Origin of the sequence: Rhizobium sp. C104, assembly GCF_022354505.1 — a bacterium.
GTDB classification, from domain to species: Bacteria; Pseudomonadota; Alphaproteobacteria; order Rhizobiales; family Rhizobiaceae; genus Rhizobium; species Rhizobium redzepovicii.
Window position 1 is genome coordinate 57,672 of record NZ_CP092354.1, and the last position, 56,144, is coordinate 113,815.

Annotated in this window: 58 protein-coding genes and 5 pseudogenes (2 of these 63 cut by a window edge); 22 read left to right on the forward strand and 41 right to left on the reverse strand. The window is 59.5% G+C overall.

Translation table 11 applies throughout. From position 1 onward, the window contains the following. Positions 1-54: the 5' portion of an SMC-Scp complex subunit ScpB gene (locus MF410_RS34220; protein ID WP_239621310.1), read on the reverse strand. 627 nt of this gene lie to the left of the window's left edge; only the first 54 of its 681 coding nucleotides appear in the window; it begins with the start codon at positions 52-54; its stop codon lies beyond the left edge, outside the window. A gap of 2 nt (positions 55-56) precedes the next feature. After that, positions 57-1,022, reverse strand: coding sequence for a DUF1403 family protein (locus tag MF410_RS34225; protein WP_239621229.1), 966 nt, complete (start codon positions 1,020-1,022; stop codon positions 57-59). A 112-nt stretch (positions 1,023-1,134) separates the two neighbouring features. Between MF410_RS34225 and MF410_RS34230 the strand changes: the two are divergent. After that, a pseudogene (locus MF410_RS34230) lies at positions 1,135-2,264 on the forward strand (site-specific integrase). A 153-nt stretch (positions 2,265-2,417) separates the two neighbouring features. Here the strand turns inward: MF410_RS34230 and MF410_RS34235 are convergent. The 5 genes from MF410_RS34235 to repA form a co-directional block, all read right to left on the reverse strand. Then, entirely contained in the window at positions 2,418-3,401 is a 984-nt protein-coding gene (locus MF410_RS34235; RefSeq protein WP_239621230.1) for a putative phage abortive infection protein, read from the reverse strand. Between the two features lie 45 nt (positions 3,402-3,446). After that, complete coding sequence (locus MF410_RS34240; RefSeq protein ID WP_239621231.1) at positions 3,447-3,851, reverse strand: hypothetical protein; 405 nt, start codon at positions 3,849-3,851, stop codon at positions 3,447-3,449. 265 nt (positions 3,852-4,116) lie between these two features. Continuing rightward, positions 4,117-5,361 (reverse strand): plasmid replication protein RepC, encoded by a 1,245-nt coding sequence (gene repC / locus MF410_RS34245; RefSeq protein WP_239621232.1) that lies wholly within the window; start codon positions 5,359-5,361, stop codon positions 4,117-4,119. Positions 5,362-5,517: 156 nt separating this feature from the next. Then, positions 5,518-6,513 carry a plasmid partitioning protein RepB gene (repB, locus tag MF410_RS34250; protein WP_239621233.1) on the reverse strand — a complete coding sequence of 332 codons (996 nt, stop codon included), beginning with the start codon at positions 6,511-6,513 and terminating at the stop codon, positions 5,518-5,520. 84 nt (positions 6,514-6,597) lie between these two features. Then, on the reverse strand, positions 6,598-7,788 hold the full coding sequence (repA, locus tag MF410_RS34255) for a plasmid partitioning protein RepA (RefSeq protein ID WP_239621236.1): 1,191 nt from the start codon (positions 7,786-7,788) through the stop codon (positions 6,598-6,600). Between the two features lie 365 nt (positions 7,789-8,153). Here repA and traI point away from each other — a divergent pair, with 365 nt between their 5' ends. From traI to trbI, 12 genes are read left to right on the forward strand one after another with little or no spacing between them, the layout of a single operon-like run. Further along, complete coding sequence (gene traI / locus MF410_RS34260) at positions 8,154-8,792, forward strand: acyl-homoserine-lactone synthase TraI (protein WP_239621238.1); 639 nt, start codon at positions 8,154-8,156, stop codon at positions 8,790-8,792. Then, on the forward strand, positions 8,789-9,760 hold the full coding sequence (trbB, locus tag MF410_RS34265) for a P-type conjugative transfer ATPase TrbB (RefSeq protein ID WP_239621240.1): 972 nt from the start codon (positions 8,789-8,791) through the stop codon (positions 9,758-9,760). Before traI ends, trbB begins: the two co-directional genes overlap by 4 nt. Further along, the gene (gene trbC / locus MF410_RS34270) at positions 9,750-10,157 is read left to right on the forward strand and encodes a conjugal transfer pilin TrbC (protein WP_239621242.1); all 408 of its coding nucleotides are present in this window, start codon (positions 9,750-9,752) and stop codon (positions 10,155-10,157) included. The genes trbB and trbC overlap by 11 nt, the downstream gene beginning before the upstream one ends. Beyond that, a complete protein-coding gene (locus MF410_RS34275; protein WP_239621244.1) occupies positions 10,150-10,449 on the forward strand; it encodes a conjugal transfer protein TrbD in 300 nt (99 codons plus the stop codon). Before trbC ends, MF410_RS34275 begins: the two co-directional genes overlap by 8 nt. Before the next feature lie 10 nt (positions 10,450-10,459). Beyond that, positions 10,460-12,919, forward strand: coding sequence for a conjugal transfer protein TrbE (locus MF410_RS34280; protein ID WP_239621246.1), 2,460 nt, complete (start codon positions 10,460-10,462; stop codon positions 12,917-12,919). A 49-nt stretch (positions 12,920-12,968) separates the two neighbouring features. Next, a complete protein-coding gene (trbJ, locus tag MF410_RS34285) occupies positions 12,969-13,709 on the forward strand; it encodes a P-type conjugative transfer protein TrbJ (protein WP_239621311.1) in 741 nt (246 codons plus the stop codon). After that, a complete protein-coding gene (gene trbK / locus MF410_RS34290; protein ID WP_239621248.1) occupies positions 13,706-13,927 on the forward strand; it encodes an entry exclusion protein TrbK in 222 nt (73 codons plus the stop codon). The genes trbJ and trbK overlap by 4 nt, the downstream gene beginning before the upstream one ends. Beyond that, entirely contained in the window at positions 13,921-15,111 is a 1,191-nt protein-coding gene (gene trbL / locus MF410_RS34295; protein ID WP_239621250.1) for a P-type conjugative transfer protein TrbL, read from the forward strand. Before trbK ends, trbL begins: the two co-directional genes overlap by 7 nt. 18 nt (positions 15,112-15,129) lie before the next feature. Continuing rightward, entirely contained in the window at positions 15,130-15,792 is a 663-nt protein-coding gene (locus MF410_RS34300) for a conjugal transfer protein TrbF (RefSeq protein WP_239621252.1), read from the forward strand. 16 nt (positions 15,793-15,808) lie between these two features. Next, the gene (gene trbG, locus MF410_RS34305; RefSeq protein ID WP_239621254.1) at positions 15,809-16,654 is read left to right on the forward strand and encodes a P-type conjugative transfer protein TrbG; all 846 of its coding nucleotides are present in this window, start codon (positions 15,809-15,811) and stop codon (positions 16,652-16,654) included. Then, complete coding sequence (gene trbH, locus MF410_RS34310; protein WP_239621255.1) at positions 16,654-17,115, forward strand: conjugal transfer protein TrbH; 462 nt, start codon at positions 16,654-16,656, stop codon at positions 17,113-17,115. Before trbG ends, trbH begins: the two co-directional genes overlap by 1 nt. Positions 17,116-17,127: 12 nt before the next feature. Continuing rightward, positions 17,128-18,426, forward strand: a complete 1,299-nt coding sequence (gene trbI, locus MF410_RS34315; RefSeq protein WP_239621256.1) for an IncP-type conjugal transfer protein TrbI — start codon at positions 17,128-17,130, stop codon at positions 18,424-18,426. Positions 18,427-18,595: 169 nt separating this feature from the next. Here trbI and MF410_RS34320 read toward each other — a convergent pair whose 3' ends face one another. The 23 genes and pseudogenes from MF410_RS34320 to MF410_RS34425 all read right to left on the reverse strand — a co-directional run bounded on the left by MF410_RS34320 (position 18,596) and on the right by MF410_RS34425 (position 38,880). Continuing rightward, entirely contained in the window at positions 18,596-19,381 is a 786-nt protein-coding gene (locus MF410_RS34320; protein WP_239621257.1) for an ABC transporter permease, read from the reverse strand. After that, positions 19,378-20,229, reverse strand: a complete 852-nt coding sequence (locus MF410_RS34325; RefSeq protein ID WP_239621259.1) for an ABC transporter permease — start codon at positions 20,227-20,229, stop codon at positions 19,378-19,380. Before MF410_RS34325 ends, MF410_RS34320 begins: the two co-directional genes overlap by 4 nt. Further along, positions 20,222-20,833 (reverse strand): ABC transporter ATP-binding protein, encoded by a 612-nt coding sequence (locus MF410_RS34330; protein WP_345774749.1) that lies wholly within the window; start codon positions 20,831-20,833, stop codon positions 20,222-20,224. Before MF410_RS34330 ends, MF410_RS34325 begins: the two co-directional genes overlap by 8 nt. Further along, positions 20,819-21,334 (reverse strand): annotated as a pseudogene (locus MF410_RS34335) (ATP-binding cassette domain-containing protein); the annotation flags it as partial. The gene MF410_RS34330 and the pseudogene MF410_RS34335, both read right to left, overlap by 15 nt. After that, the gene (locus tag MF410_RS34340; protein WP_239621260.1) at positions 21,331-22,446 is read right to left on the reverse strand and encodes an extracellular solute-binding protein; all 1,116 of its coding nucleotides are present in this window, start codon (positions 22,444-22,446) and stop codon (positions 21,331-21,333) included. The gene MF410_RS34340 and the pseudogene MF410_RS34335, both read right to left, overlap by 4 nt. Before the next feature lie 136 nt (positions 22,447-22,582). After that, positions 22,583-24,028, reverse strand: coding sequence for a Glu/Leu/Phe/Val dehydrogenase (locus MF410_RS34345; protein ID WP_239621261.1), 1,446 nt, complete (start codon positions 24,026-24,028; stop codon positions 22,583-22,585). Between the two features lie 43 nt (positions 24,029-24,071). Next, positions 24,072-24,569: a UPF0262 family protein gene (locus MF410_RS34350; protein WP_239621262.1), complete on the reverse strand. Its 498-nt coding sequence runs from the start codon at positions 24,567-24,569 to the stop codon at positions 24,072-24,074. Between the two features lie 15 nt (positions 24,570-24,584). After that, positions 24,585-25,766, reverse strand: a complete 1,182-nt coding sequence (locus MF410_RS34355) for an acetyl-CoA C-acetyltransferase (RefSeq protein ID WP_239621264.1) — start codon at positions 25,764-25,766, stop codon at positions 24,585-24,587. Between the two features lie 73 nt (positions 25,767-25,839). After that, positions 25,840-26,470 (reverse strand): annotated as a pseudogene (locus MF410_RS34360) (3-oxoacid CoA-transferase subunit B). Positions 26,471-26,489: 19 nt separating this feature from the next. Continuing rightward, entirely contained in the window at positions 26,490-27,188 is a 699-nt protein-coding gene (locus MF410_RS34365) for a CoA transferase subunit A (RefSeq protein ID WP_239621266.1), read from the reverse strand. A gap of 37 nt (positions 27,189-27,225) precedes the next feature. Next, on the reverse strand, positions 27,226-28,122 hold the full coding sequence (locus tag MF410_RS34370) for an NAD(P)-dependent oxidoreductase (RefSeq protein WP_239621267.1): 897 nt from the start codon (positions 28,120-28,122) through the stop codon (positions 27,226-27,228). A 56-nt stretch (positions 28,123-28,178) separates the two neighbouring features. After that, positions 28,179-29,942, reverse strand: coding sequence for a hydantoinase B/oxoprolinase family protein (locus tag MF410_RS34375; protein WP_239621268.1), 1,764 nt, complete (start codon positions 29,940-29,942; stop codon positions 28,179-28,181). Further along, positions 29,942-32,032, reverse strand: a complete 2,091-nt coding sequence (locus MF410_RS34380) for a hydantoinase/oxoprolinase family protein (RefSeq protein WP_239621269.1) — start codon at positions 32,030-32,032, stop codon at positions 29,942-29,944. The genes MF410_RS34375 and MF410_RS34380 overlap by 1 nt, the downstream gene beginning before the upstream one ends. Positions 32,033-32,099: 67 nt before the next feature. Continuing rightward, the gene (locus MF410_RS34385) at positions 32,100-32,552 is read right to left on the reverse strand and encodes an acyl-CoA thioesterase (protein ID WP_239621270.1); all 453 of its coding nucleotides are present in this window, start codon (positions 32,550-32,552) and stop codon (positions 32,100-32,102) included. Between the two features lie 2 nt (positions 32,553-32,554). After that, the gene (locus MF410_RS36915; RefSeq protein ID WP_345774747.1) at positions 32,555-32,743 is read right to left on the reverse strand and encodes a hypothetical protein; all 189 of its coding nucleotides are present in this window, start codon (positions 32,741-32,743) and stop codon (positions 32,555-32,557) included. 244 nt (positions 32,744-32,987) lie between these two features. After that, positions 32,988-33,260 (reverse strand): ATP-binding cassette domain-containing protein, encoded by a 273-nt coding sequence (locus MF410_RS36920; protein WP_345774748.1) that lies wholly within the window; start codon positions 33,258-33,260, stop codon positions 32,988-32,990. Beyond that, the gene (locus MF410_RS34395; protein WP_239621271.1) at positions 33,253-34,011 is read right to left on the reverse strand and encodes an ABC transporter ATP-binding protein; all 759 of its coding nucleotides are present in this window, start codon (positions 34,009-34,011) and stop codon (positions 33,253-33,255) included. Before MF410_RS34395 ends, MF410_RS36920 begins: the two co-directional genes overlap by 8 nt. Next, complete coding sequence (locus MF410_RS34400) at positions 34,004-34,990, reverse strand: branched-chain amino acid ABC transporter permease (protein ID WP_239621272.1); 987 nt, start codon at positions 34,988-34,990, stop codon at positions 34,004-34,006. The genes MF410_RS34395 and MF410_RS34400 overlap by 8 nt, the downstream gene beginning before the upstream one ends. Further along, a complete protein-coding gene (locus MF410_RS34405) occupies positions 34,990-35,853 on the reverse strand; it encodes a branched-chain amino acid ABC transporter permease (RefSeq protein ID WP_239621273.1) in 864 nt (287 codons plus the stop codon). Before MF410_RS34405 ends, MF410_RS34400 begins: the two co-directional genes overlap by 1 nt. Positions 35,854-35,921: 68 nt before the next feature. Further along, positions 35,922-37,175 (reverse strand): ABC transporter substrate-binding protein, encoded by a 1,254-nt coding sequence (locus tag MF410_RS34410; protein WP_239621274.1) that lies wholly within the window; start codon positions 37,173-37,175, stop codon positions 35,922-35,924. Positions 37,176-37,212: 37 nt separating this feature from the next. Next, positions 37,213-37,485, reverse strand: coding sequence for an SDR family oxidoreductase (locus tag MF410_RS34415; protein WP_239621275.1), 273 nt, complete (start codon positions 37,483-37,485; stop codon positions 37,213-37,215). Then, a complete protein-coding gene (locus MF410_RS34420; protein ID WP_239621276.1) occupies positions 37,472-37,987 on the reverse strand; it encodes an SDR family NAD(P)-dependent oxidoreductase in 516 nt (171 codons plus the stop codon). The genes MF410_RS34415 and MF410_RS34420 overlap by 14 nt, the downstream gene beginning before the upstream one ends. Continuing rightward, positions 37,987-38,880 carry a 3-keto-5-aminohexanoate cleavage protein gene (locus MF410_RS34425; RefSeq protein ID WP_239621277.1) on the reverse strand — a complete coding sequence of 298 codons (894 nt, stop codon included), beginning with the start codon at positions 38,878-38,880 and terminating at the stop codon, positions 37,987-37,989. Before MF410_RS34425 ends, MF410_RS34420 begins: the two co-directional genes overlap by 1 nt. A 410-nt stretch (positions 38,881-39,290) precedes the next feature. Between MF410_RS34425 and MF410_RS34430 the strand changes: the two genes are divergently transcribed. Together MF410_RS34430 and traR are read left to right on the forward strand one after the other, a co-directional pair. Further along, entirely contained in the window at positions 39,291-39,995 is a 705-nt protein-coding gene (locus MF410_RS34430; RefSeq protein WP_275593061.1) for a GntR family transcriptional regulator, read from the forward strand. Between the two features lie 599 nt (positions 39,996-40,594). Further along, on the forward strand, positions 40,595-41,299 hold the full coding sequence (gene traR / locus MF410_RS34435; RefSeq protein ID WP_239621278.1) for a transcriptional regulator TraR: 705 nt from the start codon (positions 40,595-40,597) through the stop codon (positions 41,297-41,299). 3 nt (positions 41,300-41,302) lie between these two features. On the opposite strand, the gene MF410_RS34440 is transcribed toward traR, so the two are convergent. From MF410_RS34440 to traA, 5 genes are all read right to left on the reverse strand, one after another. After that, positions 41,303-41,611 (reverse strand): transcriptional repressor TraM, encoded by a 309-nt coding sequence (locus MF410_RS34440; protein WP_239621279.1) that lies wholly within the window; start codon positions 41,609-41,611, stop codon positions 41,303-41,305. Positions 41,612-41,932: 321 nt separating this feature from the next. Next, on the reverse strand, positions 41,933-42,562 hold the full coding sequence (locus MF410_RS34445) for a TraH family protein (RefSeq protein ID WP_239621280.1): 630 nt from the start codon (positions 42,560-42,562) through the stop codon (positions 41,933-41,935). 17 nt (positions 42,563-42,579) lie between these two features. After that, positions 42,580-43,734, reverse strand: coding sequence for a conjugal transfer protein TraB (locus MF410_RS34450; protein WP_239621315.1), 1,155 nt, complete (start codon positions 43,732-43,734; stop codon positions 42,580-42,582). 16 nt (positions 43,735-43,750) lie between these two features. Further along, positions 43,751-44,281: a conjugative transfer signal peptidase TraF gene (gene traF, locus MF410_RS34455; protein ID WP_239621281.1), complete on the reverse strand. Its 531-nt coding sequence runs from the start codon at positions 44,279-44,281 to the stop codon at positions 43,751-43,753. Continuing rightward, positions 44,278-47,580 carry a Ti-type conjugative transfer relaxase TraA gene (gene traA, locus MF410_RS34460; protein WP_239621282.1) on the reverse strand — a complete coding sequence of 1,101 codons (3,303 nt, stop codon included), beginning with the start codon at positions 47,578-47,580 and terminating at the stop codon, positions 44,278-44,280. The genes traF and traA overlap by 4 nt, the downstream gene beginning before the upstream one ends. Positions 47,581-47,826: 246 nt before the next feature. On the opposite strand from traA, the pseudogene traC reads away from it, so the two are divergent. The 6 genes and pseudogenes from traC to MF410_RS34490 all read left to right on the forward strand — a co-directional run bounded on the left by traC (position 47,827) and on the right by MF410_RS34490 (position 51,515). Continuing rightward, positions 47,827-48,122 (forward strand): annotated as a pseudogene (gene traC, locus MF410_RS36925) (conjugal transfer protein TraC). Between the two features lie 4 nt (positions 48,123-48,126). Beyond that, positions 48,127-48,342 (forward strand): type IV conjugative transfer system coupling protein TraD, encoded by a 216-nt coding sequence (locus MF410_RS34470; protein WP_239621316.1) that lies wholly within the window; start codon positions 48,127-48,129, stop codon positions 48,340-48,342. Next, positions 48,329-50,265 (forward strand): annotated as a pseudogene (gene traG, locus MF410_RS34475) (Ti-type conjugative transfer system protein TraG). The gene MF410_RS34470 and the pseudogene traG overlap by 14 nt, the downstream one beginning before the upstream one ends. Positions 50,266-50,292: 27 nt before the next feature. After that, positions 50,293-50,490, forward strand: a complete 198-nt coding sequence (locus tag MF410_RS34480) for a hypothetical protein (RefSeq protein WP_239621283.1) — start codon at positions 50,293-50,295, stop codon at positions 50,488-50,490. A 208-nt stretch (positions 50,491-50,698) separates the two neighbouring features. Next, on the forward strand, positions 50,699-50,989 hold the full coding sequence (locus MF410_RS34485; RefSeq protein ID WP_239621317.1) for a WGR domain-containing protein: 291 nt from the start codon (positions 50,699-50,701) through the stop codon (positions 50,987-50,989). A 25-nt stretch (positions 50,990-51,014) separates the two neighbouring features. Beyond that, on the forward strand, positions 51,015-51,515 hold the full coding sequence (locus MF410_RS34490; RefSeq protein ID WP_239621284.1) for a thermonuclease family protein: 501 nt from the start codon (positions 51,015-51,017) through the stop codon (positions 51,513-51,515). 34 nt (positions 51,516-51,549) lie between these two features. On the opposite strand, the gene MF410_RS34495 is transcribed toward MF410_RS34490, so the two are convergent. The 5 genes from MF410_RS34495 to MF410_RS34515 form a co-directional block, all read right to left on the reverse strand. Further along, on the reverse strand, positions 51,550-51,723 hold the full coding sequence (locus tag MF410_RS34495) for a hypothetical protein (protein WP_239621286.1): 174 nt from the start codon (positions 51,721-51,723) through the stop codon (positions 51,550-51,552). Positions 51,724-52,020: 297 nt separating this feature from the next. Next, positions 52,021-52,191, reverse strand: a complete 171-nt coding sequence (locus tag MF410_RS34500; protein ID WP_239621287.1) for a hypothetical protein — start codon at positions 52,189-52,191, stop codon at positions 52,021-52,023. A 320-nt stretch (positions 52,192-52,511) separates the two neighbouring features. Further along, a complete protein-coding gene (locus MF410_RS34505; protein WP_239621288.1) occupies positions 52,512-52,823 on the reverse strand; it encodes a DUF736 family protein in 312 nt (103 codons plus the stop codon). 133 nt (positions 52,824-52,956) lie between these two features. Further along, entirely contained in the window at positions 52,957-53,280 is a 324-nt protein-coding gene (locus MF410_RS34510; protein WP_077470714.1) for a DUF736 domain-containing protein, read from the reverse strand. Positions 53,281-53,834: 554 nt separating this feature from the next. Then, on the reverse strand, positions 53,835-54,989 hold the full coding sequence (locus MF410_RS34515) for an IS110 family transposase (RefSeq protein ID WP_239621289.1): 1,155 nt from the start codon (positions 54,987-54,989) through the stop codon (positions 53,835-53,837). A gap of 475 nt (positions 54,990-55,464) precedes the next feature. Here MF410_RS34515 and MF410_RS34520 point away from each other — a divergent pair, with 475 nt between their 5' ends. Beyond that, positions 55,465-55,641: a hypothetical protein gene (locus MF410_RS34520; protein ID WP_239621291.1), complete on the forward strand. Its 177-nt coding sequence runs from the start codon at positions 55,465-55,467 to the stop codon at positions 55,639-55,641. Between the two features lie 6 nt (positions 55,642-55,647). Here the strand turns inward: MF410_RS34520 and MF410_RS34525 are convergent, their stop codons facing one another. Next, positions 55,648-56,144: the 3' portion of a zincin-like metallopeptidase domain-containing protein gene (locus tag MF410_RS34525; protein WP_239621293.1), read on the reverse strand. It continues 430 nt past the right edge of the window; 497 of the gene's 927 nt are visible here — the last part of the coding sequence; the start codon falls outside the window, past its right edge — the gene reads right to left on this strand; the stop codon is at positions 55,648-55,650.

The window sequence follows — 56,144 nt, forward strand, 5'->3', positions numbered from 1 at the left end:
CTGTCGCTCTTTCGGCTGCCGCCGAGTGGTTTTGTTTGCGCTCGCTCCCGACATCGTCATAATCCAAAGTTCCGGAAAGAAGAGCGGCCGGAGAGCTCCCGCACAGCCTCAAGACTTTCGAGGCGCTCGAACAGACGGTTTGCCGCCCAGCGCGATAGATCGCTTCCTGGAGCAGACGCCGGAATAGCGTCTTCGCTAAGCAATCGACGGATCACCGGCTCGGCGCCCTTGGTCCGGAGTTTTGGCGCGACTTCCAGCAGCCGCGCGGCGCGACGGTCGATTTCACCACCAGATCGCAGCGCTGCCTCGACGCTGTCGACCAGGGCCAGGCAGATTGCTTTTGGATAAGCCGGCTCGCCTGGCCGGACGCGGCCTCTGCCGCCGATCGTCCGAAAAGCCGGTCCATAGCGTTCGGGCAACAGCAGTGGTACGGGTTTAGGCCAATTCAGCTTCTGCGCCAGGACCACTTCGGCTAGTCCAATCGCCATTACCTCGGCGTCCGGGCGAATGGTCGTCATTACCGATACAAGCTCGGCAACTGCGAGCGGTGCCGCGCGCCTGGACTGGATCGCCGTATCAATCATATCGGGAAGCACGGCAAGGCTGTCGTCCCACCTCATCCCCAGCAGCGCGACGACTTCCTTAAGGAGAGGTGTGGTCACCGTCCCGGATCGGCGCATCAGCATTCGCGTGGCAAGAAACAGCTTTCCGGCCGGTCCGGGATCGTCGCCAGAGGCGGTCAGCAGGACCGCATCGCGAATGCTGTTTTCCTCCTCGTTGCGACCGAGCATCCTGGCGGCGACGGCGGCCGATTTGAGGGCGAGGCGATCGCGCCAGCAGCCAAGCCATGGAGGATCCGCACAGATAAGATCATCGAGCGATTTCAGAGCGATACCAGCAGCGAAAGCAGCATCGGCTTCACTAAGGTCGCGCCCGCGCGCGAGAGCCCAGCTCGGAAGGCGATGCGGCCATGTCGGCGCTGTTGCAGCGGCGGTCGTGAACGAATCCATACGAAGGAGCATAGACTGCCCGCGCGGTTTTTACCAGCATTACCGCTCGAAACCGCACGCCATGTCGTCAAGGAAATACGTCCGATAATCTTGCCTTATCGGACGTTCTTGTCATTATAGAGATATGGCCCAAATCATCGAGCAAAACACCGAAATTCACGTCGAGAAGACCTCGGCGCCATCTCTCAACACGGCGGCCGGATATGATGTTTCCACGCCGGAGGTGTCGAGGGACGCGCTCCCCTCCCCTACTGATCAGGACAAGACGCCAGCGCATCTTGCCAGCCTCGCCGATCGCGCCCGGGGATACGTCGAAGCGGCGAGTTCCGCTAATACCCGCAAAGCCTACGCCTCCGACTGGAAGCATTTTTCCGCGTGGTGCCGGCGGTCGAGCCTAGCTCCCCTCCCCCGCATCCGCAAACCGTCGGGCTATACATCACAGCCTGTGCTTCCGGCACGGTTGACCGAAGCGCCAAGGCCAATTCTGTCTCGACCATTGAACGACGCCTCTCCTCCCTCAGTTGGAATTATGCCCAGCGCGGTCTCTCGCTCGATCGCAGGGACCGGCATATTGCAACGGTGATGGCCGGTATTCGCAACAGCCATACCAAGCCCCCTGTGCAGAAGGAGGCGGTCATGGCCGAAGATATCATCGCCATGGTCGAGACCCTTGATCGCGGCTCTCTGCGTGGCCTGCGGGATCGGGCGATGTTGCTCATCGGCTTTGCTGGAGGTCTTCGACGCTCCGAGATCGTCGGCCTAGATCTGAAAGCCGACCAGACAGAAGACGGTCGCGGTTGGATCGAGATCCTCGACAAGGGCGTGCTCATTACCCTGCGCGGTAAAACCGGATGGCGAGAGGTCGAGGTCGGCCGCGGTTCGGCCGATGCGACCTGCCCCGTCGCCGCAGTCGAGACGTGGATCAAGTTCGCGAAGCTGGGACACGGCGCCCTTTTTCGTCGAGTGACGGGGCAAGGCAAAGCTGTCGGGTCGGAGCGGTTGAACGACAAGGAGGTCGCCCGGCTGGTGAAACGGGCAGCGATGGCCGCCGGCGTTCGCGGCGATCTCAGCGAGATCGAGCGCGCCTTCAAGTTCTCCGGCCACTCTCTGCGAGCGGGGCTCGCCTCCTCCGCCGAGGTCGATGAACGCCACGTGCAGAAGCAGCTCGGCCATGCTTCCGCAGAGATGACCCGGCGCTATCAGCGGCGGCGGGATCGGTTTCGCGTTAATTTGACCAAGGCTGCGGGTCTATGACGGATTCCAAGCCTCAACTGTCGCGCTGATCGCTGAATGCTATTTGGTATGGTCAGGCGAAGGCTCCTGACCGCCCTTGCCAGGATCTCTATCCGAGCTGGGTCCCGTGCTCGCGGCGGTGATCACCTCACGCGTGTTTCCCGATACTCTCATTTATGTTGCAGCGTCAGTGAACGAGAGTGGCTTCTTCGGCGCTTTCTCGTCGAACGCGCTGGCCTCGTAGAATCTCTCATGCGAGCGATTGAACAGGAGGTCCTTCGGCAGATTGTCGAAGAGCGTGAAAAACTCGACATATTCCTTGAACTTCACCGCCAAGGGAAAGAGCCCATTGTAAAAAAGAACGAGAAGCTCGAAGTCTGACAGTTGCGCGCGCAGAATGCGAATGTAACGGGTCTTGTTGACGTCGCTCTCGTTGATGAAGCGGATGATGTTGTAGAGGTATCGGTAATAGTGCGCGAGGTCGTTCTGGTATGACTTCCAGAGATGATCGTGGGCAGCCAGGGATTTTTTTAACTCATCCGAAGACGGATCAGCGTCATAGAACGTCTGCATTTCGTCACGGAAATGCTTGAAACACTCTCGGCCGCGCAGCTGGCTCTTCGAGGTGCCTCGATCGACGTCGATCGAGTTGACAATCGTGTTGTGGATCGAGACCATCTGAAAAAATGTGTTTTCGAACTGCATGCGCTCGCTGCTCAAGCGGTCTGCGTGGCGTTGGGTTTGAAGGATCTTGGCATCCTCCTTGGCGCCGTGAATCTCACGTTGTTGCAGAATGATGGTGAAGAGCAGCGCCATAAAACTCAGGAAGGTCAAAACAGGATTGAGGACCCCGCCGAGAAAATCGCCGAACGTTCCCCAGTCCTTATCTGCCGCCTTCGCGTGGACGGCCACCACAAAAACAGCGCCCATCGAGGCAAAGGCGAGCGACAGCAGGGCCGTGAACACGCCACGAGAGTCTCCGTCGTTCGGCGCGACAACCCGATCGACGACGGTCGAGGTGAAAATCACAATCGACCAGGTGGCGGCGATGATGCCAACCGTCAGCCAGGTCTCGATGCCAAAATCAGCGATGGGCCTATAGAGGTATGCCCCTCCCGCAAGAACTGCCAGTCCCACTAGCCACCAAAAAAACCGCATGCCCTGCCCTCTTCCTCAACCCATGACGTAGTGGACCGCGCACTGTCAGCGCGGTGTTTCAGCCGTACGCTCGGCCAGATAGCTTTGGCCTGCCTCTGTGACATCGAACACGAGCTGTGCGCCCATCATCCGCGGTTTAACCAACAGCTTGTCGAGTAAAACCTTTATTACGCCCTTGTCCGGCCGCATCGACTGATCATCGAAATCGAGACGTGCAGGGAAGGTATTGTTCGGCAGTTCGATCTTTGAGTATCCCGAGAGCGCGAGGTAGAGCTGTAGAGCACCAACATGGCGGTCGCTATCAGCGCCTTCCGCTTGGAAGTTCGTCGTCCACCAATCTAATCGCAACGGATCGTCCTCCGGCTTAACCACCGAGATCGGTACGCTGCCACCCGCATAAAACGTTCCAGCCAGACGAATCGCGTATGCCGACCGTTGCGCAATTCTCATGCCGTTGCCCCTCTCACCTTCCGTCATTGGACGCATTGTCAGGATTATTCAGCAATTGGCAACGTGGCCCCGCGGCAGAACAGCCGATGCGGGCTCTGTCACCTAACAAGCGCTCCAAGTGTCCGCGAAACTAGTATTCAAAGCCGATAACTCGCTGTAGCGAAAAGAAAAATGCCAAAAAAAAACGGCTGACAAGTTATCCGAGCCTTATGTCAGCAAGCCGATCCCGATCTTCTCTTCCCATCGTCGACGCCAAAACCGGTGATTAGGCCGATCTTTGATTTCTCCCATCATTCGCCTTCATGAGAGCCATGAGCATCGGCCCAAGCGAAAACTCTCCTCGCTGAGACCGCCTGGTCAGGTCCCTGAGATAACCGCCAGCAGAAGTTATGAAATTTGACCGTTCGAGAATACAGGCGATAGCCACTGCTGCACTCTCCGGCCCCATCGCGCCGCATGCATCCTCATAGGCTGACGGGCTGACACCGAGCATGGACCGCACCACGACAGCCGCTGTCATGAGCTCGCGCCAGTGTTCAATACGGCCGCCGGGCCCATAGTCGGCAATCTGCGGGCAAGCACGAAGCACCATCCCAAGTGGGAAAGCCTTGATCGGCTCGGATCTCGCCTTCCCCTGCCCCTGAGTGACACTCGTTGTATGAGTTTCTTGCACCGGGTTTTCGTCCTGCTCATTTCGAGAGCTAGGTTCAAATTCATTTATAAGTTCGGTGTTTGAATTCTGTATATGGCGGTCAATCTGAACGGCATTGCCATGCATATTTTCAGTTTTAAACTGCATTTCCAGAATGTTGAGCACCTCTTCGCGCAGGAGCTCCATTTCATCCAGCGTCAGTTCCACTTGCGCCCTGCTCGCATAGCGAGGAAGGCGGACAAGAATATCAACATACGCAGCTTCCACCTCCGCCCAGTCTCCAGCGGCACCCTCTTCCACTGCGGCTGAGATCAACTTTCGCACATCGCGGCGGCAGATTGTGAGCGCTTCTTTGGCGCGCCGGAATCGAGCCCGTTCTGCGGCAACTTCCTGCGCCATCAGCGCGAGCTCCCTGGCGCGAGCCATAAGTGGGGTTAAATCAAATCCATATGCCTGCTCGACTTCGCCCTCGCGGTTGCGGTGTGCATACCGTTTGCCGTTTGGACTGTCACGGCGCAGAATGAGGCCGGCATCGACAAGTGCCGCGAGTTGCCGCCGAAGTGTGGTCTCTGTGATTCCATGAGCCCGTAAAGACAGCTGCGCGTTGGAAGGGAAAACGACCAGCCCGCGGTTGGAGTCGAGTTTCACATCGGGGTAAAACGTCAGGAGTGCATCAAGGACGGCCAGCGCCCTGTCCTGAATTCCGAGACGTTCCCGTGCCTCGCACACGTCACGAAACACTTTCCACTTCTCAACCCGCGCGTCTGGATCCGGACTCTCTATCGCCATTTGACCCCTGACGAGGGCAAGCGACATCGGCCGCCGCCCAAAGGGCGTCGTGACATGTCCCGTCTGCATTTTTCTCTCACCTTTCTTCAGGCAAAAGAAATCCGCTCACCAAATCGGCGCCAAGACTCTTGACTGTGATTCCGGGAAATGCGATTCTCGATCCTGCTAGAGATGACGAGAGAGGCTTCCACGGTTTACCGTTCGGGGGCCTTTTTCTTTTGCGGTTCAGTCTCCGTTAGTTTGCGTTTTCGATCCTTTATACTCTTCGTACAAACGACCCATGTGAGTCGACAGCCATTCGCTGAATGGCCGCGCTTCAACATTTGTAAGCTCGATAGCTACCTTCTTGGTCTTCGGACTCATCACAACGTTCAATGAACGATCGTCCGAAGTCCAGTCGCGGACCCGGACCTCAGTCTTCGGCTTTTTCGCAGCTGATTTTGACTTGTACCGCTTCAGGTAGTCGTGAAGCGCATCGAAGCGCTCGCCTTCGGGAAGCTCCCGGAGTTCGGCGGATTCCGAATACTCCACGGCCACCTTTGAAAGGGCGGGGGCAAGAACGAGCTGGCGAAGACTCAGCCAACGGTCCCGCCCGATTTTCTTGGATGCGCCTAATGCTGTGATAACTGAAGCCGGCACGGCATCGACCACGGACAGCATCTTGGAGAGCATCGCTTCATCTACGGCAAGTGACGACCGGACAACGTCCTTCGTCATTCCTGACGCAATCAGGTTCTGGGCGAAGTACGCACGCTCTATGAACGACAGATTCGAACGGGCTGCGTTCTCCTGCCCTTGGACAATCGCCGAAGTGATGTCGTCGAGCTTCTTAACGATTGCCTTGACAGGAATTCCCAGCTCGCGTGCGACGCTCAGGCGACGATGGCCGAACACGACCATATAACGCTTGGCATCTGCCGAACTCGGTCGAACAAGGATAGGCGTCGTCTGTCCTGATTCCTTGATAGCCTGGAGCAGTTCCTGGAATTCCTCCCCGTCGTCAGACAGGCGGTCGGCTACAAAGGAGACATCGATCAAGCGCGGATCGAGATCCACGATCACCTCGCCTTCCATGAGCTTCTTCGTGTTCTCGGCCATGTCCTCGATGGAGCGAACAACCGTCTTGGCAGCTCCCGTCATGCCATAGCCGGGCTTGGTCGGCGTCTGATTTGCCGAGATCGATGCCATATCGAGCTTCGCAAACGGGTTTTCACGAGACATGGGTAGTCTCCTGGCCTATCGTCAACGCCGATAAGTCACTGACGTCGTTTAACAAAACGATAAAAAAAACGGCTGACAAGTTTTTCATTTTCTCCCCCAGACGCCGTGGATGAGCTCAACGATTTCCGCGTTAGCTGCGTTCAAGCTTTCCCTGGCCCTGTCATAGGTCGCTCGGACGAACTCGCCCCGCTCAACCTCATATAAAGTCTGCTTCTTGATCGAAGCATCGGAGATCGCGGTCGACTTCAGTACGTGGTTTCTCAGCATCTGCTGTGCAAACATTGACTGCATGAACCCGACCATCTGAGCCTGCGGGATATCGGTGGGCTCAAACCTTGTTATAAGGTAACGGAACCACTGAACACGCATTTCGGCGCCGGCCTCGGCAACTGGCCCCATGATCCCGCCGAGCATCATGAGGAACTGGCTCATAGACATGATGTCCAGCATCTGAGGATGGATAGTGATGAGGATTCCCGTCGAGGCCATGAGCGCGGTAATCGTCAGATAGCCCAATTGTGGAGGGCAATCGATCACGACGACATCGTACTTTTCATCGACCTGCTTCAGAGCGCTGGCAATCCGCATATAGAACAGTCGACCGTCCTCTCCCTTCTTGGAGGAGATCGCCAACGGCACGTCATATTCGTATTCCTGCAAAACCAGGTTTGCTGGCACAACGTCCAGGCCTGGAATATTGGTTGGCTGGATTACATCGCCGATTGGCTTGCGATCATCGTCGAAGCGAAGCGCCTCATAGAGAGATGCCGTATCATCAAGTTCCGGCTGAATCCCAAAAAGGGAAGTCAGGGATGCCTGGGGATCGAGATCAACCGCCAGCACCCGATGGCCGGTGAGTGCGAGATATTGCGCCAGATGCGCGGCTGTCGTCGTCTTGCCGCTCCCGCCCTTGAAGTTGACGACCGACACGACCTGCATCGGCTCGCCCTCCTTCCGCTTGGGCACATAGTATCTCTTGTCCGATTTCTTGTTAGCCTCGAGATAATCACGAAGCTCCAGCATCTGGTCGGCTGTGTAGTATCGTCGTCCACCGATCGACTCTATTTCAGGCCCCTTGCCATCGGCATGGATCTGTCTGAGATGGGTTTGAGTTACCCCCATGAAGTCAGCAACCTCTGCAAGCTGAAACTTGCGCAGACCCTTGCGGGCATCAGGCGGGTACTGCTGGCTGCGCAACATGTGCAACGCGCTTGAGATCTTCGCCCCTTGCTGGGCGATCTCAACATCAAATCTGTTGTGCAACGTATTGCTCATTTCGCGAACTATTTCCCGGGGTTCTTCACTTTCGAAAAAATGGCTGGAATACCATTATTTGCGAAACTATCTCCCGATTCCCACCCTGCCGCAAGACATTTAAGGTTAACAAGAAGTTAACGCGAACGCTTGGACTGTTGTCGGAACCTCGATTCGTCCATGCAGATCCATGACTTAGGTAAGATCCACTGGACCGCGATATCGAGTGGGAAACTGCTCCCAGCTGATGTCGTCCACACCTTCATCGTTGCGTTGGCGGGCACTAGAACCCGATTCGACGCAAACGCGTAGGTGCAGATCTGCATATAGCCAGACGCGATTCGTGGTGATTTTTGTATGCCCCAGTTTGAATCGCGGAGTGGGGCATGCGCATTACAGTTGTTTCGCCGGATCTTTACGAGCAGCACTTCGGGTTGCTCACGCAGATGCATCGGCTTCGCGCCAAGGTCTTCGGATCGCGCATGGGATGGGACGTGACCGTCCTGGACGGCGAAGAGCGAGATCAGTTCGACGATTTTGCACCGACCTACATCCTTGCCGTCGATGATGACTATCGGGTTGCCGGCTGTGCACGCCTTCTGCCAGCGTCAGGCCCCACCATGCTCGCGGATGCTTTCCCGGGATTGCTGGCTGACACGTGGCTTACCGCCCATTCAGGCATGGTTGAGAGCTCACGCTTCTGCGTTGACACGGCCTACGACGCGGGGAAGGGAGGGAGCCAGCTGCACCCGACCACGCTCGCAATGTTCGCTGGCATCATCGAGTGGTCGATGGCGAGCGGCTACAACGAGATTGTCACAGCCACTGACCTTCGCTTTGAACGCATTCTGAAACGCGCCGGATGGCCGATGAGGCGCCTTGGCGAGCCCGCATCAATCGGCAACACAATTGCGGTCGCCGGCAGCCTGCCAGCCGACCGCGGGAGTTTCGAGCAGGTCCGCCCCGCGGATTACCGCTCCGACATTACTCAAAACGGCAGCGCGTCAGCCAGGAGTGCTGCGTGACTCAACTCCGTTCCCATTGCCGACTGGTTCGCAAGCTTCAGGACGCGCTTGGCGATCAGCTTTGCGTCGCGCTCGATGATGCGAGTGTTGTCGAGATCATGCTGAACCCGGACGGGCGGCTGTTTATCGAGCGCCTCGGCCACGGCATCGCGCCGGCCGGCGAGATGACGCCCGCTGCGGCAGAGGTCGTCATCGGCAGTGTGGCGCATGCATTGCAATCCGAGGCGGACCACGACCAGCCGATCATATCAGGCGAATTGCCGATCGGCGGTCATCGTTTCGAGGGCCTGCTGCCGCCCGTGGTGTCGGCGCCGACGTTCACTATCCGCCGGCGCGCCTCGCGCCTGATTGCGCTCGACGATTACGTCAAGTCAAAGGTGATGACCGAAGCCCAGGCCTCTGTGCTCAGGAGCGCGATCTCGAACCGCTTGAACATCGTCATCTCCGGCGGCACGGGCTCCGGCAAGACGACGCTTGCCAATGCCGTCATCGCCGAAATCGTCGCAACCGCGCCCGAGGATCGCATGGTGATCCTCGAGGACACAGCCGAGATCCAATGTGCGGCCGAAAACGCGGTCTCGCTGCACACCAGCGACAGCGTCGACATGGCAAGGCTTCTCAAGAGCACCATGCGTCTGCGACCCGACCGGATCATCGTCGGCGAAGTCCGCGACGGCGCGGCCCTTACTTTGCTCAAGGCCTGGAACACAGGCCACCCTGGCGGCGTCACCACGGTCCATTCCAACACGGCGATGTCGGCATTACGCCGCCTCGAGCAGTTGACGGCCGAAGTCAGCCAGCAGCCGATGCGCGAAGTGATCGGCGAGGCCGTCGACCTTGTCGTCTCGATTGAGCGGAACGGGCGCGGCCGGCGGGTGCGCGACGTGATCAATGTCGAGGGCTTCAAGGGCTCGACCTATCAGACCGAACATTATGCCCAGATCGATGAGGATAGTCATGCAGCGTAAGCGCCATCATATGTTTGTCGGCAGTGCCGTCGCCTTGGTGTCAGCGATGGTCCTGGCCTCGCCGGCCCTTGCGTCATCCGGCGGTGGCGGCCTCCCATGGGAGTCACCGCTCCAGCAGATCCAGCAGTCGATCACCGGACCGGTGGCAGGATTCATCGCGCTGGCCGCGGTGGCGATCGCCGGTGGCATGCTGATCTTCGGCGGCGAGCTCAACGATTTCGCGCGACGGCTTTGCTACATCGCGCTGGTCGGCGGCGTTCTGCTCGGCGCAACCCAGATCGTCGGCCTGTTCGGCGCCACCGGCGCCACGGTCGGCAGCCTCGAGCATGAGCTCAGACATCACGCCATCGAGCTGGCGGAATTTTCTCCGCGGATAGGGGAGGGGGCTCATGGCTGAGTCCGGCTCCAACCTTGTGCGTTCACGGATCCACCGCGCACTATCGCGGCCCAATCTCTTGATGGGCGCCGACCGCGAATTGGTGCTGCTAAGCGGGCTTGCTGCGATCATCCTGATCTTCGTCGTGCTCACCTGGTATGCGGCAATCTTCGGGCTGGCGCTCTGGCTCGTGGCAATCGCAGCCCTTCGCATGATGGCGAAATCCGATCCGCATATGCGCCGGGTCTATCTCCGGCACGTCTCCTACAGATCCGCATACCGGGCGACCTCGACGCCCTGGCGGCGTTATTGAGGGCGGCGCCATGGTCGCATTGAAGCCTTTCCGCTATTCCGGCCCGTCGTTTGCCGATCTCGTTCCCTATGCCGGCCTGGTCGACAACGGCATCTTGCTGCTCAAGGACGGCAGCCTGATGGCCGGCTGGTATTTTGCCGGCCCGGATAGCGAAAGCTCAACCGACGCAGAACGCAACGAGGTCAGCCGCCAGATCAACGCGATCCTGTCGCGCCTCGGTTCGGGCTGGATAATCCAGGTCGAAGCGGCGCGGGTACCAACAATTGACTATCCTGCCGAGACAGACTGCCATTTCCCCGACGACGTCACGCGCGCCATCGATGCGGAGCGACGAGCGCATTTCGAGCGGGAGAGTGGACATTTCGAGAGCCGGCATGCTCTGATCCTGACCTGGCGGCCGCCGGAGCCGCGTCGATCGGGCCTGACCCGCTACGTCTACGCTGACGCCGGCTCGCGCTCCGCGACCTACGCCGATAGCGCGCTCGATTCCTTCCGCACTTCGATCCGTGAAGTCGAGCAGTATCTCGCCAATGTAGTCACCATCCGCCGGATGCGGACAGACGAGGCGGAGGAGCGCGGCGGCTTCCGGATCGCGCGCTATGACGAACTCTTCCAGTTCATCCGCTTCTGCGTCACCGGAGAGAACCATCCGGTGCGCTTGCCCGAAATTCCGATGTATCTCGATTGGCTGGTCACGGCCGAGCTTCAGCACGGCCTGACGCCGACGATCGAGAACCGCTTTCTCGGTGTCGTGGCGATCGACGGCCTGCCGGCGGCGAGCTGGCCGGGCATTCTCAATGCCCTCGACCTCATGCCACTCACCTATCGCTGGTCGAGCCGCTTTGTCTTTCTCGATGAACAGGAAGCGCGGGCGCGGCTCGAGCGCACACGCAAGAAATGGCAGCAAAAGGTTCGGCCGTTCTTCGACCAGCTCTTCCAGACGCAGAGCCGCTCGCTCGACCAGGACGCCATGATGATGGTGGCGGAATCCGAGGATGCGATCGCGGAAGCGGCCTCGCAACTTGTGTCCTATGGCTACTATACGCCGGTCATCGTCCTGTTCGACGACGAGCAGTCGCGTCTTCAGGAGAAGTGCGAGGCCATCCGCCGCTTGATCCAGGCCGAAGGTTTTGGCGCCAGAATCGAGACGCTGAACGCGACGGATGCCTTCCTCGGTAGCCTGCCCGGTGTTTCCTATGCCAATATCCGCGAGCCGCTGATCAACACCCGCAATCTCGCAGATCTCGTGCCGCTCAACTCCGTCTGGTCGGGAAGTCCCGTGGCGCCGTGCCCGTTCTACCCTCCGGCCTCGCCGCCGCTGATGCAGGTCGCGAGCGGCTCGACACCATTCCGGCTGAACCTGCATGTCGACGACGTCGGTCATACGCTGATCTTCGGCCCGACCGGCTCGGGTAAGTCGACCTTGCTGGCGCTGATCGCCGCGCAGTTTCGACGCTATAGGGATGCGCAACTGTTCGCCTTCGACAAGGGGCGCTCGATGCTGCCGCTGACGCTTGCGGTTGGTGGCGATCACTATGAAATCGGCGGTGATACGGGCGGAGAAGGGGAGGGGAACTCACCGCGGCTCGCCTTCTGCCCGCTGGCGGAACTCTCGACCGACGGCGATCGCGCCTGGGCGACAGAGTGGCTGGAGACGCTGGTGTCGCTGCAGGGAGTCACGGTGACGCCCGATCATCGCAACGCGATCTCCCGGCAGATCGCGCTGATGGCGCAGTCGCGCGGCCGGTCCCTGTCTGACTTCGTCAGCGGCGTGCAGATGCGCGAGATCAAGGACGCGCTGCATCATTACACTGTCGACGGGCCGATGGGCCAGCTTCTTGATGCCGAGGAAGACGGCCTGACGCTTGGCGCCTTCCAGTGCTTCGAGGTCGAAGAGCTGATGAACATGGGTGAGCGCAATCTCGTGCCGGTGCTCACCTACCTGTTTCGACGGGTCGAGAAGCGTCTCACCGGCGCGCCCAGCCTCATCATCCTCGACGAGGCCTGGCTGATGCTCGGCCACCCCTTGTTCCGCGACAAGATCCGCGAATGGCTGAAGGTTTTGCGCAAGGCCAATTGCGCGGTGGTGCTCGCCACGCAGTCGATCTCGGATGCGGAGCGCTCCGGTATTATCGACGTGCTGAAGGAGAGCTGCCCGACGAAGATCTGCCTGCCGAACGGGGCGGCGCGCGAGCCCGGCACGCGGGAGTTCTATGAGCGGATCGGCTTCAACGAGCGGCAGATCGAGATCGTCGCGACAGCACTGCCGAAGCGCGAATACTACGTCGCTTCGCCGGATGGACGCCGGCTCTTCGACATGGCGCTCGGGCCAGTGGCGCTCTCTTTCGTCGGTGCATCGGGCAAGGGAGACCTCAAGCGCATCCGGGCGCTTTACGCCGAACACCGCGACAACTGGCCGCTTTTATGGCTGCAACAAAGAGGGATTGCTCATGCGGAAACATATCTCTGAAACTCCTGATCGGCGGCGCGTTGTGGCCGCACTTGCGATCGTCGCATCGATGGCGCTGCCTGCATCGGGCTCGGCCGGCGGCGTTACCGGCGAGGCCACCGAGTTCACCCAACTCGCCAACAATGCCGAGCTCATCTCGCTCGTCGGCAAGTCGGCCGAGCAGGTGAACAATCAGATCACCCAGATCAATCAACTGGCCGAGCAGATCCAGAACCAGCTGAAGATCTACGACAACATGCTGCAAAATACCGCGCAGCTGCCCGATCATATTTGGGGCCAGGTCGAAAACGACCTCAATCGGCTGCAGAGCATTGTCGGGCAGGGGCAGGGGATCGCGTTTTCGATGGGCAATATCGACGACCAGCTCAAGCAGCGGTTTCAGAGCTACGCCGAGATGCAAACCAGCCTGCCGACCCAGGCGAATTTCTCGACTACCTATCAGTCCTGGTCGGACACCAACCGCGACACGATCGCCGGCACGCTGAAGGCGGCGAACCTGACGGCCGAGCAGTTTTCGAGCGAGGAGTCGACGATGTCGTCGTTGCGCTCGATGTCGGAGAACGCCGACGGCCAGATGAAGGCGTTGCAGGTTGGCCACGAGATCGCCACCCAGGAAGTGGCGCAGATCCAGAAGCTGCGCGGCCTGGTCTCGCAGCAGATGACGATGATGGGCACCTGGTATCAGTCGGAACAGGCCCAGAAAGACCTCGCCCAGGCCCGGCGCGAGAAGTTCTTCAACGCGCCCCAGCACGATATCCGCGGCGGCCAGACAATGGAGCCACGCTGGTGAGCGCGCGTCTGATAATCGCCATTGGGCTGGCAGGGGTTGTCGGCTTCGGCGCCGGCGTCGGCTGGACCCGGTGGCAGATGTCTGCGGCGCAAGCGACTGGAGGCAATGCCGTGCAGCCATCATCCGATGATGCACGGCGCGAGCGCCGGGAGAAGTTCTTCGGCGGCGATACGGATCGCAACATTCGCGGCGGGCAGGAGCTGAAACCGAGATGGTGATTGTCCGTTCGTCGCGTAGGCTCGAGCTTGCCTTTGTCACCATTGGCATTCTGCTGCTGGCGAGCGCGCCGGCACTCGCGCAGCAGGGTCAGGTGCTGACGACGCTTGAGAACTCTGTCTCCACGGCTGTCAAAGGCTGGGAGACGACGATCACCAATGCGGCGCGCTCGCTGTTCTGGATCCTCGCCGGGATTGAGGTTGGCATCGCAGCCGTCTGGCTGGCGATCAATGCCGCTTCGCTCGATGCCTGGTTCGCAGAACTCGTGCGCCGGATCATGTTCATCGGGTTCTTTGCTTTCATCCTCGATCAGGGCCCGACGGTCGGCAGGGCGGTCGTCGACAGCCTCTATCAGATCGGCGCCGGCGGTGGGTCCGCTTCGCCTGCGAATATCTTCGACGCCGGCATCCAGGTCGCCTCAAAAATGTCCGAGCAGGTCAAGTTCGGCTTGTTTGAAGACAACTCGCTCGCCATCGCCGGGGTGTTCGCCATGGTGGTGGTGGTCATTGCCTTCAGCCTCGTTGCCGCGATCTTTGTCGCCGTCATGGTAGAGATGTATATCGGGCTGGTCGCTGGCATGATCATGCTTGGCCTCGGCGGTTCGTCCTACACCAAGGATTTTGCCATTCGCTATCTCGTCTATGCCTTCAGCGTCGGCATGAAGCTGATGGCGCTGGTGATGATCTCCAAGATTGGCTCCGACATCTTGCTAGGGCTCGCCGAGACGCCCTCCACCGATACCGACCAGTTCATCAACACGCTGGCGATCGCCGGCATCTCTGTCGTCGTCTTCGTCATCGCCATGTATGTGCCGCCGATCATCCAGGGCGTGGTGCAAGGCGCATCGGTCTCCGGCGGTATGGAAGCGATCCGGCATGGCGGACAGGCAGCATCGTTTGCGGCGGGCGGGGCGTTTCTGGCCGGCGGCGCTGCCGGCGCCGGATTTGCGGCGGGCCAGTCAGCGAGATCCGCGGGATCGTCATTCGCTGGCGCTGCGCTGCGCGGCATGAGCGCCGGGGTCTGGTCGGCAGGGAGCGCGGCAGGTTCGGCGGCGAAGGAAAAAGCCATCGGCTCGCCGGGCGCCTATGCCGGCTCCCTTCTCGGCCTGGCCAATGCCAAGCTCGACGGAAACCGCAGCGGCTCCGGCCGGCGCACGCCACCTCCCGAGCGCCACGATCAATCATAATCAAAAAAGGACGGGAAGATGGCAGCCAATCGTGCCCCCGATAACCCCTATCTTGCCGCCCGCCAGGAATGGAACGAGCGCTATGGATCCTATGTGAAGTCGGCCTCTGCCTGGCGGCTCGTCGGCATCACCGGCATGCTCATGGCGGTCGTCGGCTTCTCCTATGCCCTGTACCAGAGCACGCAAGTCAAGCTCGTTCCCTATATCGTCGAGGTCGACAAGTTGGGAACGGCAGCGACAGCCGGTTTCCCGCAACAGATCGAATATGCGGACGCGCGCGTCGTGCGCGCCACGCTCGGCGGCTTCGTCTCGAACTTCCGCTCGGTGACGCCTGATGCCGTGGTGCAGAAGCAATATATCGACCGCACCTATGCGCTGCTTCGAACCTCCGATCCGGCGACCGAGAAGGTCAATGCCTGGTTTCGATCGAGCTCGCCGTTCGAGAAGGCGAAGAACGCGACTGTGGCCATCGAGGTCAACAACATCGTCGCGCTCTCCAATCAATCCTACCAGATCGACTGGACCGAGTTCGAACGTGACCGCAAGGGCAAGGAGACTGCTCTGCGCCGGTTTCGCGGCATTGCCACTGTAACGCTGACCCCGCCCCAGGACGAAGGCGTCATTCGCCTCAACCCGATCGGTCTTTACCTCAAGGATTTCGACTGGACTGCACAGCTTTGAAAGGCATGGCCACCGCATGAATACGACAATACGAAATGGCCGCGCCAGGCTGGCTCTGACCTTGGCATGCAGCTTGATCGCTGGAGCCGCTTTCTCTTCGGATGCTCGAGCTCAGGATGTCTCCGCCAACGAGAGAAAGGGCATCGACATTTCAGGCAAGTGGCGCGGCACCCGCGGCCTCGTGACCAAGGGCGACGATGGGAAGATCATTTTTCTCTATGGCGAGGTACAGCCGTCCGTCGTCTGCTCGCCGCTGCAAGTCTGCGACATCGAACTGCAGCCGGGCGAGGTCGTCCGTGACGTGCTGGTCGGCGACACCGTGCGCTGGAAGGTGGAGCCCGCCACCTCGGGTGCGGCTGGCGGGCAGGCGATCCATCTGATCGTCAAACCGTCGGAACCGGGGCTGGTCACCTCGATGGTGGTCACGACGTCGCGGCGCACCTATCATATCCAGCTCAAATCCCATCCAACCCAGTATATGGCGCGCGTCGGCTTCGAGTACCCTGAGGACGTGTCGACCAAGCTCGCCGACATGAATGCCAGACTGGAGGCCAGCACCATTCCTGGCGCCAATGTGCCGGCCGAGCAGCTGAGCTTTTCCTATTCCGTTTCCGGCCGAGCCGGCTGGCGGCCGACGCGGGTCTTTAGCGACGGGCAGAAGACCTACATCCAGTTCCCGCGCCGGATTTCCGGGCAGGACGCGCCGGTGCTGTTTGTCGTTTCCGGCGGCCAGAACCGGATCGTCAATTACCGGATGAAGAACGACATGATGATCGTCGATTACAATGTCGACAAGGCCGTCCTGGTCTCCGGCGTCGGCTGGAAGCAGGAGAAGGTGACGATCAGGCGGGGAGGGCGGTAATGAGTGCAGCTCAGATTGTGCCTTTCCGCCGGCTCGCAATCGCCGGCCTCATCGCCCTACTCCTTTCCGGATGCCAGAACGTCGGCACAGATGGTCTCGTCGTCAGCGATGCGCCGCCGGAGATTTCCGGACCGGCGGCAAGCGCGATCGCCGGCGATATGGTGAGCCGCCTGGCCGAGCAAATCGGACCGGGCAAGGCGACCGTGGCGCTCAAACCGGACGACTCACCCTTCGGACAGGCGCTGGAAGCAGCACTCAAGGGCTGGGGCTATGCCGTCGTCACCGACCAGAAGACCGACGAGAAGCAAAGGGTCATCCCGGTTGCCTATGTGATCGTGCCGTTCGAGGGCCAGGTGCTGGCACGGCTTTCCACGTCCGATGTCGAACTTGGTCGCGCCTATACCGTCACGGCAAATGGGGCGACGCCGGCAAGCGCGCTGTCGCTGCTCAAGCGCGGGTGAGGGGAGGGGATCATGGTACAATCGCTCAAGCTCGGCGGCGCCACCAACGAGGAGGCGCAATCCGGCATGCGCCGGATCAACCGCCTGCCGATCATCATCGTCGTCGTGCTGGTGATCGCCTTCTTCGGCGTCATTTTCTACGGACTAACCTCCCGCGGATTGTTCTTCAACAAGGACACCGGACTGGAGACGAACACCGGAACGCCTGCCTCAACATTCGCCGATCAGATCAAGCGCGGTATCACCGATGGCATTATCGGCGACACGGAGCAGCAGGTCACCTTCCAGCCAACGCCGGTTGAGAAGAAGGAAGACAAAGCGGCTAATCCCTTCACGCCGCAACCCACTAAGACGGAGGATCAGAAGCAGGCGTTGGAACCGGAAGCTGCGTGGCGAGCGCGGCTGCAGCGGGAGCAACAGGAGCAGTATCTGCGCGAGCGGCAGCGCCAGCGAATGGCCCGCTTGCAGGCCAATGATGCCGCCTACGATGCGCCGCTCGCCATCGATCGCAGCAAGCTGGAGGCAAGTGCGAAGACCAGCGACCAGCGATCGGCCGACACAACGACGGCGGCGTCGACCACATCCATCCCGGATCTCTATTCCGCCGCCCTGAGAAACGGCCTCCTGGGGCAGGACATCGATCAGAACGGGCAGAAGTCGAAGGAGGATTTCTTCAACAGCGATCTCAAGGATCTGGGCTATTTGCCGAACCGGGTCGTGCCGCAGCAATCGCGCTTCGAATTGAAGCGGGGCTCGGTCATTCCGGCGACCTTGATCACCGGGATCAATTCGGACCTTCCGGGCCGCATCACGGCGCAGGTGAGCCAGAACGTTTATGACAGCGCCACCGGCCACAGGCTGCTGATTCCGCAAGGTGCCAAACTGTTCGGGCGCTACGACAGCAAGGTGTCGTTCGGGCAAAGCCGAGTTCTGGTGGTCTGGACGGACCTGATTTTCCCCAACGGCTCGACGCTGCAGATCGGCGGCATGGCCGGCACGGATGCACAGGGCTATGGCGGCTTTAATGACAAGGTCAACAACCACTATTGGCGGACATTTGGCTCTGCGGCGCTGATCGCGTTGATTGGGACAGGGATCGATGCGTCGATGCCGGAAAGCTCGACGCTCGCCACGCAGGAGACCGCATCTGATGCGGCGCGACGGAATTTCGCGGAGAGCTTCGGCCGGGTTGCCGAACAGACGATCAGCCGAAACCTGAATGTCCAGCCGACGCTCGAAATCAGGCCGGGCTACAAGTTCAACGTCCTAGTTGATCAGGACATTGTGTTTCCGGGGTCGTACAGAAAGTAGGTTTTTGGTGAAACGACCCCATGCGGGAGGCACTGCGGCTGATGCCCATATGGTGCACTCCCGAATAAACGGGAGTGCACGCGGGAGAAGAACTGTCTCGCCGCAGGCGAGGCGAGCCTGCCGTTCGCCCGTCGAGTTATCGATCCGCCAGCCAGATGCGACATCGACTCTACTGAAAGCGAATGTCGGAGAATCGGTGTACGACATAGATCAGCAATGTGGTGGCTAGCACCATTAGCGCCGAAATTGCATTTACCGTTGGGCTGACGCCGGCACGCATCTGACCCCAAATCACGATAGGAAGTGTATTGTCGGATCCGATCGTGAAGAACGATACGCTGAACTCGTCGAGCGACCACGCAACAACTAGAAGCGCCGCACCGACCATTGCACTCCGTATCAGTGGCAACGTGACACGATAGAACGCCTGAGCGGGGTTTGCTCCGAGTGTTGCCGCTGCTTCAGGAATCTGCGGATCCAGGCTCGCAATTCGGCTAGTGAGTGTAAACACCATGAAAGGCAAAGTGATCAGTACGTGCCCGATGATAGCGGTCCATACCGAAAGACCGATCCCAAGGCTTGTGAAGAACGATAGCAAAGAGATACCGAGCAGAAGGTGCGGCAAGAGCAATGGCAGCGCCATCAAACCAGCCAACAGCGATGCGCGACGGAATCTGAATCTGGCGATGGCAAAGGCTGCCGAAGTGCCGATCAACATGCAGCAGATGGTGGTGCCGAGCGCGACGAACACACTGTTGACCGCTGCCTTACGCATGATCGGATCCCGCGCAACAGACATGTACCATTCCGTCGTCGGACCCTCGAAAGGGAAAGCCGCAAGTCCTTTTGCATCGAAGGAAAAAAGGACCACGATAGCGATGGGAGCGAAGAGGAATGCCAGCAGGAGCGCCGTGTATAAGCTAAACGCAGTAGTTGAAAGACGTCCTTGATTCATGGTCGATCCTTAATTCCAATACGCCTCAGCAAAGCTGTAACCGCCCACAAGAATATCCCCATGGAAATTACCAAGCTGAACGCAATTGCGGACCCAAGCGGCCAGTCAAATGACAGACCGAATCGGCCGACGACAGCGTTCCCGGCAAGCTGCGCTTTGGGTCCACCGAGAAGTTGAGGGGTGACGAAATCGCCAGCTGCGATGACGAACGCTAGCGCAAACGCTGACACGATACCGCGACTGGCCATTGGGACGGTGACCCGGAAAAATGCGCCGATCGAGGTGGCTCCGAGGCTCTTTGCTGCCTCAATGCATTGTGCGGAAACTCCGGAAAGAGCCGAGACGAGGGGAAGTATAGCGACCGGTACCAAGATGCTTGTCAAAGTGACGATCACGGCAGCTTTGCTATACGCAAAGGTTTCCAATGGCGCCTCGGTGACACCCGTCCAGCTCAACAGCTGGCTGATCGCACCATTGCGACCAAGAAGCGACCGCCATGCGTAAATCCGCACGATATAGGCTGTGAATAGGGAGACCATCACCAGGAGCAGAATAAATGTCCCTGCCCGCTTAAGCGGGCCGAGTGTAATCGCATACGCCAGCGGAAACGCAAGTAGGACCGATGCCAGCCCGATCGCCGATCCCATCCAAAGAGACCGCAGCAGAATCTCACGAAACAAGGGGTCGGTAAAAATCTTGATGTAATTCTCTGGTGAGGTTCCGAACGAAATGTCAGCGTAGCTGGTGCTACCGAAAGAATACGCGAATAGCACACCGCATGGGATAATGAAGAAGACCGCCATGAAGAGGCTGGCCGGGGCAGCCATGAGATAAAACTGCCTAACCATTGGTGTCGTCTTCGATTTGCGCGATTGAGTTGTCCGACCAGCTGAGCAGAACCTGGTCGCCTTGTGAGAACGCGCAGCCTGTGCCGGCCAAAACCGGTTGCTGGACCATAACGCTTTGCGCGCCTACCTGAACTAGGTAGCGCCTGAAAGCGCCTTGAAAGATTGCCTCTCGAACCTGTCCTGTTACCGAATTTGGATCGGACGCGACAGGAGAGGCTTTCGGCGCCGCCTTAATCACTATTGATTCGGGTCGGAGGCAGACGAGGCCAGTCCCTGTGTCTCGAGCACCTTGAGCATCGAAGCGAATGTTTCCAACAGGCGATTGAAGCACGGACTTATTTCCCTCTCGGCGAAGCGACCCCGTAAAGATGTTCGCTTCTCCCAGAAACTTTGCGCTAAACAGAGTTCTTGGTCGGCTATAAACCTCTTCAGGAGAGCCACGTTGAACGATGGTCCCGCTGTTCATAAGGACGATCTCGTCGCTCATGACCATCGCCTCGTCCTGATCGTGTGTGACGAACAGGAAGGTCGCGCCGATGCTGCGTTGAAGTTGGCGAAGTTCGAGCTGCATCGCTTGGCGAAGCTTGAGATCCAATGCTGACATCGGTTCATCGAGGAGCAAAACCGGTGGTCCGGCAGCAAGAGCGCGCGCGAGCGCCACGCGCTGAGCTTGGCCGCCGGAAAGCTGATCGATCGGCCGATCTGCAAAGGCGCTGAGCCTGACGATCTCGAGAAGCTCGCCAACGCGATCGGCAGCCTTCTTTTTCTCCACCCGTTGCAATGATAAAGCAAACCCGACATTCTGGCTTACCGTCATGTGGGGAAACAGCGCATATCGCTGGAAAACGAGGCCAACAGGGCGGCGATGCGGCGGCGTCAGCGACAAGTCCTTCCCCGCGATCACAACGCGCCCTGTTGACTGCCGGTCCAGCCCGGCAATGATGCGCATCAATGTCGTCTTGCCGCAGCCGGACGGACCAAGCAAAGATACAAAGCGGCCGGGCGCCACGTCGAGCGAAATGCTCGACAGGGCGGTGAATGACCCGAACTCCTTAGTGACGCCTTGGACCGAGACTGCGGAATTTTCAGCTACCTGCGAAATCATGACAGCTTGATCCGTTCCCAAGCTTCGGTCCAATCCCGCATGGTTGCGATTTCACCCTCAGCCTCGAGACCCGGCGGAATATAGAATGTGTTCTTTTCCAGGAAAGCTGGCAGATCTTCGTAAGGATAGAGCTTTCCTTGGTCTTCCGGCAGAAGTGCGACCGCGTCAGCGTTTACAACGCCACAGCCGATTGCAGCGCCGATGATAGCGTTGCCCTCTGCGGAAAGCATCTGATTGAGGAACGCATAGGCCTGCTCCAGATGCGGAGCCTTGGCGGCGATGCAGTATGAATCGCACCAGAGAAATGTACCGTCTTCCGGAGGAACATAGGACGCGCCGTCAATGCCCTTTGCCTTCAGCTTTGTGTCGATAAACCGCCATCCAAGCACACTTGCCTGCGCATCGCCGCGCGCCAGAACGTCAGTAATGTCACCAAAGCTTGGCGCGATCGTTGTCAGGTTCGCCTTGATCGGCATGAAAGCATCGGCGGCCTGACTGACCTGAGCTTTCGTCAGCTTGGAGAAGTCGGTGGTTTTGAAGAGTGCCCGAGCAAAGAGCCAGAGGTTTGCGGGGTCGTCTAGCGTGATGAGCTTGCCACGGTATTTCTCATCACCGAGATCTGCCCACCTCTTAGGAAGATCTTTGAAGAGATCTGCCCGGTAGCTCAGCGGATAGTCACTCCAACTTACTGGAACAGCATAGTTCTCACCATTGGACTGCTGCCACGGCATGTTACGAAACTGGTTGAAAAAGCGCTCGCTGCTTGGCAGTTTTGTTGCATCGATCGGCTCGACCAGCTTTGTTCTAATCAAGGGCCCTATGGCACTGATGCCGGGCGTGACAACGTCAATCGACCCCACTCCGCCGCTGCGGAGTTTCGTTACAATCTCAGCATTGCCCGTGATGTATTGAGCATCCAGGGTCAGACCCTGCGCAGCAAGTGGGCCCATTGCCTTCGGGTCATCGTAACCCTGCCAACCAAGAAACTTGAGGGTTACGTTCAGCGCTTCAGCACTTGCTGCCGCTCGTGCGGTCATTGAAGGAAAAGCTGCAGCGAAACCAACGGCGCCAAGAAGCGCTCCTTGGCGAGCAAGGAATTCACGACGATTCATTTTTTTCTCCCAGGTTGTCCGTCAGCGTTCCCGCACTGAACGGCGTTTTAAGCTATTTCTATGATCTTTGATCAAAGATCATAGAATGTCAATACGTCAGCAGCTCGGGCGTGACAAAATTAATTAGTCGGAATGTTCAAATACCTATCGCTTCATAGGCATCGGCGATCTGCCGGATCGACGCGACATAGGCGGCGGTTCGGTAGTCACCGAGTTCCGGTTGCTGTTCGATGAGGTCGGCGATGCGTGTCCAGGTGCTGCGCATGACGTCTTCCAGGCCGGAACGAACAAGATCGATTTCAGCGCCGCCTTCGAGGAACTCGTCGCGGATATCGGCGGGGAATTCCTTGCCGGTCATGCGTTCGAGCGCCGTTGCGATGGTTTGATTGCGCCGCTCGCGCCGGCGCCGTTCCATCAGACCGAAGGGAATATGCGTGAGGTTCTTCACCCACTCGAAGTAACTGACGACGACACCGCCGGCATTGACGTAAAGATCGGGAAGAACGGTGATCCCTCGGGTGCGCAGCACCTTGTCGGCCTCGAAGGTCACCGGACCGTTGGCCGCTTCGACGACCAGGTTCGCCTTGATGCGGTCTGCATTGCTTGCATGGATGGCGTTTTCCATCGCCGCCGGAATGAGCACGTCGCACGGCTGCTCGATGCCGGTCATGTCGCCGGCAAACGAGGTGGCGCCTTCGAAGCCGAGGATGCTGCCGGTCTTGATCTGATGCTGCTTCAGCGCCTCGATCGCCAGACCGTCGGCGTTTGCGACGTAGCCGTCGCGTTCGGCAACGACGATCACCCGGGCGCAGTCTTCTTCAGAGAGGAACTTTGCCGCATGGTAGCCGACATTACCAAATCCCTGGACGATGACCGCAGCACCCTTCAGGTCACGCTCGCCGTTCAAGCCGGCGGTGCGCGGATCGCGGAGATAGCTCTGGATGGCGAACTGCACGCCTCGACCGGTCGCTTCGGTGCGGCCCGCAATACCTCCCTTCGACAGCGGCTTTCCCGTGACGCAGGCCCGCGCGTTGATGACATCGGTCGGGTTGGCGCGGCGGAACTCGTCCATCATCCAGGCCATTTCCCGCTCGCCCGTGCCGATGTCGGGAGCCGGTACATTGACGCCGGGGCCGATCAGGCCACGCTTGTTGAGCTCCTGGGTGAAGCGGCGGGTGATGCGCTCGAGCTCCTGCGGCGTCCATTCGCGCGGATCGATCTTCAGCGCGCCCTTCGAGCCGCCGAACGGCACATCGACGAGCGAGCATTTGAGCGTCATCAGCGCTGCCAGCGCCTCGACCTCTTCGGCATCGGCATTCGACGCATAGCGGATGCCGCCCTTGACCGGCTCGCAATGCTCGCTGTGGACCGATCGCCAGCCGATGAAGCTGTACATGCGCCCCCTCAAGCGAACGCCGAAGCGAACAGTATAGGTCGAGTTGCACTGCATGATCCGCTCCGACAGGCCTTCCGGCAGGTCGAGGAACGTCATCGCATGGCGGAAGTTCTGATCAACGCTGTCCAGGAAGCCTGCGGAGCTGGTTTCTCCGGCTTGCACGTTGCGTTGTGGTATTGCGTTCACTTGGGGTTCCTCCTTGGTGGGAAAGTTTCGGGCCGAAGCTGTGTCAGCTCAGCAGAACTCGATGGTCGGCATTGCGCACGAGCAGGGCGTAGATCAATGTGAACAGCCGGCGGGCGGTGTCGTTGTCGATGTTCACTTTCGCTGACAGCCGGCTTTTCAGCAGTTCGGCGGCCTCGTTATGCACGCCGCGCCGGCCCATATCGATCGCCTCAAGCCGCTCAGGACCAGGGTGACGGATGGCGTCGTAGTAGCTCTCGCAGATGCGGGTGTAATCCTTGAGCAGTCTGCGGAACGGTGTAAGCGACAGGTAGTGACTTACGACATGCTCGCCCTGATCATCGGCAACGTGCAGAGCCAGGCGCCCGTCGGCCGCCGCAATCGTGAGGCGATAAGGCCCGCCATTGTGACCGACCGGAATGAATATGTTGGATTCCAGGAGATCGATGACCGCGAGCGCTTGTTCCCGCTCAATTCTCGCGTCCCGGCCTGCGAACGATCGGTCGAGCGATACGTCGTAGAGACGGTACTCGGCGGAGGCCATGGCCCTGCCCTCCCCTCACATCGCTTCCACGCACATGGCGACACCCATACCGCCGCCGATGCACAGCGTCGCCAGACCCTTCCTGGCGCCGCGGCGCTTCATTTCGAAGAGCAGCGTGTTGAGCACGCGGGCGCCGGAAGCGCCGATCGGATGCCCTATGGCGATCGCGCCGCCGTTGACGTTGACGATGTCGGGGTTCCAGCCGAGATCCTTGTTGACCGCGCAGGCCTGGGCCGCGAAGGCTTCGTTCGCCTCCACCAAATCGAGATCGCCGACTGACCAGTTGACCTTCTCCAGCGCCTTGCGCGAAGCCGGGATCGGGCCGGTGCCCATGATCTGCGGATCGACGCCGGCGGTTGCCCAGGAGACGATGCGGGCAAGCGGCTGGATGCCGCGCTTGGATGCCTGTGCTTCACTCATCAGCAGGGTGGCGGCAGCGCCGTCATTGAGACCGGAGGCGTTGCCGGCGGTGACCGTGCCTTCCTTGTCGAAAGCCGGACGCAACTTCGTCATCTGGTCGAGCGTTGCGCCATGGCGGATATATTCGTCCTGGTCAACAGTGACGTCGCCCTTGCGGGTCTTGACGATGAAGGGAATGATCTCGTCGGCAAAACGCCCTGCCTTCTGTGCGGCCTCGGCCTTGTTCTGCGAGGAGACCGCGAAGGCATCCTGCTCCTCGCGGGTGAGCTGCCACTGGCGGGCGATGTTCTCGGCGGTGATGCCCATATGATAACCGTAGAAGGCGTCGGTCAGGCCGTCCTTGATCATCGTGTCGACCATCTTGAAGTCGCCCATCTTCACGCCGCCGCGAAGATGCGCGCAATGCGGCGCCATCGACATCGACTCCATGCCGCCGGCAATGATGATGTCCGCATCACCGGCGGCAATCTGCTGCATGCCGAGAGCCACGGCACGAAGCCCCGAGCCGCAGAGCTGGTTCATGCCCCAGGCGGTCTTGTCCTGAGGGATGCCAGCCTTCATCGCCGCCTGGCGCGCCGGGTTCTGGCCCTCGCCGGCCTGCAGCACCTGGCCGAGGATCACCTCGTCAACCTCACCTGCTTCGACGCCGGCACGATCGAGCACGCCCTTGATGACGGCAGCGCCGAGCTCGTGCGCCGGCGTATTGGCGAACGCGCCGTTGAAGGAGCCGACCGCGGTGCGGGCGGCACTGGCGATGACAATCGATGCGGTGCTCATAGGATTCTCCTCTACAGTCCTTGCGAAGCCGGCAGTGAACCGGCTTCAACTTCTCGGCAATAAGCTCTCTGGCCTAGTTGACGATGGTCGCCTCGGTGGCGCTGCGGATCTCGCCGTCGGTGACGCCCTCGGCAAGCTCGACCAGCTTCAGTCCGCCATCGACGACGTCGAGCACACCGAGATTGGTGATGATCCGATCGACGACGCTTTGTCCGGTCAGCGGCAGGGTGCAGGCCTTCAGCACCTTGGATTCGCCGGCCTTGTTGGTGTGGTCCATGACGACGACCACCCGCTTGACGCCGGCAACCAGATCCATCGCCCCACCCATGCCCTTGACGAGCTTGCCCGGGATCATCCAGTTGGCGAGGTCACCGTTCTCAGAGACTTCCATGGCGCCGAGGATCGCCATGGCGATCTTGCCGCCGCGGATCATCGCAAAGCTCTGCGCCGAGTTCGAAGAAGGCCGAATGCGGCAGTGCCGTCACCGTCTGCTTGCCGGCATTGATCAGGTCGGCATCGATCTCACCTTCGGTCGGAAAGGGGCCGATGCCGAGCAGGCCATTCTCCGACTGCAGGGTCACGTGGACGCCTTCAGGGATGTAGTTGGCGACCAGCGTCGGAATACCGATGCCGAGATTGACATAGGTGCCGTCTTGAAGTTCGCGGGCAGCGCGCGCTGCCATCTGGTTTCTGTCCCAGGCCATATCTCTTCTCTCCTGCCCTTCAAGCCGCCGCGCGCGTGGTGCGCTGTTCGATGCGTTTTTCGTGCTGGCCCTGGATCAGACGATGCACGTAGATCCCCGGTACATGGATATGGTCGGGATCGAGACTGCCGGCAGGCACGATCTCCTCGACTTCGGCGACACAGATCTTGCCGCAGGTGGCGGCCGGCGGATTGAAGTTGCGGGCCGTCTTGCGGAAGACGAGGTTGCCCGTTGTGTCGGCCTTCCAGGCCTTGACGATCGAGAGGTCCGCGACGATCCCGCTCTCAAGAACGTAGGTCTCGCCGTTGAAGGCCTTCGTCTCCTTACCCTCGGCAACGACGGTGCCGACGCCGGTCTTCGTATAAAAGCCGGCAATGCCCGCACCGCCAGCCCGCATCCGCTCGGCCAGCGTTCCCTGCGGATTGAACTCGAGCTCCAGTTCGCCGCTCAGATACTGGCGCATGAACTCGGCGTTCTCGCCGACGTAAGACGAGATCATCTTCCTGATCTGCCTGGTCTTCAGCAGCACGCCCAGCCCAAAGTCGTCGACGCCGCAATTGTTTGACGCGATCGTCAGGTCTTTGGTACCCGCCTGACGGATCGCATCGATCAGCAGTTCCGGTATGCCGCACAGGCCAAAACCGCCCGCGGCGATGAACATGCCGTCGAACAGCAGGCCCTCGAGGGCCGACGTCGGATTGTCGTAAGTTTTCTTCATAGTGACCCACAGTTTTTGATTTTGTTGCTTGGCGCCGCTACGCGCCCTGGCTGCTTTCAGCCATGATTTCGAAAAGAGCCGGAAGCTGCTTCTGCCCAAAGCCCTTGGCTTTCGCTTCATCAAACAGGCGGCTCATCAGCTGGATCAAATCAGCCCTCATATTCAACGAATTTGCTTGTTCGGAAACGAGCTTGAACGCAGCGGCGTGAACGTCGATCGTAGCTCCCTGAGCAGTGTAATCGCGCTCTATGATGGCATCTCCGTAACGCTTGGTCGTTCTGTTGCGGATGTGTTCCCCGTTGTCGATGATTTCCACAATGACGTCCAACGGCAAACCGCTCGCCGAGCAGAAGGCAAGGGCTTGGAAATAGGCAAGCCAGGAACCATAGATGTAAGAAAACCGCGCGAGCTCAAGATCGGGGGCTGCGCCGTAGCTCTCCGATATGAACATGGGCCTTTTGCCGAGCGCGCGTAGAACGTGTTCGCAGTGAGCGTAGACCGCGCGCGGACCCGAATAGGCGATGATGCACTCTCCATCTCTGACGCGCTGCGGTAAGCCCATAATGGCGCCATCCAAATAGAGGATGTCCTCCACCTGACATAAAGCGGCCATTTTTTCAGATTCACCGCGGGTGATCGTTGTAAGCTGCACCAGGATCTTACCTCGCAGGGCCTGTCTTGGACGATCCACAAGAAGCAGCTTTTCGGTCGTGGCATGGTCTGAGATGCAGACAACCAGCAAATCGCAGCGCTCGATAACTGCGCTCAGATCCGTCGAAGTGAATATGCCAAGCTTGACAAGCGGCACCAACTTCTCAGCGGTTCGGTTCCAGACACTGACGTCGAATCCCTCCCGCAAAAGACTCTCTGCCAAGGCGCTTCCCATGCTCCCGGCGCCCACAACAGCCACGCGACGTACGCTATCAACTTGCATGCAGTTCTCCTCCAGCAATGTTGCCGGGCCAACCGGCAACATGGCTTCCATGCGAGTTAGTGGGCCGTGTTTCGATATTCGTTGGTCGTTTGCGCATCGACGACGTTGTCGACGATAGCAACCTTGTAGATGTCTCGCGCCCGCTCTTTAGAGATCCAGCCTTCGGCCACATCCTTGAGCACGAGATCGACATCACGTTCGACGGGATTTCCGTATCCGCCGCCGCCGCAGGCAATCCCGATCATGTTTTCGCCCGCCTTCAACGTAATATTAGAGACCTTATCAATCTGCGTGACCTCACCGTTCAAGTGTCGAACGAACTGACCCGCTCCATGCGCTGATCCACCTCCCCGAACTCCGCGCGGCGGATGGTCGGTGCCGTCGCTGGCAAAGATGAAGGTCATGTCCGCACCAACCGGACCATATTCGACCCGAATTGCTGGTGCCCCGCGGAAGCGGCCTGCTCCCTCGGTATCTGTCAGGAGGCGCCTTTCACGCACCACGAGGGGATGGAAGAGCTCCGAAAGTTCGACGCCGTCAATGTTGCAAATACCGCCGCAACCGACGTTCAACACGGTTAGCCAGCAATCAGAGTAGGCGCCTGCGGCGCCGGAGGTGTGGCCGAGGAAAACCATGTTGACATAGGGTTTGCCGTCCCGCGGGTCGACGCCCGATACGGTGCTGGTTGTCGGGCAGAGGCTGTAGCCGACTTCCGCCATCCCGGCGCCTTCAGAAATCTCCGCGATCGCCATCTGGACGCAGTTACCGGCGCGGTCCGCGAGGTTCGTCGTCGCAAGCGAGCAACTGGTTGGGTGGCGCGGAATGCCAACGACGCAATTTTCGCGAAGATGGACGCGAATTCTTCGAAAACTGCCAAAGTTCTTCGGCACGGAGCCGTCGATCGAGTTGAACACGCCGATCATGCCGGCAGTCCGCGAAGTCGCTTCGGTGAGATTAAGGCCGCTTGGTAACGCATCGGGGCAGTCACGGAAGTCGATATCGACCATAGCGGCATCCGCATCGACCGTCACCTTCGCGGTGACCGTCACACCATCAGGGCCGGTCCCGGGGAATGGATCATGTTGAGACCGCATCACGATGGAACCGCTTTTGAGCTTACCGATGGCATCAATCATGCGTTTTTCCGAGTAGTCGAACCATTGCTCGACAAACGCGGAAAGCTTGTCCCAACCAATTTCCTTACCAAGGTTGAGCAGTTCTGTTTCGCCGATTCGGGCTGCGCCTATCGTCGCCAGGAGATCGCCGTACCATTGATTAGGCACTCGGATACGAGTGCGACACATACGAATAATGTCGTCTATGTCCTTATAGTCCCGCTGAATTTGCACGCACGGGAAGATGAGAGCGCCCTCTTCGTAGACATCTTTCGCTGTTGCCACCATGGTTGATGGAACCGCATTGCCGATGTCCGCCTGGTGCGCCTTTGTAACGATGGTGAACCGGTGGACCCCTTCATCATCGATGACGGGGACGATGAACCCATGGTCCGCCGCATGGGAGTTGCCGTGATAGGGCGAATTATGGATGAAGGCATCTCCCGCTTTGAGCTTCGGATGAAACTCCAGCATGGATTTAGCCATCAGGTCCGGACCGGACAGCGTGTGGATCGGAATGGCGTCCGCGGAGTACAACAGCTTGCAGTCGGCGGTGAGAATGCAGGTTGAGAAATCGCGCGCGCGGTTCAACACCCCCGAACGTCCCGTCCGTAGGATGGTGCTCGCCATCTTTCGATTGATGCCACCGATCCGGTTGAACAAGATCGACATCTGTGCTGCGGAAATATTTGCTGACAAGGACATTATGCTTTCTCCGTGCCGGTACCAATCGCACCAGCTCTGACGAGTACACTTCCGGAACCGGTCAGGCTGAAGGATGAGGTCGGGTCAATAACAATCGTGGTGAACGGCGATTCGTAGATTGCCGGTCCGTGGTATTCCTCGCCGACGCGCATCGTGGACGACGACATGATCGCCGTTTCGATGGTCCCATAGCCGCTGAAGTAGCAAGGCCTGTGGCTGGGGCGATCACCAGTCGATGCGTTGGAAAGCCGACCGAGTGCCGCGTCGCGGAACCGGCAACGAACTCGGGCAATCCAGGTGATGAATTCGACGGGAGAGTTCACGTCATCGAACGTAAAAATCTCACGGTGCTTGGCGTGAAACGCTTCGATCAGGGCGTCAACTTCGGCGTTCGAACTGAAAGAATCCCTCGGCAGCGGGAGTTCCACTTCCCAGACCTGCTTTTCGTACCTTGCTTCGACGAAATACTGGACCGTCGTTTCCAGCGCACCCTTGCCGGGCCCAGAACTGAAACTGTCGCACTTCGCCTTGAGATCGCTGATGATACGATTGACCTTCTCACGGTCGAAACGATCGGAAATCGTGTAACCGGTCAACTGATGATCAGCAGCAAGGTCTGACATGAGCGCTCCAGCGGCACTCAAGGTCGCGCTCGTCTCGGGATAGAGCAGATCCTGGCAATTCAGCCGCTTTGCGATGAAGACTGAATTCAGTCCGGCCGCTCCGCCGCCGCCGATCAGGGTCGCTCCCGAGGGGTCGATACCCTGATTGACGGTGATTTCTTCGATCGCCTGGACCATGTTTTCGGTGGCGATATCGACGATTGCCGCGGCTGCTTCTTCCACTGACACGCCAAGCGGGCTAGCGATCGTATTGTCGACGGCGGCGCGCGACAGGGACGCGTCGATTTTCATCCGACCGCCAAGGAAGTATTCGGGATCAATGTATCCAAGAACGACGCAAGCGTCCGTGAATGTCGGCTGCGTGTTGCCGTTTCCAAAGCAGGCCGGGCCAGGCATTGCACCAGCACTTTTCGGGCCAACGTGCAGCATCCCGCCTTGGTCAAGATGAGCGATGCTGCCGCCCCCGGCGCCGATGCTCCGGACGTCGACGGAGGGAAAACCGGTATTGTGACCGATATAGGGCTCACCGATCCACATGTCGCGGGTCGTCGGAATGGCGCCGTGACGCACGAGGCTCACGTCGTACGTGGTTCCGCCGGTATCGCTGATGATCGCGGTGGAATTGCCAGTGTCAAGCACCGAGAAGTGCCGCCCGCCGACGGGCGCCGTCGAGGGGCCGGAATCGAGCGAGTGGATGGGTGTCTTCGCCAGCGCCTCGGAGTCGATCATACCTGCCTGAGACGTGAGGACGAGCAGTCGACCGTTGAACCCGGATTCGCGTAACCTTGTCTCGAGACGACCAAGATATTTGCCCATCAGCGGCTTTAATGAGGCGTCCATGCAGGTTGAGGACGCACGTCGAAACTCCCGCATCGACGGGTTAAGCTGGTGAGACAGCGTTACAGCTACGTTTGGCAGATGCTCCGCCAGGAGCTGGCCAACGCGAACTTCGTGTGCTGGATTGACGATCGACCAAAGCAGGCAGACGCCGACAGCTTCAATGTTCTGCTTCTTGAGTTTCTCTATGATCGCCATGACGGCGACCTCGTCAAGCGGTGTGTCCTCCGAGCCGTCGCTCAAAAGCCGACCAGGCACTTCAAACGTCAAAGCACGCGGGACATAGGGTTCGGGATAGCTGATGTGATCTGGAAAGGCACTCGCACGTCCGCCTTCGCGCAGAAGAAGGATTTCAGGGTGCCCCAGAGAGGTAAGGAAAGCCGTTTTAGCAGTATTGCCGGTGATGATGGCGTTGATCGAATGCGTCGTTCCATGGATGAACGTTCCGCAGGTAGCTAGGAATTCGGAAAGCGTCTGGCCGAAATCCGTGGCCGCAAGGGTCAAGACGTTCAGAATGCCTTGTGCCGGATCCGATGGAACGGTAGATGATTTGAACATTCTGAGCGAGCCATCATCACCCTCAACCATGAGGTCGGTGAACGTTCCCCCTGTGTCACACGCTAATCTCATTTCGACTCCTTGAAGATCTCTGTTTTTTGAATTGTCCGCATCAGTTGACGCGCCTTAGGTGCGTTCGTCACGACGCTGACGATGTGGTTTGAAGGCGGGAGGCAAAGCGCTCTTGGGCGGCACGTTTCACCGAATCCAAAACCGGCAGTGATGCACGTGCACTCAAATCGAACTGCACCGTGGTTGCTTGAAGTTTGGCAGCAACCTCACCAGTGCCTTCGAGGACGATCTCATGGACCGAGCCGATTGAACTTCGCCCAATCTTGACGACAGCGCTTCTCACGAATAGCGGCCAGCCGGATTTGACCTCCTTGAGGTAGCTGATCTGATGCGAAACGTCAGCCCAACCGATGGATCTCGTTTCGAGATCGTCGAGTGTGTATCCAAGCCTGAAGAAAAGCTGGAAGATGGCGATGTCGAACACCCGCATGTAGCCGGCGGTATTCAAATGATTCTGCGTGTCGCAATCGGCCGGATAGACCATTGTGCGTGCAGTCTCGATCCAAGTTTCATCGATCATTACTATTTTCCAAGATATGCCGCGGCGACCGCAGGATTGTTGATCAGGCCCGAAGACGGGCCGGAAAGCGTGATCGACCCAAGTTCCATCACATAAGCGTTCGTCGAAATTTCCAGGGCGAGCATGGCATTCTGCTCAACGAGGAGGACACCCGCCCCCGTCTCCTCGCAGATCTGAACGATCGACTTCATGAGATGTTCTTCGATGAGGGGAGCAAGCCCGATCGACGGTTCATCAAGAACGTAAAGTTTTGGGTCAGACATCATTGCTCGAGCAAAGGCCAACATCTGCTGCTCTCCCCGCTGAGCTGCCGTGCCTTCAGCGAGCGCTTTTGCGCAAGAACGGGAAAGATCTCGTAGGCTCGGTCCAAATCACGGCCGATCGCTTGCTTGTCGGTCCGAAGGTGAGCACCAAGGAGTATGTTTTCATGGACCGTCATTCGGGGAAGAGCTCACGCCCTTCCGGAACCTGGGCCATGCCGGCCGCGACAATGGCCGCCGGGCTTGCCGCTGTCAGGTCAACTCCATTGAATGTTATGGTCCCGGTCGATGGCCTGATGAGCCCCGAAAGTGCGCCGAGCAATGACGTCTTCCCGGCACCGTTACTGCCGATGAGAGCAGTGATTGCGCCCGCGGCGACATCGATCGAGACTTTGTCGACTGCCTTGATTCCGGAGTAATCGACGGAGAGATTGCGAACCTCAAGCATGCTTGCCTCCGCGACTTCCCAGATAGGCTTCGATCACCGCACTGTTGTTGACGATCTCCGTGGGCGGCCCATCGGCAATCTTCTTTCCGAAATTGATGACCGTCATATGCGAGCAGAGGCTGAGAACGGTCTTCACGTCGTGCTCCACGAGCAGGATCGTGATGCCGCTCTTGTTGATTTCACGAATCGACGCCGCCAACCCCGCCTTTTCTGTTGCGTTCAAACCTGCAAGGGGCTCGTCCAAAAGGAGAAGCTTTGGCCTCGCAACAAAGGCGGACGCGACCGAAAGTGTCCGCTGCAGCCCCCCTGGAAGGACGCCCGCGATCTGGTTTGCAACATGACGGAGTTTCATGATCTCGAGCGCCTGGTCGACATCGCCCTCAATTTGCTTGGATGAAGGGTTTCTCAGAAATCCAGCCGGAGCCCATGGAGGAGAAAGGCGCGCAATGGCAGCCATACGGATGTTTTCGCGAACTGTTGCTTCGGAATAGACTTTGATCAGTTGAAAGGTTCTAACGACACCAGCGCGCGACACGACGTGCGGCTTTAAACCGGAAATTCGCGTCCCTTCAAAATCGATGCTTCCCGACGTGGGTTTCAGGAACCCGCTGATCAGGTTCATCATCGTCGATTTCCCGGATCCATTTGGCCCGATCAACCCGTGTATGTGGCCGCTCGAAACTTTGGTCGAGACGCCATCAATTGCCGTGAGGTTGCCAAAGCGTCGGGTAACGTTTTCCAGTTCAAGCATCGTAGACCTCCTTTTTCGAACGGCGCTTGGAAAGGAGTGATTGGATTCTGGAATCGATCCCACCAGGGGCGACAAGGAGTACGAAAATCACGCAGATACCCCATACCAAAGGCACGACCTGGGGTACGCCACGGAACATCTGCTCGATCCCGGTCAGGAAAATGAGTCCTGCGATCGGTCCAATGTAGCTGCTAACGCCGCCCACGATCGCGGAAGCGACAATCTTGAACATCAGGGTTGAACTGAAATCAGCGGGTGAAACAATGCCGTTGTAGCTCGCCATGAACCCACCGGCGATGCCAGCGAGCGCCGACCCGACAACAAATACAAGACTGCGATAACCCCACGCGTTGATCCCTAGGGAAACCGATAGCTCTTCATTCCGGCCGACGGCCTGGACGGTCTTGCCGACGCGTGAGCGTTCGAACGCGAGCAGTGCGAGCACGACCACGGCCAATACAGCCAAAAGCAGGAAGTGGAAGCTTGTCGCGTCTTCGAAGCCCAGCGGCCGTTTGATAAACGCGATCCCACTAGTTCCGCCTGTTATCTCGCGGAACTGTATAAAGCTCTGGCGAAGAGCTTCGCCGGCAGCGAAAGTCGCAAGGAAGAAGTAATATTCGCGTGTTCGAAGAACCGGATAGCTGATCAACAAGCCGAAGATCAGGGCGATGAACCCGCCGATCACAATCGTAATGCCGATCGGAAGGCTGTATGGAGCTTGGGAAAGGATTGCGACGGAGTACCCGCCAAGACCCATCGTTGCGACATGCGCGAAAGACCATCCTCCCATGAGCGTGATCAGCCGATAGCTTACGACCAAAAGGCAGTTGAGAAGGAAGATGATAATCACATCCTTCCAGTAGGAGGTCACGAAGGCAGGCAGGATTGCCAGCCCCATGAGAAAACAAACCAGAATTGCTAGTTGGGTTGCCACCGTGATGGATGGAGGAACAACCTTTTTTGCAGCAAAACCACTCATCAGTCTTTCTCCCCGAAAAGACCCTGGGGCCGAATTGATAGGACGACGAGCATGATGAGCGCGCTAAACATGGCTAGAAACCTGCCGAAGCCTGCCACGGACACCAACGTGTCAAAGATACCGAACATCAAGGCCGCCGCGACTGCGCCCCAAATCGAACCGATCCCACCGACGATGATGATAATGAACGCCTTCCAGAGAGCATCCACGCCCATGAAAGGATTAACGCCCGCCACGGGTGCCATGACGACACCTGCGATTCCCGCCATGATGGCACCAATTACAACGGCCAAGGAGCCAACGAGCTTAATGTTGACGCCTTGAAGCAGGGCGCCTCTTTTGTTTTGCGCAACGGCCCGCATTGCTCGGCCGAGACGAGAGCGCTCCATGAACAGCCATAGGGCAACTATCATGATCGCAGCGACGGCCATGACGAGTACACGCTGATACGGCATGATCGCTCCTCCCATGAAGAGGACTCCTGGGACCGGCGGGCTCATGATTTGCCCCACGGCGCCAAAGGCCTGAACTACGCAGACCTGCAAAATGTAGGAGAGCGAAAGCGTTGCTACATAAATGCTGAGAGGGCGATCGGCGAGTGGCCTAATTATAGATGTGTTTGCAAGTAGACCCATCACTGCCAGCACCAGAGCTGCAACGCCTGCACTGATAGCATAGCCGACAATGCTGCCGGTGACCGGGGAGATTACCGCCAATGTTACCCATGCTGAGTACGCGCCGATCATGTAAAAGTCGCCGTGTGCGAAATTAACGACTCGCATCACCCCAAAAACGAGTGCCAATCCGATGGAAAAACAGACGTAGAATGAGGTCAACGATAAGATATTCAATGTGATTTGCATGCGCGTTCACCTCGAAAAACCACCGGGGGTTCTTGCGCTTTGCGCAAGAACCCTGTCGATGAATGGGATCAGTCCTTCGTCACTTGACCTGTCGACTCAAGTACGGGCAGCGCGGAGGCCTTGTTCTTTTCCCACCACGCAGCCGTGTCCACTATGTCATCCCGCTTGATCGCTTTGCCAGTTTCGTCGATCTGATAGATCGGCATTGGCGTGGTCAAAAGGTTGTCGACGCCATAGATATCCATCCCGCCCCACGGCGAGGTGCCGAATATCGGATGTTCAACAGTCGGCCCGCTTTTCAGAGCTGCAAGGACGGACGCGCCGTCTGGCGTTTTCGAAGCCTTTATTCCCGGCTCAAGCGTGGTCATCGATGCATAGGCCGTCGACGTCAGGTAAGTCCAATCCGCCTCGCCGTACTTCTTAGCGTAATCGGCGAAAAGAGCATCGAGACGCTCATTTTGGCCTTTGAGTTGCGCATCGATCGCGTAAGCACTGAAGAAACGATTTGCGATGTCTTCTGGAGCGAGACGTTCCAGGAGAAACTTTAGCGACCATCCTTCGCTGGCAAAGAGACCTTTGTACCCAAGCTGCTGCATCGCCTCGACCATCAAAGCTTGCTGGCCCGGGGGAAATCCCAGTTCGAGAACGAGGTCTGGTTTGGCAGCGGCGACAGGTGTCACCACACCCATGATGTCGCTTGCCATAGCCATGTCGTAGGGGGTCTCGTAGACGACCTCGATGCGATCACTGTACGGCGCCAAGCCGGCTTTGAAGTATGCCGCCGCTGTATGGCCGTAAGAGGCGTCGGGCACCAGGATAGCGACCTTCTTGACCTCGGGATGATGTTCGACAACATATGCCGCGACATGCATGTAGTTCGCAGGTGCTCCAGTGATTGCACCAAGGAGGTACGGAAACTGCTTGCTCAGATAACCCCCACCATAGGTGATGGTGAGAACCTTGTTCTCAGTAACCAACGGGGCAATTGCTTTACGAGCCGCGGGTGTCCAGGTCTGGAGAAGAAACTGAACGCCGTCATCCTGAATGGCGCGCCGGGCAGAAGCAAGCTCATCACCTGGCGTGTAACAATTGTTGTCGTATGCGTGAACTTCGACTGTATGTTGCTTGCCGGTAGCATCTGCGATACCACCTGCCTTGTTCAACGCGTCGGCCCACAGCTCAACACCACGTGTGATCGGGATGCCGTACTGAGCACACGGCCCTGATTGGGGCGTGATCACGCCGACTTTGATTGCGTCGGCGTGCGCGAATGTGGCTGTCGTCAGAGCGGCTACTGCCGCTAGAATACTGTGCTTTTTCATTCTTGTAGTTCCCCTTTTGTTGAGTTGGAGTGGTAGTCTAGCGGATGACCTCCATGTTCCCGCAGATGCCGAGTGACTGGCCCGAAATCGAGCGCCCGGACGGCGAGCATACGAAGGCGATAAGGTCGGCGATCTCCTCGGGGTCGATCATCTTGTGCATGGAGATATTCTTGAGCTCGTCAGCCCAGGCAGCCTCTTCGGAAATGCCCAAGAGCTTCGCACGGTCGGCGATTACGCGGTTCATCCGATCGCCGTTGACCGATCCAGGCAGAATCGAATTCACTCGAATGTTGAACTCACCCAGTTCCATGGCCAGCGAACTCGGTGAAGCCGATCACACCCCATTTGGCGGCCGCGTATGGAGTGCGGTAGGGAAACCCTAGCCGTCCAGCAGCGGAGGATAGATTGATGATGCTCCCTGACTTCTGGCGTTTGAGATGAGGGATCACAGTCCGGCAGAAATAAAACTGCGCATTGAGGTTGACGACAACGGTCTCGTCCCATTGCGCCGGGCTGATATCTTCGACATTTTTCGTCGGGCCGGCGATGCCAGCGTTGTTCACTAATATGTCGATGCCCTGGAGCGTCGCGGTCATTTCTTCAGTGACAGATGCGACCGCCTCGGCGTCGCGAACGTCGCATTTGTAAGCCGCGATGTTGGGATTCTCGACGCGGAAAGACTCAAGCGCCTGTTCGCTGATGTCGCATACTGCGACATCAGCTCCAGCTGAATGAAGCGTACGTGCGATAACCCGACCGATCCCGCTTGCTCCCGCGGTGACGATAGCACGGTGGTTAAGAAGGCTCACCATCACGCACCCGCCTTAAGGCCGAGTCGATCGCGGGTAGCATTCGAGCTCATCACCTTTGCGCCCATGGCCTCGATGATCGTCTTAGCACGATCGACGAGAGCGACGTTGGTCGCAAGTTCCCCTTTCTTCAGCCAGATATTATCTTCGAGGCCGACGCGGACGTTGCCCCCGAGAACCACAGCTTGCGCGACCATCGGCAACTGCATGCGTCCAACGCCGAAAGCTGACCAGATGACGTCCTTGCCCTGCGCCATGTCGACGAAAGCCTTCATTGCCGATGTCGTGGCAGGCGCACCGTAGTTAACACCAAGGCAGAACTGAACCATCGCGCTGCCGTCGAAATAGCCCTTCTCAAGAAGGTCCATAGCAAGCTGCATGTGTCCGAGATCGAACACTTCGAGCTCAGGCTTGACGCCGAAGGCCTTAATCATTTCCGCGCCCTGGCGGATCTGCTCGGCCGTGCTGATGTAAACGAGGTTACCGGAGCCTACGTTGTAGCTGCCACAATCCAGCGTGCAGATGTCGGGCCTAAGGGCATCGACGTGGACCAAGCGCTCCTTCTGAGAAACGAGATCACTCTCAGCGGCGACGAATGCGTAGGGGTCGTCAGCGCCGAAGGTCAGGTCGCCTCCCATACCCGCCGTAGTATTAATAATAATGTCTCTGTTCTTTTCGCGAACTAGTTCGATAACCGCCTTGTAGAGATCGGTCTGGCGGCTGCCGACGCCTGTCTCGGGGTCGCGGACATGGATGTGCGCAATCGCTGCACCAGCCTCTGCCACAGCAAGCACGTCTTTCGCGATCGCTTCCGGTGCGATCGGAACGTGCGGGTTCTTCTTGAAGTTATCCCCCGCTCCCGTCACAGCACATGTGATGAAGACGTCATTATTCATACGTTAGTTCTCCGTGTCACGGGAACTGCACGAGCGTCCATATTCCAATCAACGTGCTGCGCTGTGGATAGGCACGCACCAACTCCAAAGCTGGTACGACGCCGGGCGATCAAGGCTGTTCCCATTTATTGATCTTTGATCAAGGAAATAGTATCCCTGCCCGAAGGTTTGTCAATGGGAAAGTGCAGAATCAAATGCCATGGCTACCCCTAAAGAGATAGCCGCTTGTATTTACGTCCCTTTTTTGTCATCGAGAAGGACGCAGGCCCTACGAAAACCCGCGACCATCCGGCACATTTCCCACCATTCTTCTTGACATTTGATCAACAAACGGCAGTGTTTATACGCCTGTAAGCTGTTGATGCGACTGGTCGCGAGGCTTTAAGGTTCGGCGCGTCAAATAGGGAAGGATGTTCGCCATCACTAAGTTTAAAGTACCCCCGCTCCGCGAGGTGCCGCCCAGCTCGACACTGGACCATGTTTACTCGGAGTTGAAGCACGCGGTTATGGCGGGAGAGTTTCAGCCAGGACAGCCAATGAGGCTTGAAGAGCTTGCCACCGTGTTTGGGACAAGTCACATGCCCATTCGCGAAGCGCTTAACCGTCTTGTCGTTGCTGGTGCCCTGGAGCAGGCTCCTCGTCGCTCTGTTCGCATACCCAGACTAACGGATAAGCAGATCCATGATCTTTTAGCGGTTCGTTTGGTCAATGAAGGTCAGGCAGTAGTATGGGCGGCAAATCATTGTACGTCGGCCGACATCGCGAAACTAGCTACCCTTAACTCAAAATTAGACGAGCTTGAGCGTTCTAAGGACTTCGACGCACGCGCATATCTGAAGATTAATCAGTCTTTTCACTTTGCGCTTTACGCCCTTTCGCAAAATGAGATCCTCCTAAAAACCATTGAAATTCTTTGGCTTCAAAGCGGCCCGCTGCTTCACTTGCTGACAGCCGGAAAGACGTTGCAGCACGGACACAAGCACCATTCCGAAGTCGTTGCATGTCTCGCCGCTGGGGATGGAGAAGGAGCAAGCGAGGCGCTCAAAAGCGACATCCGGGAGGCGTACGCGACGATGTTTGCAACTCTTGAAAAAGGCTGGCCCGAACGCACCTGACCTTGGATGGAAGATCGGAGTTATTTTGATAGCAAACGCGCTAAAGGCTCTTGTTACGCTTTGGGAAGATGCCTGTGACGATTTCAATTCCAAGCACTCAGGCGCGGCGGTTTCCGCGTGCGGGTTCGCCGTTTTTTCAACCCACGACCCTCAGGAGATCGTCGAGTCGGGCGAAGACATGAGTTTGCCCTCGCTAATAATATCCATGGGAAGGGAATTTAACATGTTTTGCAATAGGTGGCGGTATTGGCGCAAGGCAGATACTGAAAGAAGACATACACAAAGCCTACGCGAGGATGTCGCCCACTATAAAAAAGGCTGATCCCACCTGAGAGGATGCCTTTGCTTCGGCAATATTGGGAAGTCTGAAGGAATATGCTGGCACTGCCCCTCCCTTAAACGGCTGTCGGGCGATTACACGCGTCAATCACAATGGAAAGCTTTTGTATAGCCGCTCACGAGCCTCCGTTCGGCGCAATCACCTAGCACAAGGCAAAGAGGTCGAGGATGGGCTGCGGAGGGCAAGCATTGAAGTTATGTCTCGAAATTCTGGCCCCTCGAAGTGACTTGAAATTTGCCCTTATTTAGGAGAGTCATATATGCAGCACTGGCTGGACAAGCTGACCGATCTCGCTGCGATTCCTGGCGACCAACGCCTAGTGACGCAAGCACTGAAGACGGTCACCGAGACAACCGGTTTTGAGGGCTACGCTTATCTCAACATCCAGCCGAGCCACTCGAGTGCGGTCTCAAATTACCATCCGGACTGGCAGGCCGAGTATTTCAGGCGCAGATTCAACAAACTTGACCCGGTCATCAAACGCGCCCACACATTGAAGCGGGCATTCGTCTGGAGCGGTGAGTGGGACAGATCGCGCCTTTCTCCAGACGAGCAATCATTCTTTTCGCTCGCGTCCGATTTCGGAATACGGTCCGGTATCACAGTTCCCGTCAGAATTGCCCACGGCGCGCTGGCTGTGTTCACACTTGCTTCCTCGAAGCAGACGATGGACATCGATCGCGAGATCGATCCGGTCGCGGCGGCAGCAGCCGTCGCGCAATTGCATACGCGGATTCAACTCTCCGATCCGACCCCGACCGCCGAGGAACCGCTCCGGCTCGATCCCAAGGGGGCCACATATCTCAGCTGGATTGCCGACGGCAAGACGATGGAGGAGGTCGCAGATCTTGAAGGCGTCAAGTACAACAGCGTGCGGGTCAAAATCGAGCAAGCGCGGAAGCATTTCAACGTACACACCATCGCGCACCTGACCGCTACTGCCATTCGGAAGAAGCTGATCTGACGGTCAGTTCACCGTCACTTTCGGGATATAGCCGAGAATGGTGAGAAGCGTGTTCAGCGCGGCCATTTGCGCGTGCATCTCGATGGTCGCCTCGATGTATTTGAGATGGTGGACGCCGCCGGTCGCTCTGCCGTCCTGGTAGTCTTGCGGCAGTGCCTGGTAGAGCTCATCAGCCTTGTCGACCAATAGCCTGTGCTGCCGGATGGCGTCGACGGTGAGGGTTTCCAGATCAGCCGTGGGCAACCCTTGCGTCAACCCGAACACCGGTCGAAGTTCGAGCTTTTCTATCAACGCCGCATCTTTCGAATCCATCTTGTTTCCAACCTCGGGATTTGTCTGCGGTGCGCCCCCGCAAACGTCAATCCCTGATCCCAAGCCGGGGGTTGGAAACTGTCGTGGACAGTCCTGCGACCTTTAGCACCGAGTACCTGGACATACGTCACAGGCCCCCGGCCAAATGGTCAGAGGATCTGGCGCCGCATCAGCCGGCGCCAACCGCCACGAGAGGTTTCCACACCCCGAGGCAGCGCGTACTGCCTTACTCTCCCTTATAGGGGGCGAGATCGATTTTCGCCAGTGCAAACAGGCGGATAATTGCCGTGGATAGAATGCAGATCTGCACTTCCTCCACTCTCATTTCGCCCCGATACCGGAAAGGTCGACACGGATGCTGGCCTTGTTCGGATCTGCGTCGGGTAGACGATCTGGGACCGGTTCGCTCCGATCGTCCGCACCAGGCACCGGTGTTTCCTTGGCAATGGACGTCTCTGGCTCGGCATCACCAGGTGTGTCCATCTTGACCGCACCAGCATCAGGCGTACGGAATACTGCCTCCCCCTCGAAATACCCGGATTGCCAGGCGATGATCGCATCCTCGAACACCTGGCGCCCAGCTTCTTCCCCCGTGGGATTGCCATACCATTTCAGGACGATGCGGTAGACCTTGGCGAACAGGGCCGTGCCCATGCGGAGGTTGGCGCAGCTATCGACGAGGTCCGGTTTGAGCTCACCGGCTTCGAGCACGCCGAGGCCAGCCGGGTATTGGGTGATGCCGACACGAACGACGTTGCGGCCGATATTCTGACGGATCAGATCCATTGCCGCTTCGGGCGTGGCAGGCTTCGGGACGAGAACGACACGCTTCCCCGCGCGTACGGTCACCGTCAACGGATCGTCGGATCCCGCCGCGGCGATGAACTTCTCGACGATCGCCGGCTTCAGATCGGGATCGGCGCATTCCTTGATCATGGTAGCATCGACCATGTTTTTCTCCACGGCTTTTAGCGATTGAACGCGCTGACGAGCGGCAGGCCGAACAGCTTTGCCCAGGCGATGGTGCTCGCCTGCTGGATCGCAACGATCGAGGTGCCTGATGTCCACCAGCCATTACCAACAGCGACGATGAGGTCGGGCGAATGCAGCGTCGACTGCAGTGTCGGCCAGACGATGAGTTGCTCGTAGCAGATCGGCGGTGCGATCCGCTTGCCGTCCGCCCCGGAGACAGGGTTGGAAAACAGGTGCGCCTTGGCGCCGCCGGCGTCTCCCGTCCAGGCCCGCCACGGTTGCCACATGGAACCCGGAACCGGCATCCGCTCACGATAGAGGATCTCCGCCGCTTGCGATGAAATCGCCACCAGCACATTGTCATATCCATCTCCGTCGAGGACGGCGGCGCCAGCGATGATGGTGAGGTTTCGGTCGCGCAAAGCCTCCCTCCACAGACGCTCCACGGTCGGCGTCCAGAAGCCCAGAGCACTTTCGGGAAGGACAATGAAGCGGGTCGAATCGCCGGCCGCCGACAGCACCGTTGCGATCAGGTCACGGTGATGCTCGAGCGAGGCGTCGCGCCCGAGCTTTTGGCCCTGTTCGAGGTCGACGCCCTTCCATCCCTCCGGTAGGGTCGGCGTCGTCCACAATGCGGCGGACCAGAACCAAAAGCCTGTCAAGGCAACGGCTGCTGCCGGCCAAGAGCGCGATGTCATCATCGCAAGGCCGGCAGCGGCCGCAATCAGCCCCCACCATCGCCATCCGGGAAACAGTACACCCGCCGCGGTGATCGGGTGCGCCCAGCCGGTGATCCCGAAGGGCGGCAGCGCCATCAGCATGGTCGCCGCCAGATACCGGGCCGCTCGTCCTCCTTCGGATTGGGCCTTTCCCGGACGCCCCGTCCAAAGCGCCGCATGCACGATGACGAATGATGCCGAGGCTGCCAGCCACAGCAGCAAACCGGGCCAGAGATCGGCGGCATAGAAGTTCGCCACACCTTCCGGCAGACCGCGTGAGGCGGCTAGGAAATACCCCTCCGAGACCATGGCCGCGACCAGGCGCGACGGCGACATCGCCCAGAGCACTGGAAACAGCATCGCGATCGGCAAAGCAAGCACGAAGCCGCTCCAGCCCACGCCTCCGATCGCGATAGCCAGCGCAATCAGAATTGCCGAGCGTATGCGATCATGGGTCGAATGTGAGGATCGGCCGGGCGAACCCGAGCAGTCCGCTGTCGGGGGTTGGTCCAAAATATCGGGAGTCATAGGAACTCGCAAAAGGGGAGTGCAGATAAAGGTATCCCGGCGGCACGATGCCGCCGGCAAAGGGCGTGAGCGGTCGCCCGGCGCCGTCGGTCCGGCGCAGGTGCGAGGACGGCAGAAGCTCGCCATCGATCCTCACGTCATTGCCGATCTCGACATGCTGGCCGGGTAAGGCCGCGACGGATTTGATCAGCGGCGCCACGCCACCCGGGCAGAGGCCTCGGGCGAGATAGGAACGCCGGCGCGCCTCTTTGAACAAAGGCATCTGCGGCGGGCAGACGAAGACCAGATCGCCAGCCGCGATTGCCCGGCCCACCGCCTGGATGCGCCACAGCCCCAGTGGTTCGCTTGGGGTCAGGTTCAGGCGGAGGCCGCCAAGCCAAGCCACGGCCGAAAGCAGCCCCACGGCCATTGCCGATGCGCCGAGAGCCATGATTGTCCGCCGCCGGTTCATTGTTTTAGCGCCGGCGTCTGGCGTTGGGTGAGGCGCAACTCCTCGACCTGTTTAAGCGTCGCGGTGGTCCGCTCGTGAGCGGCAAGTTGCTGCGCCGTACGCATCACCGGCCAGGCCGCCTTCAGGCTCTCCTTTTCGGCTGGCTGAAGGCCGGAGGCCATCTTGTCGAACAGCGGTCCATCGGGATTGCGCGCGGCATTGGTCAGCAGTGTCCGCTCACCGAAGCGTTCGGAGATGGCCTTGTTGAAGCCATCGATTTCGAGCTTGGCCTCGCGGTTGCTGATCGCAAATCCGAGTGCTGCCGGTAGATCGTTGCGGTCGATTGCGTCGCGGACGCGCTCCAGCACGGTGCGCGCTTCCGGCGACAGTGCCGGGATATCGATCGAAACGCGATGGCGCAGAGTCTTCTCCTCGCCCTCGATCCGCGCCCGGGCCGTCTCGCGCATGGCAAGATAGTGTTCGATGTCACGCTTCAGCGCCGGCAGGTTCACCTCGGCGACCCGTCGCGCCTCCCGGTCCGATTTGCCGGCGAGCAGTCCTGTCTTGCCGTTCAGCGCGCCGATCGATGCCGGCTCGTCAACCAGTTTCTGCAGGGCCTGTTTGGCGGCCTGACCATCGACCAGAACCGCATCGAAATTCATCGCCCGGAAGGCGGTCTCCGGATCGGCGAAGACATATCGGAACCGGGTCGAAACCTCGTCCCACTGGCCTTTCAGCGCAGGATCCTCTCCGAGCTTCTGATCGATCGTATCGTTGACCGAGAACGCAAACTGTTTGACGCCGGCCACCATGGGCGCAAGCTCCTTCTTCTGTTTCCGGGTTGGAGATTGGAGAAGACCGAGCCGCTCGCCGATGGCGCGCATCCGCTTGGTGAGATCGACGAGCTTCTCTTTCTGCCGCAGCGTCCAGTCGAGCCGGTCGCGCACAAGCGTTCGGGCGACCTGGACCAGATGCAGGCCGCGGTTTTCGGCAAAGGAAAGCGCCTGGTGATAGAGCGTCCCGCGCTGGTAATCGAGCGTCGTCTCCTTGGCGTTACGGCGCGACAGGACCTTTTCCAGTCCGCCATTGAAGCCGAAGGAGCGCTCACCGTAATAGACCTGCAGATCCTCGCGATGGCGGGTCATGGCGACATAGGTCAGGTGACGATCGAGCGAGAGCGACGCCAGTACCTTGACGCGATCGACGGTGGCGCCCTGGCTCTTGTGGATGGTCGTGGCGTAGCCGTGATCGAGGTTGTTGTAGGCCCGCTGCTCGACGGTCACCTGGCGCCGATGCTCCCCTTCGCCGACCGCAACAACGACACGGTTCGGCGCCGCCTCGACGACCCGGCCGAGCATGCCGTTCTTGACGCCAAGCGCCGTGTCGTTCTTAAGGAAGACGATCTGATCGCCGGCAGCGAACGGACGCATGCCGTCGGCGGTTCGGAAGGCGTGCCCCTCACTGACAAGGCCGCGCTCGACCAGCCTTTTTCGCGCCATGTCGTTGAGCATGCGCACGTCACGGCGCAGATGCGCCAGCATCAGCGTGGTCTTCGCAGGATCGTAATCGCGGTTCCAGTCGCCGATCATTTGTTCGACCGCTTCAGCCTTCAGCGTCGAGCCATGCAGCCGGTCGTGCGATTGATAGCTGACAAGGGCAGCACCGACATTGCCGCGCGCCAGATCGAGCGATGCCGTCCGCATCCAGTCCTCACGCTGCCGGTAGATCGTCTCGAGTTCGGCGTAGCCGATCCGGTCGGCAATGGAGCGGAAGGCCGCACCGGCCTCGATCGGCTGCAGCTGATCGGGATCGCCGACGAGAACCAATTTGGCACCCGCCCTGACCACGGCCTCGACAAAACCGGCCATCTGCCTGGAGCCGACCATGCCAGCCTCGTCGAGGACAAAGATCGTCTTCGTATCAAGGCCATCCCGACCGCGTTGCCCGCGTAGCTCCCAAGCGGACAGCGTGCGGCTTTGAATGCCGGCTTCCTTTTCCAGCCCCTCGGCCGCCTTGCCCGCGAGCGCGCCACCGACGACACGATACCCGGCCGCTTCCCAGGCTTCACGCGCCGCCTTCATCATCGTCGTCTTGCCGGCGCCGGCGCGGCCGACGATCGCCGCGATCCGCGCCGGACCTGCAACATGTTCGATTGCGGTTTTCTGCTCATCCGAAAGCTGCGCATGCCGAGCAAAAGTCGTTTGCAGCAGCACCTGCTTCACGCCGTGCGAGGATTGCCGCGACAGCCAGATGGCGCGACTGGCCATCTCCGCTTCGAGCGCGATCATCGCGCGCGTCGTGTAGCGCGCCGGCACCCTCTCTCCGGTCGCGAAATCGATCGTGTCGCGCTGCAGGCGCAGCACCTCAGGACTCTGGAGAATGCGCGCCATCAGCTGCTGGAAGAGACCGGGATCGTCGACATAGCGGTGCAGCACCTTGGCGATGTCGCGCTGATTGAAGACGCTTTTTTCCCGCGTGATTAAGTCGAGCACGACGGCGGGATTGCGAAGGATGCGTCTGGTATTCTCAGTGCGGCGCGCCTCGTTCAGGTCGAGGCGTTCGAGCTCTGGCCGGACGCCTTGCCTCTCCGCCTTGCGCTCGATCGCCTTGGCTCCAACGCCGAGGTGGATGGTCGGTTCAAGGGCGATGCCCTGCTTCTCGTAGGAGCGGCCATCGACGCGGAGCGAAATTCCGTTCAGCGCCAGATGATGGTTCTGGCGCTCGAACCAGCCATCGCGCAGCGCATTGAACTCGGCAGCACCTCCAGCCCAGAGCTCGTAGACGATTTTCCCCGCTTTGGTCTTCAGCGGCTGGCCGTCCTCGCCCATGACTGCGACCTTCTTGGCGCCGAAACCGTCCTCGGCCAGCGGCCGCAATGTCGTCATCAGATGGATATGCGGATTGCCGGGATTGTCGTGGTAGACCCAATCGGCAACCATGCCCTTCGAAACCACATGTTTGTCGACGAAATCCCGCACCAGCGCGATGTTCTGCTCGGCGGTCAGCTCAACCGGAAGCGCGATCGTCAGGTCCTTCGCAAGCTGCGCATCGGTGCGTTTCTCGAAGGCCTCGACACGGTTCCAGAAGGCTTCCGATGCGCCCGAAACCGCGCGGTCGGCAATCAGCGTTCGCGCCCAATCCGGAGCATCCGCCGGCAGCGAGAATTCCTCATGCAGCAGGCCCTGCTTTCGGGTGTAGTCGATGGTGCGAGCCTCGCGCTCATAGTCCATTTTGGCGCAGTGCCTGTAGGCCGCCGACAGCACGGCGCTGCGGCCTTCGCCGCGGCCGACGATGCTGACGGAGAAATGGGCAATGGCCACGGTGCGAGAAACTCCCGGTTCAAACCTCGTTCTCTCGTAAGAAGCGGCCCCGCCAGGGTGGCAAAAGGCACGTCGCGACAGCGACGTATAATTGCGCCCTTGGATCCGCTCTTATCGAGCGGCGGGATCATGCCCCAAAGCGTCGGCCTTGCCGACATGCAGATCTGCACCTTGGCCTGACGGCCCTTTCGGGAGAGTCTGGTGCTCAAGAGACAACACCAGATCCCCAAAGGAGCGGCGTCCGGAATGAAGAAGCCATCATCGAAGATCAGGGAAGAAATCGCCCGGCTGCAGGAACAGCTGAAAGCCGCCGAGATACGCGAGGCCGAACGGATCGGTCGCGTCGCACTGAGGGCGGGCCTGGGCGAGATCGAGATCGACGAGGCCGAGCTACAGGCGGCGTTCGAGCAGGTTGCCCAGCGGTTTCGCGGAGGCAAGGGAATTGCAACCGGAAGAAGAATGCCGGGGACGGCAGTTCCGGTGGCGCATCGCCCACGAAGGACGAGACTGGCGCGGCTCAGAGCAGCGCTGGCGAGGCTTGAGCGGATGGCGAAGGTGATGACGTCAGACGCGCGAAAGAAAGACGCGCGGGAAAAAATCGAGCTCGGCGGCCTGATCGTCAAAGCGGGCCTGCGTTACGAGAAGCGGGCGCTGCTGCTCGGAATGCTGATCGATGCAACGGCGCGCATTCGGGGCGATGACAGCGAGCGAGTGCGGCTGACGGCGATCGGGGCGGAGGCGTTCGGCCATGACCCCGAATAAGTTTCTGCTCGCCATTTTGCCCGCGACGATCATGATCGCAGCAACCATCCTGGTTCCCGGCATCGAGCAGTGGCTCGCAGGCTTCGGCAAGACGGCGCAGGCGAAGCTAATGCTTGGTCGTGTCGGTCTAGCGCTTCCCTATGCGATCGCCGCCGGCGCCGGGGTGATGTTCCTGTTTGCTGCGAACGGTGCGGTGTACATCAAGGCTGCGGGCTGGAGCGTTGTGACGGGAAGCGTCGCGGTCATACTGATCGCCGCGCTGCGCGAAACGATGCGGCTTCTCGGCATCGACGCAAATGTGCCGGCTGGCCAGTCGGTCCTCGCCTATGTCGATCCGTCGGCGGCAATCGGCACGGCGGCTGCGGTGCTCTCCGGGATCTTCGCGATGCGGGTTGCGGTCAGTGGCAATGCGGCATTTGCGAGAGCCGAGCCACGGCGGGTTCGGGAAAACGCGCGGTTCATGGCGATGCCGACTGGATGAGCATGGCGGACGCGGCAAAGCTGTTTCCGGACAGCGGCGGCATCGTTGTTGGCGAGCGTTACCGCGTCGATCGTGACAGCGTCGGAGCAACGGCGTTCCGCGCTGACGCCGCCGAGAGCTGGGGCACCGGCGGCAAGTCATCATTGCTCTGCTTCGACGGCTCCTTCGGCTCGTCGCACGGCATCGTCTTTGCCGGCTCCGGCGGCTTCAAGACGACTTCGGTGACGGTTCCGACGTCACTCAAATGGGGCGGCAGCCTGGTCGTGCTCGATCCGTCCAGCGAGGTGGCGCCGATGGTCATCGACCACCGCCGCAAGGCGGGTCGCAAGGTGATCGTCCTTGATCCGGAGACGCCGGCGATCGGCTTCAACGCGCTCGACTGGATCGGCCGCTTCGGAGCGACGAAGGAAGAAGATATCGTTGCGGTCGCCACCTGGATCATGACCGACAATGCACGGGCGGCATCGGCGCGCGACGACTTCTTCCGTGCCTCGGCCATGCAGCTTTTGACCGCCCTTATCGCCGACGTTTGTCTGTCCGGCAATACCGACGAGAAGGAGCAGACGTTGCGGCGCGTGCGGGCCAATCTATCCGAGCCGGAACCGAAGCTGCGCGAGCGGCTGACGCGCATCTACGAAGGCTCGGAGTCCGCCTTCGTCAAGGAGAACGTGGCAGTGTTCGTCAACATGACGCCGGAGACGTTTTCCGGGGTCTACGCCAATGCGGTCAAGGAAACGCACTGGCTTTCCTATCCGAACTATGCGGCGCTCGTCTCAGGCAACAGCTTCTCCACCGATGAGCTTGCGAAAGGCGAGACCGACATCTTCATTGCGCTCGATCTGAAAGTGCTGGAAGCGCATCCAGGCCTCGCGCGCGTCGTCATCGGCTCTTTCCTGAACGCGCTCTATAATCGCAATGGCGAGGTGACGGGTCGGACGCTCTTCTTGCTCGATGAGGTGGCTCGGCTCGGCTACCTCCGCATCCTCGAAACCGCGCGCGACGCGGGACGCAAATACGGGATCAGCCTGACGCTGATCTTCCAGTCGATCGGCCAGATGCGCGAAGCCTATGGCGGCCGCGACGCCAGCTCGAAATGGTTCGAGTCCGCGTCCTGGATTTCCTTTGCAGCAATCAACGATCCCGAGACGGCCGACTATCTGTCGCGGCGCTGTGGCGAGACCACCATCGAGGTCGATCAGACAAGCCGCACCAGCCAGTCGTCTGGGGCGTCGCGCTCGCGCTCAAAGCAGCTGAGCCGCCGGCCGCTTATCCTGCCCTACGAGGTCATGCAGATGCGCGGCGATGAGCAGATCGTGTTCACCTCCGGCAATCCGCCGCTGCGATGTGGCCGCGCGATCTGGTTTCGCCGATCCGACATGACGGCGTGCGTCGGCGACAACCGTTTCCACACGAGACGGGAAGCGGCGGAACAGCGCATGTGAGTGCAATCGCGCGGAAAGAAACAGACAATGCGATATTGGGAAGCGTGCGAGGCACAGGTGACGGCGGCAGAGGCAATCGCGGAATGCCGCAAGCATCAGATCGTCGCCGTTGTGCGCGAAACCGATTCCGCGCTCGTCGATCAGGAGATCGGAGACGTCATCGCCCACGCGGATGAGCATGGGGAGTATTATGGCGCCGATATTCTCGGCTATCTCGGATACTGACCGATGGCTTCCGGCACGTGCGGGAGGATCGTTACCGGGATGGGCGAAGACCAGATTTGGGCTTCGTTCGCGGACGCGAATAGAGCCGTGTGCGAAAGCGCCCCGCCCGAATCTGCACCCGCGACACTTCACCAGATTGAATCGATCCGGGGTGACCGATTCATATCTCTCGTTGGACGTGAGCGGCACAATCTCCGATTCTGGCGCCATGATCGCGCAACCCTACCATCTCTATATTGAGCGCACCGAACCCGAACGAAACATGGCGCGGTTCTATGCCGTCTCGATCGAGCCGACGCTGTTTGGCGACACATGTCTGACGCGGCGATGGGGACGGATTGGAGGCAAGGGGCAGATGAAGGTTCATCACTTCGCGCAGGAGAAGGAAGCGGTCGAACTCTTCCTTGATCTTGTGCGGCAGAAACGCCATCGGGGTATTCCACGAGACCGATATCTGTCAGCAACTCATCGAACACTGATCGATGATATCCGGCGGTGATCTCGAGCATAGTGAAACGGACAGCATGGCATTCAAGCGCAGCAAGAAACACGAACAGAGCAGACGCGCGCACGCCATCACAAGGACCATTACTGCCGTGGCTGTTGCGTTCACGTTCAATTCTACGCCCTCGGTCGGTACGGCGCTGGCCAAGACACTCACGCAGGCGATTGTAGTGAAAGCCGTCTTCCGCAAATGTGAAGCCGGCAACCGGACGACCTGTGTCGTCGACGGAGACACGCTCTGGATCAGAGGCGAAAAGATCCGTGTTGCCGATATCGATACTCCTGAGGTCAGCGAGCCGAAGTGCGCATCTGAGCTGGCACTTGGACGTCGCGCGACGGACCGGCTGATCGAGCTTGTCAATCAGGCGCCTTTCCAATTCCATGCCTGGCCGGCCCGTGACAAAGACCGATACGGTCGTAAGCTCCGTGTCCTCATTCGGAATGGAAAGAGCCTGGGCAATATCCTGGTATCGGAAGGCTTGGCGCGCACATGGTCCGGCCGGCGGCAACCGTGGTGCTGAATGGCCCGTTTCGGCGGGCCACTCGGTTATGCCATCAGTGTCGGCGTGTGCCGTCGCGCTCGAAGGCAATCTCGATTTCGATGAAGAACGGGATCTTGATCGCGAGCTTCAGGCCGAGTTTGCCCTTGCGAAAGAAATGACAGATGACCTTGCCGAGGTTGCGAAGCTGGCGGCCGGTGGCTGAGAGGAATTGGGCGAGACGTTGCATGATGTTTTCTCCTTGTCGATTGCGGATATCGCGGGGATAGGCCGCGGGCCGGGTCAAGGAGGGGAGCACCATTCTGGCCGCAGCAAAGCGGAGGACTTCGGAGGCGCCTGAGTTTTGGATCGCGAGGAGCCGCAGGGCGGGGAAAACTCTCGCGACGACGGGTTGCTGCCCGACGACCGGCCTGCAACATCCCGGGTGTCGATAGCCACTGTCGACAAGGAGAAATGCGATACCTGTCACCGCAGCTGGCGTCGAAACAGGCCGACAGGTGTAAAAATGAGACATGTTGGGCGCCGCTCAGAAAGGCGGCTCCGCTTCAAGGCGCCCATCCTGTTCGGCAATGATGACGGCCAGTTCGGCCTGAGCGCATTCCAGGTCGGCCTTGATCTTGCGGCGCTCGCTGGCGTCAAATGCGTTTCGAAGCTCCAGGCGCAGTTCCTCTATTTGGATTTCCAGGGCGTATGTCATCGTCAGTTCTCCTGATTTCGTGAAAGACGACGACAGCGGCCGGGAGGAGATGGCGGGGTCAGGGATCGCGCAAGCGACCGGCAGTGCCGGGGAGTGGGGGAGCCGATTTTCGGAAGGTGCTGCCAGGCGCCTGGAGAAAATTGGGGGTTACCGCTCATCCTTGAGGCCGGTATCGCCGAGCGGCACAATGCCGGGTTCTGAGCAGCTATCCCTCCCTCCCGTGTGGCACCAAAAAAAGCCGGAGACGGGCTCGACGCCCGTCTCCGGCTTGGGTCTCAGAGTAGAGGAAGCCCCGCCTCGTCGGGCGGGGCCTGGACCTTTCAGTCGCGGTTCGGGCGGGACCAAATCAGCTGGTAGCCGTCCTCGCCTTCGACTTCAGTCAGCGTCGCGTAGATCGGAGCGGGGAAGCTCGGATCGTCGAGCTTGACCGAGAGGTAGTCGCGGTCGGTCTGCTCGGAGCGCTTCTGCCAGGCGGCGCCCAGCTCCACGGCCCCTGCGTAGATGCGAAAGTGCGGCCCCTTGTCGGAGGGATTTTCGACGCGGGCGATGCGAGCCTTGACGTTGAGGGCGAGTGTGCGGATCGAGCCGTTGAAGCCGGTTTCGGTGGTGGTGAAGGTGCCGATAGTTGCCATTGTCGTATTCCTTTGCTGTTTCGGGCCGCGCCCATCGTGGCCTCATATGAGGAGCCACTCGTCAAGTTGCTGTTCGAGCGGCAGGTTGGGTTTGTTGTGACGCCCCAGGTACAGGGCGTCACACTGGGAAAGGTCAGTCACCGGAGCGGCGGTTCGGCCGCGACCAGATGAGGCTGAAGGCCTTGCCATCTTCGTCTTCGACCAGATTGGCGTAGAGCGGAGCGGTGAAGCTCGGGTCGTCGAGCTTGAGGCCGAGGTAGTTGCGGCCCTCGTTAGACTGCTTCGACCAGGCGGCTCCGATTTCGATGCGGCCGACGAAGACGCGGTGGCTGGGAGCGTTGTCGCCGCTGGAGCGCGTATCCGAAACGATGCGGACGTTCTTGGTCTGGAGGGAAAGGGTGACGATCTCGCCGCTGAAGTCGTTGCCGGATTGCTGAAAGGTTCCGATGGTAGCCATTGTCGTTCTCCTTACTGAGTTGCCGAAGCCGCCCCTTGCGACCTCGATAGCGGTCGTGAGGCGCCGATCTGGCCGACTGCATCCCAAAGGGACCGCAGCGCTAGCGCAGGACGGCGAAAGCCGGACTTGTTGTCCCGCGAGGAATGCAGCAAAGCTGCAGGGGAAGAAGTTCGGCGAAGCCGTTGCAGGTCTAGGACAGATTGGCGTCAGACCCGCCTGAAGAGAGGTCGCAAGGGGCGGCTTCCCGGACACCGGTCTCGCGAGAACGATGCTGGCAACGGACTTCCAATCGTGAGCCGGCACTGCTGGCAGTTCTAAATTCGCCCGGTGAACCTTGGTCTGAGCCCGTTTTTGATCCGCGCCACGCACGTATCAACCTCATATCCGGTCGCCGTTTCCAACGGCCGCACCATAATCCCGCCTGCGGCGGCGAGGGCTCAGGAGGACGAGACCATTCTCGATGACGGCGTTTGAAGCCAGGCCGCGGTGCGGTCGTCCACCTGGTTCCGGCGAGGCTGATCAGGCCTGTGCCGAACTGGTATGCACTTACCTGGTCACGGCCTGATTACCGCGCCCTCGATCACGACGCCCGCGCTGGTGTACTTCCAAAGTGCCACCACCAGCTTACGCGCCAGCGCCGTGATCATCACCTTCTTGAAGCGGCCACCGTTTTGCGCGACGCGCTCATTGAACCAACGACTGAGCGTTGATGATGGCTGGTGCCTCAGCCAAAGCCAGGCCATCTCCAGCAGAGTTGATCGGAGGCGAGGATTCCCGGACTTGCCGATCCCCTGCTCACGGTCAATCGAACCACTCTGCCAAGGCGTTGGTGCTAAACCCGCATAAGCGGCAACCTGCCGCCGGTTGTCGAAGTGCCGGAACAGACCCTCGCCCCACAGCACCGCAGCGAACTCGGGCCCGATGCCGACGACCTTTGACAGCAAAACCACTTCGCGAGCAGATTGCCGTTCACTGGCAAGCATGTCGTCGCGCTCTGCCTCGACCTCCCTGATCTGATCGATCAGCAGTTCCATGCGGTCAAACTCTCGCAGGACCTGTCGCTTCATGTTCGGGGGCAAAGGCCGCCCGTCGCCCGTGCGAAGCATCTCCAGCTGCTCTCGTCGATCGCGACGCGAGGGATCGTAACCGGTGACGCCCTGCGAGAAGAGCAGACCTTTGATACGATTGCTGTGTCGGATACGCTCTTCCATCAGAACTTTCCGCTCCCGCACGATGCGCCGACGATCTTCTTCCTCCGGATTCGGAACTCGCAACATCGAGCAGACGCGCGGCTCTCCGCGCTTGAACGCAAGCAAAGCTCGGATCAAACTCTCCCCGTCTAACCTATCGGTCTTCACCCGCCTTTTGCGGCGTGACGTGGCAATCGAGGCTGCATCAACGACATGGCTATCATAACCCTCGGCTATCAGCGCGCGGTGAACCCAGAAGCCATCGAGGCCGGCCTCCTGGATGATAACGAATGGATAGTGACGACCGGTTCGGTCGTAAGCCCTCCGCTTCAGGGCCATGAACTGGGCAAAGAGGCTGCCAATGTCGCCTCCGGCGATAATGTGGCGGGACATCTTGTCACCGGCGCCCGGTGACATCGTGGTTAGCAGCCACGTCTTCTTGCTCAATTCGATCGAGGCGAAGATCGCACCGAGTTCACCTCGAGGAGTATCTGCTGCATGAGCATTATCTTGCGACATCGTCCTGCTCCTTTCCGCAACGGCGTTGACGTCAACCAGATCAGAACAGATCGCCGCCATTACTCATAGGATCTCGATGGCTGTTGCAAGGATCGGGGACGATCGGACCGCACCCGGAGGGCCGAAATGAAATGAAGGGCGGCCAGGAGAAACTTTGTTGCCCCGCGAGGAATGGCGGCATTGCCGTCAGGGGAAGAAAGTTTTGCAAGGCCGTTGCGGGAAGACGATCGAGGCGAAGCCGGTCTTCGATCAGACATGCCTCATCGAGCCCGCGAAGGACGTGGCTTGCTGCAGTGCTCGAAGGGATATGACAATGGCAGCCCGTCCCCGACGCCTGCCCGGACGCTGCATAGATCGGTCCGCTATCTTGTCCACACACCAAGCCCAGGCCTGGCAGAACCACCGAGCGCAGGGCGTTGCATTGCCCAATCTCAGCGTTATCGTCGCGCCTTGCGATTCGTCGCCTGGAGGATCTATGCGTCAGCAGCCAAAGCCGTTTATCGTCGAAATCAAGCCGTCCCGGAAGCTCAAGCCGATCGACCGGCAAACCTCGATCTGGGGCAAACTGAACCTCAGGGCCGATCGTGACGCGCCCACCGCGACCGTCGGCCAAGTCTTGCCGGCCGCTGGCGAGGCCAACGACCGGCGCTGACCAGTCTCAAGCAGCGAGCCGCTGGCCGGCGGCGTCCGGCTGCAGGCCATGCAGAAAGCTCACAGCCCGTTGCGCATGCGCCGCCGCTGCAAAGATCGCCTTTCGGTCGTCCTGAAGCACAGTCACCCAGGACTTGATGTAACTGGCGTGATCGGGCCGCGGCTCCAGTTCTGGAACAATGCCGAGGTCGGCGCAGAGGAAAGAACTCCCAAGCTCGACCAGCATTTCCTCGAAGGCCCTGTCGCCGCGATCTTTATGGTAGCGGCTCAGATCCCGGTTCAGCCGATCGGGAGCCGCAGTCCAATGCAATGTTTCATGCGCCCGGGTGGCAACGAATGAAGCCATATCCTTGAAAGATTCCGGCTGCGGCAGTTGGATGTGGTCCGTAACCGGAGCGTAGTAGGCCTTGTCGCCGCCATAGCGCACGACGGCGCCCGTGTTGTCGAAGAAGCGGTCGGCGTGTTCGATACGTTCGAACGGCTCGGCGACCGGATCGGGTCGCT

Coding starts and splice junctions, on each gene's coding strand:
- trbJ (WP_239621311.1), top strand. CDS start 12,969: ATGGCGCTGCCTGCATCGGGCTCGGCCGGCGGCGTTACCGGCGAGGCC.
- MF410_RS34380 (WP_239621269.1), bottom strand. CDS start 32,032: ATGAGATTAGCGTGTGACACAGGGGGAACGTTCACCGACCTCATGGTT.
- trbL (WP_239621250.1), top strand. CDS start 13,921: ATGGTGATTGTCCGTTCGTCGCGTAGGCTCGAGCTTGCCTTTGTCACC.
- MF410_RS34235 (WP_239621230.1), bottom strand. CDS start 3,401: ATGCGGTTTTTTTGGTGGCTAGTGGGACTGGCAGTTCTTGCGGGAGGG.
- MF410_RS34370 (WP_239621267.1), bottom strand. CDS start 28,122: ATGCAAGTTGATAGCGTACGTCGCGTGGCTGTTGTGGGCGCCGGGAGC.
- MF410_RS34410 (WP_239621274.1), bottom strand. CDS start 37,175: ATGAAAAAGCACAGTATTCTAGCGGCAGTAGCCGCTCTGACGACAGCC.
- MF410_RS34240 (WP_239621231.1), bottom strand. CDS start 3,851: ATGAGAATTGCGCAACGGTCGGCATACGCGATTCGTCTGGCTGGAACG.
- traF (WP_239621281.1), bottom strand. CDS start 44,281: ATGAACCGGCGGCGGACAATCATGGCTCTCGGCGCATCGGCAATGGCC.
- trbI (WP_239621256.1), top strand. CDS start 17,128: ATGGTACAATCGCTCAAGCTCGGCGGCGCCACCAACGAGGAGGCGCAA.
- MF410_RS34505 (WP_239621288.1), bottom strand. CDS start 52,823: ATGGCAACTATCGGCACCTTCACCACCACCGAAACCGGCTTCAACGGC.
- traI (WP_239621238.1), top strand. CDS start 8,154: ATGCGCATTACAGTTGTTTCGCCGGATCTTTACGAGCAGCACTTCGGG.
- MF410_RS34355 (WP_239621264.1), bottom strand. CDS start 25,766: ATGAGCACCGCATCGATTGTCATCGCCAGTGCCGCCCGCACCGCGGTC.
- MF410_RS34330 (WP_345774749.1), bottom strand. CDS start 20,833: ATGTCAGCATTGGATCTCAAGCTTCGCCAAGCGATGCAGCTCGAACTT.
- MF410_RS34510 (WP_077470714.1), bottom strand. CDS start 53,280: ATGGCTACCATCGGAACCTTTCAGCAATCCGGCAACGACTTCAGCGGC.
- MF410_RS34340 (WP_239621260.1), bottom strand. CDS start 22,446: ATGAATCGTCGTGAATTCCTTGCTCGCCAAGGAGCGCTTCTTGGCGCC.
- MF410_RS34425 (WP_239621277.1), bottom strand. CDS start 38,880: ATGAATAATGACGTCTTCATCACATGTGCTGTGACGGGAGCGGGGGAT.
- MF410_RS34275 (WP_239621244.1), top strand. CDS start 10,150: ATGGCTGAGTCCGGCTCCAACCTTGTGCGTTCACGGATCCACCGCGCA.
- MF410_RS34480 (WP_239621283.1), top strand. CDS start 50,293: ATGCGATATTGGGAAGCGTGCGAGGCACAGGTGACGGCGGCAGAGGCA.
- MF410_RS34395 (WP_239621271.1), bottom strand. CDS start 34,011: ATGCTTGAACTGGAAAACGTTACCCGACGCTTTGGCAACCTCACGGCA.
- trbC (WP_239621242.1), top strand. CDS start 9,750: ATGCAGCGTAAGCGCCATCATATGTTTGTCGGCAGTGCCGTCGCCTTG.
- repA (WP_239621236.1), bottom strand. CDS start 7,788: ATGAGCAATACGTTGCACAACAGATTTGATGTTGAGATCGCCCAGCAA.
- traR (WP_239621278.1), top strand. CDS start 40,595: ATGCAGCACTGGCTGGACAAGCTGACCGATCTCGCTGCGATTCCTGGC.
- MF410_RS34440 (WP_239621279.1), bottom strand. CDS start 41,611: ATGGATTCGAAAGATGCGGCGTTGATAGAAAAGCTCGAACTTCGACCG.
- MF410_RS34520 (WP_239621291.1), top strand. CDS start 55,465: ATGCGTCAGCAGCCAAAGCCGTTTATCGTCGAAATCAAGCCGTCCCGG.
- MF410_RS34225 (WP_239621229.1), bottom strand. CDS start 1,022: ATGCTCCTTCGTATGGATTCGTTCACGACCGCCGCTGCAACAGCGCCG.
- MF410_RS34445 (WP_239621280.1), bottom strand. CDS start 42,562: ATGGTCGATGCTACCATGATCAAGGAATGCGCCGATCCCGATCTGAAG.
- trbG (WP_239621254.1), top strand. CDS start 15,809: ATGAATACGACAATACGAAATGGCCGCGCCAGGCTGGCTCTGACCTTG.
- repC (WP_239621232.1), bottom strand. CDS start 5,361: ATGCAGACGGGACATGTCACGACGCCCTTTGGGCGGCGGCCGATGTCG.
- MF410_RS34400 (WP_239621272.1), bottom strand. CDS start 34,990: ATGAGTGGTTTTGCTGCAAAAAAGGTTGTTCCTCCATCCATCACGGTG.
- MF410_RS34490 (WP_239621284.1), top strand. CDS start 51,015: ATGGCATTCAAGCGCAGCAAGAAACACGAACAGAGCAGACGCGCGCAC.
- MF410_RS36920 (WP_345774748.1), bottom strand. CDS start 33,260: ATGCTTGAGGTTCGCAATCTCTCCGTCGATTACTCCGGAATCAAGGCA.
- MF410_RS34375 (WP_239621268.1), bottom strand. CDS start 29,942: ATGTCCTTGTCAGCAAATATTTCCGCAGCACAGATGTCGATCTTGTTC.
- MF410_RS34350 (WP_239621262.1), bottom strand. CDS start 24,569: ATGGCCTCCGCCGAGTACCGTCTCTACGACGTATCGCTCGACCGATCG.
- repB (WP_239621233.1), bottom strand. CDS start 6,513: ATGTCTCGTGAAAACCCGTTTGCGAAGCTCGATATGGCATCGATCTCG.
- MF410_RS34405 (WP_239621273.1), bottom strand. CDS start 35,853: ATGCAAATCACATTGAATATCTTATCGTTGACCTCATTCTACGTCTGT.
- MF410_RS34495 (WP_239621286.1), bottom strand. CDS start 51,723: ATGCAACGTCTCGCCCAATTCCTCTCAGCCACCGGCCGCCAGCTTCGC.
- trbH (WP_239621255.1), top strand. CDS start 16,654: ATGAGTGCAGCTCAGATTGTGCCTTTCCGCCGGCTCGCAATCGCCGGC.
- MF410_RS34500 (WP_239621287.1), bottom strand. CDS start 52,191: ATGACATACGCCCTGGAAATCCAAATAGAGGAACTGCGCCTGGAGCTT.
- MF410_RS34325 (WP_239621259.1), bottom strand. CDS start 20,229: ATGGTTAGGCAGTTTTATCTCATGGCTGCCCCGGCCAGCCTCTTCATG.
- MF410_RS34280 (WP_239621246.1), top strand. CDS start 10,460: ATGGTCGCATTGAAGCCTTTCCGCTATTCCGGCCCGTCGTTTGCCGAT.
- MF410_RS34415 (WP_239621275.1), bottom strand. CDS start 37,485: ATGGAACTGGGTGAGTTCAACATTCGAGTGAATTCGATTCTGCCTGGA.
- MF410_RS34430 (WP_275593061.1), top strand. CDS start 39,291: ATGTTCGCCATCACTAAGTTTAAAGTACCCCCGCTCCGCGAGGTGCCG.
- MF410_RS34365 (WP_239621266.1), bottom strand. CDS start 27,188: ATGAAGAAAACTTACGACAATCCGACGTCGGCCCTCGAGGGCCTGCTG.
- MF410_RS34320 (WP_239621257.1), bottom strand. CDS start 19,381: ATGAATCAAGGACGTCTTTCAACTACTGCGTTTAGCTTATACACGGCG.
- MF410_RS34300 (WP_239621252.1), top strand. CDS start 15,130: ATGGCAGCCAATCGTGCCCCCGATAACCCCTATCTTGCCGCCCGCCAG.
- MF410_RS34470 (WP_239621316.1), top strand. CDS start 48,127: ATGGCGAAGGTGATGACGTCAGACGCGCGAAAGAAAGACGCGCGGGAA.
- MF410_RS36915 (WP_345774747.1), bottom strand. CDS start 32,743: ATGAAGTCGATCGTTCAGATCTGCGAGGAGACGGGGGCGGGTGTCCTC.
- MF410_RS34485 (WP_239621317.1), top strand. CDS start 50,699: ATGATCGCGCAACCCTACCATCTCTATATTGAGCGCACCGAACCCGAA.
- MF410_RS34385 (WP_239621270.1), bottom strand. CDS start 32,552: ATGATCGATGAAACTTGGATCGAGACTGCACGCACAATGGTCTATCCG.
- MF410_RS34515 (WP_239621289.1), bottom strand. CDS start 54,989: ATGTCGCAAGATAATGCTCATGCAGCAGATACTCCTCGAGGTGAACTC.
- MF410_RS34420 (WP_239621276.1), bottom strand. CDS start 37,987: ATGGTGAGCCTTCTTAACCACCGTGCTATCGTCACCGCGGGAGCAAGC.